This window comes from Gluconobacter sp. (assembly GCF_047722525.1).
Lineage (GTDB): Bacteria > Pseudomonadota > Alphaproteobacteria > Acetobacterales > Acetobacteraceae > Gluconobacter.
Genome location: NZ_JBDNYY010000009.1, coordinates 57672 through 114461, shown reverse-complemented (window position 1 = coordinate 114461; position 56790 = coordinate 57672). Strand labels below are relative to the sequence as shown.

The window sequence follows — 56790 nt, the reverse complement described above, 5'->3', positions numbered from 1 at the left end:
TTCTATACCAATACGCTGGACGATCAGCTTTTCGCGCTGGCGGAGCTGAACTACATCCAGGGACGACGCCATCGGGATCGTGCCGCCTTTCTGGCTGCCGCCCTTTACGCCTACGCCTATATCAATCCCACCGGCACGGCGGATGAGCGCCCCAGCCCCTATGACACCCATCTGAGACAGGCCTGCGACCTGTACATGTTCGGGCTGACGGAAGCCCTCGGAACACCCGTCAATGCCGTCTCGCAGCAGTGGCACCTCTCATCCGGCCAGGTCGCCATCTCTGTCGATCCGGCACAGCTCCACTGGCATGGACATGAGGTTACCGATATCCGCCCCGTCGCCCGCCTTGCGGTCAGGGGTTTTGAAAACATCTATCGCCAGCCCGGTCTGGGCGAACCCGTAGGCGCCCTCCCCCGACTGACGACGCAGGAAAACCAGTCCTTCCAGATCGCCAATTCCCTCCGCGTTCCCATGAACCTGATGCTGATCATGAGTTCGCCCCGCCAGCAGATCCTGTCGGATCATGTTTCCGCCCGCCTTCAGTTGACCCCCATCAACGAGAACATTGCAGGGCAGCAGGCGCCTCTGCAGTTCGATCAGACGACCACCCTCGCCGAAAGCCTGAATGATGCGATGGACTGGTCTGTCGAATATCGGGGTTTTCTCGATGGCCGACTGTTCAATCAGGGAGATCGACCGCAGCTTTTGACCATCGAGCCCCATCAGTATGGCCACCGGCCCGTCGTTCTGGTGCATGGAACCGCGTCCAGCGCAGCCCGATGGGCGAATATGGTCAATGACCTGATGGAAGACAGCGTCATCAGGAATCATTACGAATTCTGGTTTTTTTCCTACGCAACGGGCAATCCCATTCCCTATTCCGCGCTCCAGCTTCGTCAGGCCCTCGAAAAAGCCGTGGCCCAGCTTGGCGGAGCAAAGACGGACCCTGCCCTTGGAAAGATCACCCTCATCGGCCACAGTCAGGGCGGCCTGCTGGCCAAGATGCTGGTCGTCAATACGGGTGACAGGCTCTGGAACGGCATGATCTCCGTTCCCTTAAGCCGCCTGAAACTGCGTCCAGCCGACGAAACACTCTTGCGCGACGCGCTGTTCCCCACTCCTCTTCCCGAGGCCCGGAGCGTTGTTTTCATTTCCACGCCGCAACACGGAAGTTATATCGCCGGCCTGTCCGTGGCTCAGTTGGTGGGGCGGCTTGTCACCTTTCCCGTGTCGGTTCAGGAAGTCATACGCTCCGTCTTCGCAAGCTCTCCGGAAATCCGCAAACTGAACATGCGGCCATGGCGCGTCGGCAGCGTGTACGGCATGTCCCCCCACAGTTCGTTTATACGCTCTCTGGCGGCCATTCCGGTTGCACCTGGTATCGAGGGCCATTCGATCATTCCGGTTTTAGGTGACGGTCCTCTGGCAACCGCCGATGACGGGGTCGTCATGTATGAAAGCGCACATGTGCCCGACGTGCAGTCCGAACTTGTGGTGCGCCATTCGGGCCATTCGACCCAGTCCAATCCCGTTACAACGGCGGAAGTCCGTCGGATTCTGATCCGGCAGCTCGAACAGGACGGAACAGTGCCACCAGAAACGGATCAGGGAGGGCAAGGAACGGTCACGTCCCTGGGAGGCACCTATACCCTGTTACGGCAGGATCAGCACCTGTGATCGCGCCAAGATCCTCACGCTGGAAGCGCACAGCACACGCCATGGGTATCCTTGCGCTCGTCGTGTTTGTGCTCGCCGGAACAGCCGCCCTTTATTATTCCACTCTCGAACCCGAGGGCCTGCGTATCGCCCTGACACTGCTCTTTCCAGCGCTTGTTTCTGGGGCCTTCCTCCTGCCGAACAGGCTGGCGGCGCGAACAGGGGCCGGTCTGCTCTGCGGCGCCCTGAGCCTGTGGTATGTCACTGATCCACCGCGCAATGACCGGGAATGGCAGGGAGAATACGCGGTACCCGCCGACGTCACGATGGACGGAAGTCTCGCCCATATCCAGCACGTACGTAATTTCATCTATCGCACCACGCAGGATTATACGCCCCGCTATTACGATGCGACCTACAATCTGGATGACCTCTCATCGGTGGATCTCGTCACGTCCTACTGGGCGGGAAATGCCATCGCGCATGTTTTTCTGAGCTTCGGCTTCAAGGATGGGCGGCATGTGGCCCTGTCCATCGAAACGCGGCGTCAGAAGACGTTCGAGTATTCGACCATTGCCGGTTTCTTCCACCATTACGAGATGTTTTACGTGACGGCGGATGAGCGTGACCTGATCGGCGTACGGACCGATGTGCGGCATGAGCGCGTCTATCTCTACCGCCTCACTCTCTCTGCGGCAGAACGCAGAAAGCTTTTCGAGAGCTATCTGCGCGAGATCCACACGCTGGCCCGGCATCCGGCATGGTACAATACCCTGACGGACAACTGCACCACCGGCATCCTGACACGCGCGCAGGCCAGGCTGCGATACCGGCTGGACTGGCGGGTTCTGCTCAGCGGATATACCGCCTCCCTCGCCTATGATCTGGGGCTCCTTGATACACGCGTGCCCTTTCCTGAACTCAGGAGGCAAAGTCGCATCCACCGCCCGCCCAATGCCTCCCCTGATGCAGACTATTCCGAGGAAATCCGCCGTAGCCTGCCGCGGAATAAGGGTACAACGGACTGACGGTTACCGTGCTCGCAGTCGCTGATCGTGTTGAAAACGACAGCCCTCCCGGTTTTCAGAAAGCCATGTCACTGCGGGTTGGAGATAAGAGAGGTTTACCCTTCATCGAGGCGGCTATTCCTTCAAGAAGATGCTGCATGGTCTGCCGGGTCTCCTCGAAACCGCCCCCGGGCTGAAGCGTCGCCGTGTTGAGGTAAAGGGACCGGCAGATTTCAATCTGCAACGCATGCATGTTCTGATCGGGCCGTCCGTAATGCTGCGTGATGTATCCCCCTGAATAGGGAACATTGCGTCGAACGGAATATCCCCTGTTTCCAAGCAGGGTCTCAACAAGAGCTGTCATGTCCGAATGACAGCTCTTTCCATGCACATCCCCAAGAACGATATCGCACGGGCGCGCATAGGGCAGTTTCGGCATCGAATGGATTTCAAGAAGAACCGCGTAACCGAAACGGGCCCGCATCTCGGCCAGAAGTGTGGCCAACGCCTCATGATAGGGAAGCCAGGCCGTCGCAAGTCGCGCCCTGATTTCTGACGGAGGGAGGGAATGCCCATAGATCTGCCGTCCACGGGTGACGTAACGCGGAATGACTCCGAAACCGGCCTGCACCTTGGCTGTCAGGAGAACCTCGTCTTCAGGGGGTGGTGGATCGAACATGCCCGCATCCACTTCGCGCCAGTCACGATTCAGATCACACCAGACACGGGGAAATTCGGCACACAGCAGTGTCGCGCCGAAATCAGGAGCGTTTTCAAGCAACCGGTCCACAAACCGGTCTTCACTCTGCTGAAGTTCCTGAAAAGAGAGCGACGCGCTCCTGAGAAAATCTGCAGGATAATTCCGTCCGGAGTGTGGAGACGAAACAAGGAGGGGAATCGCAGTATTCCGCGGTCGGTCCACCCTGAAAGACGTCAGAGGCAAAGAAAGTCGCATAATTTTTTCATATTTAGCTCCAGAGGGGGTTGCAAGACTTTCCGGAGATAGCTAGAAACCGCCTCACCGGACCGGGGGCGCATAGCTCAGCGGTAGAGCACTACCTTGACATGGTAGGGGTCACAGGTTCAATCCCTGTTGCGCCCACCACTCGGTCCGGTAAGAAACCCCATAAAATCAATAGCTTGCCCTTAGATCTTCAGGCGATACATCCCGGCCCTTGGTTCAAGTTTGTTCATATTAATGCGCCTAGCGGCATTATGATGTGTGCAAAACTGGTGCAGGCTCCGCGGACCCAGTGATCTCGTGCGAATCGCACCCTACTTGAATCCAAGCCATTCCATGATCTCATCCCGATAAGCCTCTGGCATCACCTTGGCGTAGCGCGTGACCGTCGTGATATTCCCCCATCCGCCGTCTGCCTTGAAACGCATCAGATCCTTGTGCAGGCAGTATTGCCAGCTTGCGCATGTGTGACGGGCATCATGCGGGGTGACCTCCGGTACGAATATGCCCTTCGGTTTCTTCTGCCCCTTGGGCGTTCATACGCGCATGTGCCCCGGCAGGCCGGCTTTGCGACACGCCACCGACCACCCGGACTTGTTCTGACCGCCGCTGCTCCGCCCGTTTTCCGAATAGGCCTACCCGATTTCCCTGCCCTTCCCCTTTCTCGACTTTCAGGTACGAACAGGACGAAACACGCGGCCATCCCGGTTCGGGAGAGAAACCAGTGTTTCGCAGACGCGAGGCGGCAGATCGATATGCCGCTCGTTCCCCTGCTTCTGCCAGACGACAGCCCGTTTCCCCTTCAGGTCGATGCAAGCCCAGTCCAGCTCGAGAGCCTCTGACATGCGCGCTCCGGTTCCGAACAGGAAGACCAGCAACGGCTTCAGCCGGGTACACGAATACCCGAACGCCATAGGGCAGCCAGACGGTTCAGAATGGGACGGTGCAGGCCGCGACAACCTCCCTTCCGATCCAGGCATCATGGATGAGTGTCATGCTATGAGCTCTGTCACCGTTCCTCTGAGTGCGCCGGCAAGCCAGTCCCTGAATAGCGTGCTGAACCAGCAGCTTGTTCTGCCGGACGTATATCAGCATTCCACCGGTCTTTTCATGGAAGTCTGGCAGAATAGTACGCGCGTCGTGGCGGACGCGATCTGCCAGAACCTGAACCCAGTCATCCATGCGGATTATCTCGGCCTCGGTGGAGACTTTGTGTTTGTGGACAAGCAGGGTAGCACAGATCCGGCCTATGACGGGCTTGGAGGCCGGTATGTGCTGACTTTTGTGACGGCCATTTAGCTGCCGCCCCTATCCAGTAAGGCTACCCCAGACGAGAAGGCAGCAATTGCTCAGGCTCGGCGCAGGGCCTCATTGATCCGGGTCTGCCAGCCTGGTCCGGTGCTCCTGAACTTCTCAAGAACATCCTGATCGAGGCGAAGGGAGACTGAGCGCTTCTTGGCGGCCTTTTGCGGCCCACGAACACGCTTGGCCTTCGCCAAAGACGGGACGACCACTGCTGCCGCCTTCATGGCCTGAAAGTCAGCCTCAGTAAGTTCCGGATTATCGCTATCGAGTGCGATGCCCTGATTAATCCGGGCATCTTCCTCGTCAGTCGGCATGATGATGTTAGTCTTGCGAGACATAGAGCGATCCCTCCCGTTTATTGGCCTTCCGCAGGCTGATGATACGAACGGTCCGGGTTTCGATGCTGAACACCAGCACATGAAGACGGTCACCAATCGGTCCGAGCGCAATAAGACGCGGCTCGTTTGAAGACTGGCTTGCCTGGATGAAAGCCGCATCCCACTCGAAACCTTCAGCGCCTGAGCAACATCGAGAAGCACGATGTTGCTCAGGCGCTTGGTGTCGTCCCAATCGTATCTCACGCCTTATTGTATATACGAAAAGAGGGGGAGATTCAACCTAATTGTATCTGCGATTTAAGGGGGTACCGTTTCGTTACCCTCTGGCAAGGCAGATTCTGGGCCAATATCACGCGCTTCCATACACCACTGTCAGGCCGCCTCCCCGGGCGGTTTTTTTTGTGCTGTCAAAAAGTCGGGTTTCTCCTTGCTTTCGGAAAAGGAGGGCAGCCCCAAGCATCTCCTACCACTTCGGAAATATTCCTCAGTCTTTCATGAGTATGCCCGATCATGCCGTCACGAAACTTTAGGCCCAACCTTTTGTGCGCGTGCTTCAGTTGTCCAAGTCGAAACTCAGGGTTGTGTGATGATGATGCTCAACTGCAGGATGGCCATGTACGGTCGCAGGAGTATATCTCGACTGTCGGCAGTGATCTAATGCACTTTCATTGAACTCGGGGTTTGTGCTGGAAATCACTTGGCAGTTTACAGTATGACCGGTTTTGTCAATATCAAACATTAGGTTGACTTGACCTGTAGCATTTTTCGCAATCAATTTTTCCGGATAAACAGGACCGTTTTTCATGGCCCGCGGCGTACTGAATTTCATTTCCTGCCCACAGGCCACACTTGGTACTGCCAATACAGCCAGCAACAATAAAAAATGCTTCAAATCCGCCTCCTGTTAATTGTTCTCCTGTCAGGATGATACATTTTTACTGTTTGTCATAGCTATGGTTACAATTTTCCAGCTTTCCTGAAGCACTCCATGCTTCAGTGTCGCGTCCAGGGCGGAAGAAACCTGCCCAAGGGGCGAATGCGATATTGGTGAGGCTTCGATCGCGGATGTGAAATATCATACTGTCGATTTTCAATGCCCTCCGGAGAGTTGGTGTCATGGAGTTTGGGGGCTCGACTGTCTGAAGAGAGCGTTGGCTTCGTGGTGCGCTTGTCAACTGGAATGGACATGATTTGCCCTCCTGCAAGATGATTCAAGCGTGCTGCGATCGGGGAGTTCATCTGCGGCAAAAAGAAACCCGGCTTTCACCGGGCTCCTATCAGTTCACCAGATTGGGCGGCTCTTCCACAGGTGGAGGATCTTCCCCCGGTGGTGGGTAAGGATTGGGCTGCGGCGGTCTGGGTGGCGCCTGCGGTGGAGGATTGGGTAGTTCGCTGGCGTGGATTACAGGCATCGTCGTCTCCATTGGCGAGTGACGATTATTCAAAGCCTATCTTTCGCAGGGGTTCGATCAGGGCAAAAAGAAATCTGGTCAGAGTCAGCCGCTCATCAAGCAAGCTATGCCACGAAGCAAACGGCGGCAATCGTCCCGTTCTCGGCAAGGCCAAGCGTGGTCAATGAGAGGGAGAGTTGGTACTCCTCCCCTGGTTCCTGAACCCTTGGGAGGGGATCGGTATAACGCCTATTTTAATTGCGGGCTCAAGACTCAAAGACAAAGACTGACAATCCGACATGCGAGGACGCCATGACCGCAAGAATAATGCTCATTCTCGGAATTACTGCGCTATCTCTCGCGGCGTGTTCTGGAGCGATCCGCGATCATTCCGATGGTCCAGAAGCGATAAAGGCTAAAGATCAGGCGTTCTACGCCCGCGAAAAACAGGACTATAGTCGGGACGCTGCGAATAACCCGATCTAGGAGCTGCAACTGCGCTGATTTTCGTTGTACCAACAACTGTAGTTCGGGTATTATCGAACTATGCCAGCAGTCCTGAAATCCCGCGCGGGAATCGGCGACACGATCCGCCAGCTTTCGACGCCGAATACGGTTCGAAAAACGGCATTCATTCCAGTCCATGCGGAGGATAATTCCCCAACGCCTGAGCGGATGGCGAAGGGGGATTATGAGACGATGCAGATCAACCTGGACGCGAACCGGGCCAATCTGTCGCCGGAGTATCTGCAACAGCTTGAGGCACTACCCGAGAAGGAGCGTCAGCGCTTTCTGTTCGGCAACCAGCAGACGGGCGGCTCCCGTCCCGGAGCATGGTTCAGCACCTCGGAGCCTCACTTTCGGCACATATGGCACTGTACTCAAGAGAGTAGCAGCGCAACCTTGCCCAGCAGTCGCAAGGGAACACTCCACTGATGATTATCTCCAAAATGCTCCGGGCGCGCAGTTTGCTTCCTTCACAGAAGCATGGCGGGCATTCCAGGCTGTTACGTCTACGGCAATGATGACGCCAGTAGTCAAGGCCGTACAAATGATGACGTCAGCCCTGACGGATGTGACACATTACGTGCAGTCGCACCCGAATGACGTGCAACGGTTCGGGCAGGACGTGAACGCGCTTGTGTCCATCATGGGAACGGTCGCGAAAGGGATCGGGGCTGTTTATTCCTGGCTTCCAGCCCCCTTACGACACGCGATCGGTACAGGCGTTGAGACTTCTGCGCTCGGAGCGGGACTAGGATCGGTTGTTACAGGAGCAGCTTGAGGACAGTGAAGTTGCGTCCTCACGGCATCGGAAACGGAGGCTGGCCATTGGAAGCCGTGGCACCTCCGTCAACCGGCATGATAAGCCCTGTAATATAGGCAGCGTCATCGCTGGCCAGAAACGTAATGGCGGCGGCCATGTCTTCCGGTTCTCCCAGGCGCTGTAATGGAATCCGGGCCTCGACACTGGCAACGAAAGCCTCGTCTTTAACAGCATCGGCAGTCATGGCTGTACGTGTGACCGAGGGGCAGATCGCATTCACGCGCACACCACTTTTGCCATGATCCATGGCCATGGCACGCGTCAGATTCACGACCCCTCCCTTGGCGACGTCATAATACGCCGTGTTCCAATCGCCACGCATGCCGGAGACAGAGGCAGTGTTGACGATAGTGCCCTTCGTCTCGATTAGCAGAGGAAGAAATGTGCGGCTGACATTCAGAGTGCCGGTCAGGGTCGTGGCACAGACTGAGCCCCACGCTTCCAGGTCACAATCCAACACTGTGCCAATGGTGGTGACGCCCGCATTGTTCACGAGGACATCCAGTGTTCCAAAATGTGTTCTGACGAACGTGAAAAGCTTCTGAACCTGCTCTGGAGAGGAGATGTCCGTCAATGACGCCGCAGCGTATGGCGGTTCCAGGGCTTTCATGACGTCATCAAGTTTGGCCTTGTCCCGGTCAACCAGAATGACGTGAGCGCCCTCCGCAAGAAAACGGCGGGCGGTTGCATAGCCGATCCCGGAGGCGGCACCAGTTACCAGGACCTTTCGGCCTTTGAAACGTGATAACCCATGAATGGCCATGAAAAATGTCCCTCTGTTGCTAAAGACATAAAGTCTGGCCCGGCAGGATGGTTGCCATAATTGACAGAGCGACTGCGGATTCCGGGGTCAGATAATGACCATAAAACCCTTGTACACCGGCCACGAAGGACGATAGCAAGACTTATCGTCGCCCGTATTGTGACCGATCTCCAAAATGTCCCTGACGTCTATCGAAGCCACCAAACGGAGCCTCGACCCGGAATCCACCCATCCGAAAGCAGGCGATCCCCTCAAAGCTGCGGATTGACACATCATTCTTCTCGGTGCGCGCAACTTTACCTTCCTATGAGGAAGCTTTCCGAACCGCACTTTTGCCCTTCCTGGCCGCCCTCTGAGGCGGTTTTTTTATGTCTGGAGACATTATGCGCAATCGCTTCATCGCTCTTGGGTTCGGCGAGACCCGGGATTGGGATGCCATCAGCGACCATACTCCGGCAGGCGACCATGCCATCGCGGTCGCGGTCGGCGTGTTTTTCAACACCTGGGGCGCTCGCACTTTCATGCCCTGGGCAACCTTCATACGGATTACGGACGAGGCTTACGGCCTGCTGTCACGGCAAAACTGGCTGGGCGTGCCGGGTTTTTCCCCGAACGGGGAAGAATTCGATTTCCCGCCAGCCGAAGTGAGGGCAGCATGACGACGGTTCACAATCTGACGCCGTCCCCGCTGCGGACGATCGTTCTACAGGGAAGCACCGGGACCGTCTCTCAGGTTATCTGCGCCCCGAAGGCCTCGGCCGACTGTCTGGATTACACCTTTGATTTCTCTGCCCTGCTGGCAGGAACAGGCGACACGCTGACAGCAATCCGGTCAGCAACGGTCATCACGGCCGGGGGCGGAGACTATGCTCTTGCGATCATGTGGGGTGCCGTGGCTGGATCGCAGTTGGTGATGTTCCTCGCCAGCGGTCAGCCGAACACAACCCAGAAGATCCTGTTCGAGGTTACGACCGTACAGGCGCGCGTCTATTCGGTGATGGCGGTTCTACAGATCACAGCCCTTACGCAAGCTACGGCGCCCCCCTCAGATACATTCCCATCCAACACACTGACAAACGGCAATGTGCTGATTGCAGATACCGAGGCGCTACCGGCCGGGTACTCCTCGAATGGCCGCGTCGTGATGGCGACGGAGGAAGAAGCTCCAGTCGGCACACCTTCGTTCGCAAGCGTGGAAGCGCAATCCTATTCAGGTGATGGCTCGGGCCTCAACGTCACATCCGCTGAAAAGACGCAGACCCTTGGCGAATGGATGGCCACTGCTGGACAGCCCGGACCAACAGGCCCCCAAGGCGATGCCGGACTGCAGGGAGAAAGCGCCTACCAAGTCGCCGTTTCCTCCGGATATGTCGGGACAGAAGCGCAATGGCTGGCGTCCCTTGTCGGGCCAGCCGGTCCAAAGGGTGATACGGGCGAAACCGGCCCTGCCGGGCCAACAGGCCCGCAGGGAGTGGTCGGGGCAACGGGAGAGACTGGGCCACAAGGACCGGCTGGAGCTAAGGGGCCCGCGGGATCGGATGCGGAGGTGACGGCTTCCGCCATCGAAAGCGCCTTGGGCTATGCACCAGCGAATGGCGAGGATTACGCGCCCCTGGCAGGGGCCACCTTCACAGGCGGGATCACACTGCCCGGTTCTATCGGACTCACAATCAAGGATGGCAGCGGTGGGTACGTCTACACCCAATGGTCCTATAACAATCTCGTCTGGACCGGTGGAAACGGGCAAGGGTCATTTAGTTGGCCAGGCACTTTGCAGTCGGCAGCCTACAAGTTTGCTGACCTCCCTTCATCGCCACGAGACTGGGCTTTTGCCGTCATAACCGACAAAGCCATCAATGGCGGAACACAGGGGGTTATGGCGATGTATAATCCCAATACGAAAACATGGACCGGATTGAGCGGGGAGACACTGACATGAGGCCGCTGGCGCTCAGCGGGCTTCTGGCTCTTTCAGCCTGCTCGGCTGGAGCCTACGGGCCTGTGACGATCAGTCGGGCCATTGCAGGTGTGCAGGCCGACCTGACTAAGGCGGGTGTGGTCAGCGTGTCTGGCGTGCAGAACTGGACAGCCGATCAGGCCGCCCGGTTCAATGCCAACGTCCGAGCGCTCCAGTATACCCAGCATACTTCCGAGCCGGTCGTGGCCATGATTGCCGGGCCGGTCACGATGGATCTGTCGGGGACATTCAGCCAGTCTGGCTCATTCTCCGTCTCGGCCACGTCGGCCCTGCCGGTCTTCGGGCTACAAGCCGATGCCAGCCGGACGAAAGGCCAGACCCTGAATGTGCCAGTCCAGTTCGTGCCCCTATCCGCGCTGCCTGATGCGGAGATGGGCCGGCAGGTCGGATATGCCGGAGCGCTGCTGGGGCAGAACGATACGGTCCGGCAAGGCGCGGCCGGACGACTTGAGGTGGACCGGAGGGCACTGGCCACACATGTCAGGCTGTTGATCGCAGGGTATGGCGACCCCTGCCCTGCCAGCGGCGCATGGCCATTCGTCGGCCGCCGCCGTGCTGCATGACCTCATAGCCATCGCCATCATCCTCGTCCCCCTGCTCTCGGGCATCGCGCTCGCCATGATGGGAGTAGCGCGAGATGTAAGTGAGAAATAAAAATAGCGGAGCCGAAGCCCCGCCATCTCGCTAGTTCTGAGGACGTTTGTCCTTGAATGTTTTTCGCTTACCAGTCCGCAGCTCAGAAAGCCGACCCTGATTGGTGTGATATTCAGCCGCAATGTCATGCTGAAACTCACCGTTCTTTAGGCGCTGCAGGATAGAGGCGATTTCATGAGGTGGCACATTGCCCCCACTTTGCGTCGAAGCCATTTATGTGGCCCTTTCGGTCAATGACGCATTGACACTCGGACACTTCAAAGCAATGTTCTGTTCTGCAAGGTGTTTCCAAACGAAACGCTCCTCTGTATACCAAACTCGTTAATGCTTGCGAGTCAGTGCTAAACGGTGAGCCGGGTTGCAGCCCGGTTCACCATCCATTAACGCACTGGTGCTGAAATGTAATTCGCGTACTCAAAGTGTTGAGTCGAGTTATTTTTTTGCACAAAGCAGGAACATTTAAATATTTACAGATAAATATTCCCCGTGACTTCGGTTGCCCCTGCTTGATTGTATATCCGCAATCAGATGCCTTTTCGTGTGCTTACAAAACAGACTGCCGCATGCATTTACATCGACTCGCCGGCTCAGCGCGGTTTCTGGCGGCTGTGTACGAACTCTTGAGGATTGCTCAATGGTTTAGTCATCAAGGAATACTTGACGGTTCGGTTTGATGTTAGCGAAACGCCATTTCTTTTACACCAACGCGGTTAGTGTAAAAAACCGATCGACAAACTGGCATGATGTGCAAAATCTGTACAGCATATTGAGATGACAAGCTGAGACCCGCATTAAACTGCTATTTTTCGTGACTTCTATACTACGTTGATATCGTAGGGGTCACAGGTTCAATTCCTGTTGCGCCCACTACTCGGTCCGGTAAAAAAATCCCACTAAAAACTATTTTTAGCACGCACTTATCAGAAGCTATAGCTGAATGGTTTGTGGATCTGTGTCGTCCACACCCAATGTCCCTCACTCATTTATACAAATCTATTTCCTGCCCGGCCGGGCAATCTTAGATCCCGTAAAAAGTTTCATGTTGCGCTGGTTACCGGTTAGACAAAGCTACATGTCGAGCCGATGCTGACAATCGCCTTTGAAGCGGCCCGCTCTTACCTCCCTGCCGTTACAACTTTCAAAAAATTGCTCTCCCAAAACCGGTCGTGACTGTGCCTGCTCAGCGCGTCCCTGTGCGGACAACCACCCTCAACAGAAAAACTTCTTTCGCACTGTCTGGACACCTTTCTTGTTGTATGTAACACAAACAATGATAGTTCACGGCGTTAGAGTGTGATATTCAGTTTTAATCAAACGTCCATGAGTCTCTCTCATGCCCGACGTTCGCTTTTTATGATCTGGGTGTTATTTTATGGATCTGGTTCTGGGAATTGATGTTGGAACAGGCAGTGCCCGAGCGGGTCTCTTCACTCTCGACGGACGGAAGAAAGCGTCATGCGTCAAGAGCATCCAGACATGGACGCCACGGGCTGACTATGCCCAGCAGTCCTCAGAAAATATCTGGTCCGCTGTCTGCGAAGCGACCCGTACTGCGCTCGCAATGCTTGATGTTCCCTGTCAGGTCATCGGGATCGGTTTCGATGCAACCTGTTCCCTTGTTGTCCTTGACGGACAGGGCTGCGGACTGTCGACAGATCCGGATGGCGCGGCGGGACAGGATGTCATTCTCTGGGCGGACCACCGTGCCATCGAGGAGACCCGCGAGATCAACCATGGCGGCCATGATGTGCTGCGCTATGTGGGCGGCACGATCTCTCCGGAAATGGAAACGCCGAAGCTCCTCTGGCTGAAGCGTCACCTTCCACAGGCCTACGAACAGGCTGCCCATTTCTTCGATCTTCCTGATTTTCTCACCTGGCGGGCTACAGGCTCCCTGTCCCGCTCGGCCTGCTCGACAGCCTGCAAATGGACCTATCTTGCTCATGAAAACCGCTGGGACGAAGGATATTTCCGGTCCATCGGACTTGAAGACCTCGCACTCGACGGTTTCCGCCGTATCGGGAACGACATTCGCCCCCTCGGCAATATTGTTGATGGTGGCTTGAGCGATAAAGCATCCGAGGAAATGGGACTGCCACCCGGTATCCCCGTTGGCGTCTCCGCTATCGACGCCCATGCGGGTGGAATCGGTCTGTTCGGACTGAATACCGAAGGCTCTCTCTCGGACGATCAACTTGAGCGCTCAATATCGCTGATTTGCGGCACTTCGAGCTGTCACATGGCTGTATCAAAAGACGCGCGTTTCGTACCCGGCGTCTGGGGCCCCTACTGGAACGCCATGGTACCCGAAATGTGGCTGAACGAAGCCGGCCAGTCCGCGACAGGGGCGCTGATCGACTTCATCATTTCCAGCCATACTTTCGGCCCTGCTCTCAAGCAGGAAGCCAAAGATTCGGGAAGCAGCGTCTACGCCCTGCTGAACGCACGGATCGAGGCTCTGGAACGCGGCAAGCTGCCGGGCACGATCACTGCCAGTCTGCATGTGTTGCCGGATTTCCACGGAAACCGCTCTCCTCATGCTGATCCGGACCTTACCGGCATGATCAGTGGGTTAACCCTGTCCGACACGGTCGATGATCTCGCGCGGCTTTACCTCGCGACACTGCAGGGCCTCGCCTATGGCACGAAGGACATCATCGATGCCCTCAACGCCCGGGGCTACCGGATTGACACGATCCTGGCGACAGGCGGCAGCACCAAGAACCCCGTCTTCCTGCGCGAGCATGCCAACGCCACCGGCTGCCGCATCCTTCTGCCTGCCGAGCCGGATTCCGTTCTTCTGGGCGCTGCCATTCTCGGTGCCGTCGCAAGCGGATCCTATACCGATCTACCGCAGGCCATGGCGCGGATGAGCCATGCCGGCCACGAAATCCTCCCCGATAGGCGGGTTGCCGCTTACCACAGCGCCAAGCGTTGCATCGCGCATGACATGCATACGGCCCAGATCACCTGGCGTCAGCAGATGAGCGATGCCCTGGAAAAGGAGAGTGCTCCCTGAAGCCAAGCCTTTCCGCTCCATTTTCCCATCATGGCTGCACCATCAATGCGTCAGCAGCCCTTTTCCAGAGGTCTGATTTTCCATGTCCCGTCTGAAAAATACCCGCGCAGCCATCTGCACTCTGGCTCTCCTGTTGACCGGTTCTGCCCTGTCCACAGCGAAGGCCGCCGGCACCCTCACGATCGCCACCGTGAACAACGGCGACATGATCGTCATGCGGCAGCTTTCGCAGGAATTTGAAAAAGCCCATCCGGATATTCACCTGAACTGGGTCACACTGGAAGAAAACGTCCTGCGTCAGCGCGTGACGACCGATATCGCCATGAAAACCGGCCAGTTCGACGTCGTGACCATTGGCAACTACGAAGTGCCGATCTGGGCCAAACAGGGCTGGCTTACCGAGATCAAACCCGACGCCGCCTATGACGTGAACGACATCCTGCCCTCCGTCCGCGACAGCCTGACTGCGAATGGCAAGCTCTACGCCCTGCCGTTCTACGCCGAAAGCGTCATGACCTATTACCGCAAGGACCTGTTCCAGAAAGCCGGTCTGACGATGCCGAACGCACCCACCTACGACCAGATCCGCCAGTTCGCCGACAAGATCACGGACAAGGGCAATCAGGTCTATGGCATCTGCCTGCGTGGCAAGCCCGGCTGGGGCGAGAACATGGCGTATGTCTCCTCGCTCGCCAATACGTTCGGCGCTCAGTGGTTTGACATGTCCTGGAAGCCGACCATGACGTCTGATGCCTGGAAGGCGACCCTCAACTGGTACGTCTCGGCCCTGAAAGCTGACGGCCCTCCGGGTGCCACCTCCAACGGCTTCAACGAAAACCTGGCCCTGTTCGCCAGCGGTCACTGTGGGATCTGGATTGATTCCACCGTCGCAGGCGGCCTGCTGTTCGACCCCAAACAGTCACAGGTTGCAGACAAGGTCGGTTTCGCGCCCTCCCCCAAAGGCCCTTACGGCAAAGGCCCGACCTGGCTGTGGAGCTGGAGCCTCGCCGTTCCCGTCAGTTCCCATCAGAGCGCGGATGCCCAGACCTTCATCACATGGGCCACGTCCAGGGATTACGTGAAACTGGTCGCAGCACAGAAAGGCTGGGTCGCTGTTCCCGCCGGAACCCGCGCCTCCACCTATGCCGCGCCGGAATACGTCAAGGCAGCGCCCTTCGCTTCCTTCGTCCTGAACGCCATCAAAACGGCGGATCCAAACGGTCCGACCGCCCAGCCCCGCCCTTATACGGGCGCACAGTTCGTCGGCATTCCGGAGTTCCAGGCCATCGGCACGCAGGTCGGCCAGACCGTTGCCGCAACCCTGTCCGACCAGATGACAGTCGATCAGGCCCTGACCTCCGCACAGGCTTCGATCACCCGCGCGCTCCGCCAGTCCGGCCGCGCGCGATAACGCCGCCCGATCAAGGTTAAGATACCATGCAGGCCGTTCTCGAACACAGCCCGCCCCCAGGGGCGAGCGCCCTGAACCCGACGAAGGTAAGCGGGAAAAGGACAGGTTTCCTGCTCCTTTCCCCATCCGTCCTGATCCTTCTGGTCTGGTCGATCGTCCCACTCGTCATGACGCTGTGGTACTCGGTGCAGAACTACAACCTCGTGGACCCCACGCTTCATGGCTTCGCTGGGATCGACAATTACTGGTACCTGCTGACCGACCCCGATTTCCTGCATTCCCTGCTGAACACGCTCGTACTGGTCGCCGGTGTCCTGATCATCAGCGTGGGGGGCGGAACTCTGCTGGCTGTCCTGTACGATCAGGAATTCTTCGGCCGCGGCATCGCCCGCATCATGGTCATCTCCCCATTCTTCATCATGCCGACGGTCTCCGCACTGCTGTGGAAGAACCTGATGCTGCATCCGATCTATGGCGTCTATTCCGCCATGATGCGGGCTGTGGGGCTCACGCCAATCGACTGGCTGGCGCGCTTTCCACTCCTGACCGTGATGATGATCGTCGCCTGGGAATGGCTGCCGTTCGCAGTTCTCATCCTGTTGACGGCCGTACAGTCGCTCGACGGTGAACAGCGCGAAGCCGCCCGCATGGACGGCGCTGGCCCGATCGCACGCTTTCGTTACATCATCCTGCCGCATCTGGGGCGCGCCATCAGCGTCGTGGTCATGATCGAGACGATCTACCTGTTGACGATCTTCGCCGAAATCTCCGTCACCACCGCCGGTGGCCCCGGCGTAGCCTCCACCAACCTCGCTTACCTGATCTACTCCCGTGCCCTGCTTCAGTTCGACGTGGGGGGCGCCTCCGCTGGTGGTGTGGTGGCGATCATCATCGCCAATATCGTCGCAATCTTTCTGGTGCGCGCCGTAGCCCGCAATCTGGAGGCCTGACATGGCGCTCAAGACAAAAACCAGCACCCGGATCGGCGTTACCATCCTTGGCTGGGGGATCGCAATCTGGCTGTTCTTCCCGATCTTCTGGATGATCCTGACAAGCTTCAAAAGCGAGGTGCAGGCGATTTCCTCGCCGCCGAAGCTGTTCTTCATGCCGACACTCAGCAGCTATGCCGAGGTGTTCGAACGCGCCAGCTACTGGCATTTCGCACTGAACACCGTGATCGTCTCGGTGGGGGCGACCGCCATCGCCATCGCACTGGCCGTTCCGGCGGCCTATTCGATGGCGTTCATGCCCTCGAAGCGGACACGCAGCACCCTGTTGTGGATGCTTTCCACCCGGATGCTGCCGCCCGTTGGTGTGCTGGTCCCAATCTACCTTCTGGCCCGCAACACGCATCTGCTCGATACCTGCACCGGGCTTGCGATCGTGGACATGCTCACGAACCTGCCGATCATCGTGTGGATGCTCTACACGTTCTTCCGCGAAGTCCCGGCTCCCATTCTGGAAGCTGGCCGGATGGACGGCGCCACACGCTGGCAGGAAATGACGATGGTGCTCCTGCCGCTCGCCCTGCCCGGCATCGCATCCACGGCCCTGCTGTCGCTCATCCTGTGCTGGAACGAAGCCTTCTGGTCCTTGAACCTGACGTCCTCGCACGCCGCTCCGCTGACAGCCTTCATCGCGTCGTTCTCATCCCCGGAAGGGCTGTTCTTCGGCAAGCTTTCCGCAGCCTCCACCCTCGCCGTGGCACCGATCCTCGTTTTCGGCTGGATCAGCCAGAAACAGCTCGTCCGCGGCCTGACTTTCGGAGCCGTCAAGTGACGCGGATCCCGGCTCACTCCACTCAACATTTCTGCACGAACGGGGCCTGACCCATGGCGACTGTCGAACTCAAGAACCTCCGCAAGACCTACCTTACGGAAGAAATCATCAAGGGTATTTCCCTCTCGATCGAGGACCGCGAATTCGTGGTCTTCGTCGGGCCGTCCGGCTGCGGAAAATCCACGCTCCTGCGCATGATCGCAGGACTTGAGGACATCACTTCCGGTGACCTCCTGATCGACGGGCAGCGCATGAACGACGTCGAACCCGGCAAGCGTGGTCTGGCGATGGTCTTTCAGTCCTACGCGCTCTACCCGCATATGGACGTCTATAAAAACATGGAGTTCGGCCTCAAACTGGCCGGAATGCCGGAAGCCGAGCGGCGCGCGAAAATCGAGCATGTCGCCCGGACGCTCCAGCTCGAACCCTATCTGCATCATAAGCCGGGGCAGCTTTCCGGTGGTCAGCGGCAGCGTGTCGCCATCGGGCGCGCCATTGTGCGCAATCCGAAAGTGTTCCTGTTCGACGAGCCGCTCTCGAACCTCGATGCCGCCCTGCGTGGCCAAATGCGCGTGGAACTCTCGGCCCTGCACCGCAAACTCGGCGCCACGACGATCTACGTCACGCACGATCAGGTCGAGGCCATGACTATGGCGGACAAGATCGTCGTCCTGCAGAAAGGCGTGGTCGAACAGATCGGCTCCCCGCTCGAACTGTATCATCACCCCCGCAATCTTTTCGTGGCCCGCTTCATCGGCTCCCCGCCCATGAACTTCTTCCCGGCCATTTTCCAGGGCGGTGATTCCGCAGGCTCCAGCGTCCAGCTCCGCGACGGCTCAATCCTGTATGTTCCTGTCACCTCTCCCGGACTCCTGCCCGGAACAAAGGTTACGGTCGGCATCCGTCCCGAACACGTCGAACTCACGACGTCGGGACCCGATAGAGGCATCGTTGAAGTCATTGAACGCCTCGGCGCCATCACACTCGTTCATGTCCGTATGCCGGACGGAGAAATCATCGTCGTCCAGACAGACGGTGCGGTTCTGACGGAGGTGGAAAGCCGCGTAAGCCTCACCCTCCCCCCCCAGAACTGCCACCTCTTCGCTCCCGACGGTCTGGCCTTCGAAGCCTGTCGCCGCCATCCGCTTGCTGCCTGATTTTAGGAACCGCACATCATGTACATGGAAAAACTCCGCCTTGATAACCGTGTCGCCATCGTGACCGGGGGCGCACAGAACATTGGCCTGGCCTGCGTCACCGCCCTGGCCGAAGCCGGCGCCCGCGTCATTATCGCCGATCTCGACGAAGCCATGGCAACAAAGGCCGTGGAAGACCTCCGCACGGAAGGTCACGATGTCGGCAGCGTCGTCATGGACGTCACGAAAACGGAAAGCGTGCAGAATGCCGTCCGCAGCGTTCATGAACAGGAAGGCCGTCTGGACATTCTGGTGGCCTGCGCAGGCATCTGCATTTCCGAAGTCAAGGCCGAGGACATGACGGACGGTCAGTGGCTCAAGCAGGTCGATATCAATCTCAACGGCATGTTCCGCTCCTGTCAGGCCGCTGGGCGCATCATGCTTGAGCAGAAGAAGGGTGTCATTGTCGCTATCGGTTCCATGTCCGGACTGATCGTCAACCGTCCGCAGCAGCAGGCGGCCTATAATGCGTCAAAGGCGGGTGTTCACCAGTACATCCGTTCACTGGCTGCCGAATGGGCGCCTCATGGCATCCGTGCCAACGCCGTCGCCCCAACCTATATCGAAACCACGCTGACCCGCTTCGGCATGGAAAAACCGGAACTCTATGACGCATGGATCGCCGGAACGCCGATGGGGCGCGTTGGCCAGCCTGACGAGGTGGCCTCCGTCGTCCAGTTCCTTGCCTCCGACGCTGCCAGCCTGATGACGGGCGCCATTGTCAATGTGGATGCGGGTTTCACCGTCTGGTGAGGCAGAATGACCCGGGCGCCAGCAGTGCGCCCGGAAACTTTTCCAGCAAAAGTATGTCATAATCAGGCACTTAAGACGAAATCTTTCAAAAGTTTCATTTCTCCCAAAGTCCACTTGCAACTAACTCGCAATAGCGATACCTGCCTCTGACCACACGCCAGTACGAACAGTCATTGAGGTCGGGTATGCACCGCAGCAGAATTCTTTACGCGATACCCCTCTCCCTCGTTATGAGTGGAGAAGTCTTCGCAGCCGACCAGAACGTCACGCCGGAACAACCCCAGCGGTCAGGCACCAGAAAAACCACTACAACCGGCACACAGGCAAAAACAGTTGAGACGCTCAGGGTTCATGCACGAAGAGCCTCGACGTTAGCCTCGTCCGCAACCAAGTCGGATACGCCTCTCATCGAAACCGCCCAGTCGGTCACGGTCATCACCCGCAACGAGATGGACATCCGCAACGTCCTGAACCTCAATCAGGCCGTGCGTTATACCGCAGGCATCACACCGGATCTTCGCGGCGGCGGCGTTGGCACCCGCTACGACCAGTTTGCCCTGCGCGGTTTTTCGGCCCCGACATTCCTTGATGGCCTAAAACTTCAGGACAGCCCCACGGGCTATGCCGTCGCACAGACCGACACCTCTCGTCTGGATCGTATCGAAATCCTCAAAGGCCCCGCCTCGGCGCTGTACGGACAGTCCAGTCCCGGCGGCCTCGTGGCACTGTCCAGCAAGATTGCCACGGATCAGCGTTCCTACGGCAGCGTCAACGCGACTGGGGGCATGTTCGACCTGTACCGCGTAGATGCCGATGTCGGCGGCTATGTGACGGATAACGGCTTTGTCCGCTACCGGGTCAATGGCACGGTCAACGGCCAGCACAGCCAGCTCAGCCGGACGGGAAGTCGCCGCTTCTCCATCAGCCCGTCCTTCACCTTTGGTGGTGATGGCCCCACGACGCTGACAATTCTCGGCAACTATCAGTACGATCCTGAGAACGGCACCTATGGCGGCGTCCCGCTCGTCGGATCGCTCAAGCGGGCACCTTTCGGCTATCTGCCGCGTAATTTCTATGACGGCGACACCTCGTACGAAAAATACAACCGCCGCCACGGCGCCATCACCTACATCTTCAATCATCGCTTCAACAGCGACTGGAGCTTCAGCACACGCGGCCGCTACGACGACATCAAGACCCAGTATCGCAGCGTCTATGACAGCGGCTATTACGTTCCGGGTCAGGACGACACACTGGCCCGCTCGGCCATCGCGACGAATGAACACACGCACAACCTGACATTCGACAGCCAGTTCAAAGGCAATGTCCGGACCGGCCCGCTGCATCACACCATGATGTTCGGTTTCGACTACATGCAGCAGAGCGCCTCGGAAGTCGGCTTCTACGGCGAGGCGCCCTCCCTGAACGTCTTCCATCCGAACTACCAGATGGCCATTCCCACCCCTGCGCCGTGGGTGAATTACAATACCAACTCCCATCAGGCCGGCATCTACGGACAGGACGAGATCCACTGGCGCCGTCTGATCCTGACAGGGAGCCTGCGCAACGACTGGTACCGCTCCCACCAGACCGACAACATGTATAATACGACGACCAACCAGAGTCCGAGCCAGATCACATGGCGCGCCTCCGGCCTCTACCACTTCGATTTCGGTCTCGCGCCGTATATCAGCTATTCCACGTCCTTCCAGCCGCAGTCCGGAAGTGTCTCCACGGATGGTGGCAAGAGCGTGCGTCAGGCCCGTCCGTCTGTCGGCAAGCAGCTTGAGGGTGGTCTGAAATACCAGCTTCCCGGAACCACAGTGCTCCTGACGGCAGCGGGATTCCACATCGAACAGACCAACGTCCTCGTTGGCATTGGCAACACCGGCTACAGCGCCGAAAGCGGACTGGTCCATTCGGACGGTTTCGAGTTCGAAGCCCATGCCGAACCGTTCCACAACCTCGTGCTGACGGCGGCCGTCAGCATCCAGAAGGTGCATGACGACTCAACCGGCAAGCCGCTCATCCAGTCCGGCAAGGGCAATGCCTCGCTGTTCGCGTTCTATACGATGCCGTCCGGCCCCGCGAAGGGCCTCGGCTTCGGCGGCGGCATGCGCTATTCCAATAAATCCTATGGTGGGGAAGCATCTTACGGGAGTGTCTGGGTGCCGCAATATGCTGTCTTCGATGCCTCCGTGCGGTACGACCTCTCCAACCTGTCGCACAGTCTGCGTGGCTGGAACGTGGGCGCAAGCGTCCGCAACCTCTTTGACAAGAACTTTGTCGCCAACTGCCTGAGCTACGCCTCTTACGGTCAGGAATTCTGCTATTACGGAGAGCGCCGCAACGCGCAGGCCAATATTGGCTTCAACTGGTAAAACTGTTCCGGGGATGAACACGCGCTACGACAGGGCCCTGCGCTTTGCCGTAGCCATTCCGGTCGGTTACGTCCTGTCCGCACTGGCTGGGATCTGTCTTGCCTTCTGGCTCCCCCTTCCAAGAGCAGAAAATGCCATGGCCGGGATCCTTCTCGGCCTGATCCTCTGGCCCATCATCTTCATCGCGTCTTTCGGTTTCACTCATATCCGGCGACTGGCGGTGGGACTGATGGGCCTGGCCCTTCTCATGACGGCGCTGGCGATCGGGGGCGGCTGGCGCCCATGAAAAATACGTTCCGCGCCTCCATGGCCATGGTCCACACCACGCTGGGCCTCATTACGGGCTGGGTCCTGTTCGCCATTGCACTATCGGGAGCCCTGAGTGTCTTCCGGCCGGAAATCAGTCTCTGGGCCAGACCTGAACTTTCCGCCTCGACTGTCGATCCCCTTCTGGCGGACGCCCATGCGCTGGACTGGCTGAGCCACCATGCCCTGGCCGCCGATGCCTGGTACGTCGCAGGTGCAAGCAACCGCAGTTTCGCCGCCACCGCATTGTGGCCTGACGCGAAAGGCGACTACGTCCAGCGCGCCCTTGATCCCCTGACCGGTAGTCCGGATGGCATCCGCGACACGCTGGGCGGCGAGTTCTTCTACCGCTTTCATTTCGAGCTTCAGCTTCCCTACCCCTGGGGGCGACTGATCGCCGCGATCGCTGCTCTGGCGCTTGTCGTCGGACTGGTCACCGGGATCATCATCCATCGCCGCATTTTCGCGGATTTTTTCACGTTCCGTCCCGCACGCGGCCAGAGAAGCTGGCTGGACATGCACAATCTGCTGGGCGTCGCTGCCCTGCCCTTTCACCTGATGATTTCGCTGACTGGCGCCGTCACGCTCGGCTCCCTGCTCCTGCCCTGGAGTACACAGGCCCTCTACCCGCACGACCTGACCACATCTTACAGGGAGATGAACCCCGCCCTCTATTCACGCCCCACCACTGGACACCCTGCGCATCTCGCGCCACTTCTGCCGATGCTGCGGGAGGCCAGGAGCCGCTTCGGGGATGCGGGCGTGGAACAGATCTATGTCCTGAACCCCTCCGACCAGGCGTCCCTCGTCACGATAATCGCGGGTCATGGCGGGACCGTCAGCACATCAGCGCGGGTCCTGACCTTTGATGGACCCTCCGGTCGCATCATCAGGGACTATACCGAAAACCGCCCGGTCATCAGGACCTACACCTTCCTGTACGGCCTGCATGTCGGCCGTTTCGCGCCCGGCCTCACGCGCTGGCTCTATTTCCTGTCCGGTCTGGCGCTCGCAGCGGTGATTGGCAGCGGCATGCATCTTTGGACGCTCAAGCGCCTGCGCCGTCCCCACCATGCGGGCCATCGGATGGTCGCCCGTCTGAATGTAGGGATCCTGATGGGCACGCCGCTCGCTTTCGCATCATTCTTCATCGCGAACAGACTTCTGCCCCTGACAACCCCACAGAGATCGCGCTGTGAAGTGGTGAGCGTGTTCGTCGTCTGGGGGGTCATGCTGGTTTACACACTGCTCCGCCGCCCGGAACGCGCCTGGTCCGAACTCCTGGGCGGCAATGCCGTGGCCTGCCTGCTCGTCGCCCTACTCAGTCTGCCATGGCAAAACCCGGCAATCGCCGCTGTCAGCATGACGGCGCTTGCCCTGTCCGCGGCCTTTACCTGCGCCACAATCCGCATGACGCAGAAAGCACCTATCCTGCCATGAGCTGGATGTCGGTCCTGTGCGGACAGTGCGCAATGCTGATGCTGGTCGCGGGTTCCCTTCGCGGAAACCGCGTCTTCTGGCATGACCGGCTGACGCAAAGACAGCGACTCGTTCTGCAATCCTGCGCCGCCGCAGGTCTGCTCCTCAGCCTCGTTCTTCAACTCACATCCGACACTCCGGTTATCCTCAGCATCATCGAATGGGTCCTGCTGGCGGGACCTGAAATCATGATCGCGGCTCTTGTCTGTTCCGTCCGGGAAAGCAGATCACGATCATGACTCCATAAGACCGGGTTATCCAGCCATGGCCGGATCAGTGATCGTAGGTTGCCCCGTTTCCATCCGGCCACCCAAAACATGCCTGAAATCCGGATCTTCGGGGGAGGTCAGTGTCACGTCATACCACTGATGGGTGGCAGACAGATCCAGCCTGACGTCCTGATGGCCACCGGCTTTCACAACGACCGTTCGCAGTCGCGCACCATCCCCGACACGATACTGAACCGTCAGCGGGGCCTTTCCGGCATTGCTCAGGGAAAGAACGATCACTGGTCCCTTCCCCTTGCTGCCGACCTCGTAACGGCAGGCGGACCGAAGCGCGATCCGGTCAGCATGACCGCGATAAGCCCGGTAGAAGCCATTGGGCGCATGAACCGCGACATCATACAGTCCGCCCACGACCGGCAATGTCACATCCAGCGTATCTCCTGCGGCCACCGCATAGGTGCCCGCCTGCAGGTCACGGCCTGCATTGCGATAGTCATACACATTGAACGGCGCCCCGGCAGCCCGCTGTCCATGAATGGCCTGCCCCGCCCGAAGCGTGAGGCTCACACGTTCCTTCCCGGCTTCCACGCCCCCGTCACAGTAGAGTTCATAAGGCAGCGCACAGGCCGGGCGCGTTCCCGTTTCCTGCCGCACGGTTTTCCGCAGCAGGTCCGGCTGGCCCTTCAGCGCGGTGATCTCATCGGCGGACAGAGAGCGGAAACCGCCCGGCATGGGACGATCCCGCGCATCCTCGATCGCACGCAGATGCGTGTTCCGGTCCAGATAGTTCAGGGACGGCGCCGCTTCGTCATGGGGATGGAAACAGGACGTCAGATCGCCGCAGATGGCGCGGCGCCACGGGGAGATATTGGTCTCCCGCACGGGGGTTCCGAACTTCCTTTCAACGAAATGTTCGAGGAACTGCAACGTTGAACTATGATCGAAAAGCTGCGAATTGACCCGACCGCCCCGGCTCCACGGAGACGCCACCACCATCGGCACGCGAAACCCGAGCCCGATTGGCCCGCTGCGGGCAAGACGCCCGGGAACACCCATCCGGATTTCATCCTGAGCTGTCGTATATTCCAGACCATCCACACCAATTGCCGCAGAAGAGCAACCCGTTTCCGGTCGCTGTGGATCGGGCGCTGCGTAGGAACAGCAATGATCGAAATAGCCGTCATTCTCATCATAGGTCAGGATGAAAATTGTCTTTTTCCAGACTTCGGGATTTTCGGTCAGGATGTTCATCACTTCCGAGACATACCAGGCCCCGTACCAGGCGGACGTCGGATGATCCGAGAAATGCTCAGGGGCCGCCATCCATGAAACGGCCGGAAGCTGACCGGTCCGCACATCCTGGCGGAACTGGTACAGCACATCCCCCTTCGGCGCCTGCATGCCGCGGGCGTCCGGGTCGTCCGCAAAGGCCAGCTCTTCCAGCGAATGATAATCGGGATCGGCGCGGTTGGTCACAAAGGCCTTCGTGAAAAGCGCACGCTCCTCAGGCGTCAGCTTCTCATATCCCTTTGCGGATTTCTGGCGGCGACGAAGGACCTCCATCAGTGCCTTCGCCTCGACGAGCTGCTCGGCATGATCGCCGGAAACCAGCATCTCAAGCTTTTCAAGCCGGCTGATATGCTCGGAACATTCCCTGATCCGTTCGTGAATCCAGGCGCCGAAACCAGGATTGGAACTGACGTTGAAGCTGTCGAAACACTCCAGCACGTTACAGCCGAAATTGGACAGCCAGGAACGTTCCGCGCTGGACAGTCCACCCGTCTGACTGATCTCGTTCTGATAGAATTTCCAGGAAACGCCGATCTTTTCCAGCCGCTCCGGAAAGGTCGTCCACGTCATGCCGCCTTCCAGGATTTCCGGGTTACGGATATAGACGTTTGCATCCGTTTCCTGCCGGTTGCGGATAGTCCCGGTCCAGAAAAGAAGGCGGTTGGGGGTCGTGCTGGACATGACGCCGCAGTAATTCTGATCGCAGACCGTAAAAGCATCGGCCAGTGCATAGTAAAACGGCAGGTCCTCACGGGTATAATATCCCATGGTCAGGGGATACTGTCTGTATTCTTTTTTGTAAGGACGCTTGACGTCAATCCACCGGTCATGATGCCCCCCGTTCCAGGCATCGACCTGACTGTCCCGCGAATGGGGGATCGAACCCATCCACGTCACCTTCGTATCATGAATATTCAGGCGCCACGGTGCATAGGTTTCCCCACTCTTGCCGGACTGCACGAAGACGGAACTGCCATTTTTCTGACGTATCGCACGCCTGTCGTTAAAGCCCCGCACGCCTGCCAGCGTTCCGAACATGTGATCGAAAGACCGGTTCTCCTGCATGAGAATGACGACATGCTCGGCATTCAGATACGTCGTTCCGGGATCGGGGGCGATGGCATAGGCCCGGCGGATGGCCGCCGGAAGCCCTTCTGTTGCAGCCGCCGCCCCACCGAACAGGGCATATTTGAGAAAGGTTCTGCGAGAGGACATGTCGATCACTGCCTGAAACCAGAAGACGCAGACCGCGCCGGAAAAGGTCTATCAGGACAGTGTTAACCGTTCTCTAAAGCCGCTTCACCCCCTCAGGTTTCCCCTGATCGAAAAATCGTGCAGCAGAACCCCCTAGTTTCCAAGCGAACGATCAACGGAACGCCCGGCACGCTCGACCGGCCCCTTCGGCGGATCGACGGTATCGCGGACTTTTTCGCCGAAAGTCCGGTGATGCTCACAGGCTGTCAGCGTGACACAGGAGACCGACAGAGCCAGAAGAAGCAGGAGTGATTTTCGCACGCAGATGTTTCCTTGAAAATACGTTCGGGTACAGGGAAACGCCTGACCCTGACTCCGGTTTCTTTCGCGCAACAGATCCCCAGATGAGAATCGCGGCCTCTATTCCGCCGCTGAACGACGCTTGAACCTTTTAAGTTTTGCCAGCGTGGGACCGGAGACAAGTTCTATGATTTCGGACGTGATTTCTTCCTGACGGACCGTTCTCTGAAGCTGCTCCAGGGATTTGAGCTGGCGTGTGATTTCATGATGCGCGGCCGTCATCCGCTCGCTGCGCGCCTGATTTTCAGCCCCGAAGGAGTGCAGGGCCGCAAGACAGAGCCGGGAAAAGATATAGTCCGCCACCAGATCGGCCAGGAGCTTTTCCGGTGCGATATTGAGGATGGGAAGTGGTTCGGAGGGGCTGGTTTTTTCCAGAAGTGCTGGATCCAGCGGAAAGAGCGACTGGCGGAGTACGGTCGCCTTCTCCTGCCCTACCGCATGACAGACGATCAGATTGACACGCGCAAGATTTCCACAGATGACCTGACGTCCGATTTCCTCCGTGATGCTGTCGGCCAGGGCCGGCACCGAAGCGGGAGTCTGAACCGCAGGGGCAGTCCATTGCGGTATGAGTCCCCGGGCATGGGCAATGGCGTTGCCGCGTGTCCCGACCAGGAAGAGATGCTCTTTTTCATCATCATGGAGAGCATCAAGGACATGTTCGCTGAACAGGCCAGCAAATCCCTGTTCAGCGCAGAAAACAATGGCACCTGTTTGCCCCGCCTGTCCCGGAGGCTGCGTCTCACGATCAGCAGGCAGCATCGGAGCGATACGGACCAGAGCCTCCTGTATTATCCCGGCATAAGTCTCGACCGCGACCGCGGCTCTGCGCGCCTGCTGGACCCGAACGGCGGCGAGCCCACGCATGGAGTCTACAATTCCGCCCAGTTCCCTGACACTGCCGATCCGGGCCGTGACGTCCTGCAAGCGCGCTGTCATGAGGAAACTGAGGTCCGGTTTTCAATCCACTGGCCCAGACATGTCAGAAAACGCGCCTTCTGCTCTGCGGACAGAACCACGCCGCCTTCAATGACTGTTGCGAGATCGGCTGCATTGGCCCGCAGATAATCGCCCAGACCATTCTGGATGTTATGGATGTGCTTTTCCGGAATGGAGTCCAGAAGGCCATTCTGCGAGGCGGTTACCAGCGCCACTTCCTGCATGAGGTCCAGCGGTGCATGGGGCGGCTGGCGGAGTATGGCGCGGATACGCGCGCCCCGGACCAGTTGCTGGCGGACATGCGCATCCGGCAGCCCTCCGAAGCGCGTGAAAGCTTCGAGTTCGATGAACTGCGCATAATCCAGACGCAGGGTGCCAACGGAAGAACGCAGCACGGGCGCCTGCGCAGCACCACCCACACGACTGACGCTGACACCCACATCGACGGCTGGTTTCTGCCCCTGATCAAAGAGCGTGCGGTTCAGAACGATCTGACCATCCGTAATGGAAATAAGGTTCGTGGGAATATAGGCGCTCAGATTGCCCGCTTCCGTCTCCGCAACCGGCAGAGCCGTCAGGGAGCCGCCGCCCTTTTCCGCCGAAAGTTTTGCGGCGCGTTCAAGCAGACGGGCATGGACATAAAAAATATCCCCCGGATAGGCTTCACGGCCCGGGGGCCGCCCGGTGAGCAGGGAGACCTCCCGATGGGTTGCCGCATGCTTGGAGAGATCGTCGATGACGATGAGGGCATGCTGACCACGGTCACGGAAATATTCGGCCATGCTCATGGCAGCGAAGGGGGCAATCCAGCACAGGCCGGGCGCCTCTGCTGGGCGCGCGACCAAGATGATGCACTGATCGGGATTGCCGCGGGTGCGAATGGTCTCGATCACACGCTGAACACTGGACGTCTTCTGCCCGATGGCGACATAGACGCAGATCATCTCACTGGACTTCTGTGCCAGAATGGCATCGACCGCGATGGTGGTCTTGCCCGTCGCCCGGTCTCCGACGATGAGTTCGCGCTGTCCCCGACCAATGGGAAAAAGCGTGTCGATCGCAAGCGTCCCCGTCTGGACGGGTTCGGTCACGAGTTCGCGGTCTATGATGGCCGGCGCCGGTCGCTCGACCGGAAACCAGGCCTCTGCCTGAACGGGGCCCCTGTCATCCAGAGGGCGTCCAAGCGGATCCAGAACGCGCCCCAGAAGTCCCGGTCCAACGGGGACACTCACGACACGGGACGTTCCCTGCACGGCGTCCCCGGCCTCGATCGTGCCTTCACTGTTGAGCAGGACGCAACTGATGAGGTCTTCTTCAAGTCCGTGCACGAAACCGTAGCGGTCGTTTCCGAAGGACAGCAGTTCATCCAGTTTCGCATCGGGAAGGCCGGAAATCAGGGCGATCCCGTCCCCGATGTCTTCCACCCTTCCCGTCCGGTCCGTCTGCGGTCCGGCGTCGATCTCCGTCAGGCTGGAACGGGCCGATGCCAGCCATTTCGCGGCCTGATCAGTGTCCTGCACGAGACAGGCCCTCCCGGATGCGCGCAAGATCGGCCTGCCAGTTCGAGGCTACGGTGAGATAAGGCGTCTTTACGGCAAATCCTTCCACAAGGGCCAGATCCGTGGTCCACGTCATGGAAGGCGTACCCCCGACCGCAGTCCTGAGGGCGCTTTCATAAGCCTGATGATCCTCAGCGGTCAGTGCCCTGGCTGCGACGAAGGTAAATCCGTCACGGAGACTGAGGCGTTCACGATCAGAAAGGGCGGCAATCGCCTTCAGAAGCCTGGCGAAAAGGGTATCCCCTACCAGTCGGGAGGAGCCTGTCTCCGTCAGAAGCTGCCTTGCGATATCGCAGGCCAGCGTGACGGCGTCTCCCTGCCAGCGGGCCTGGTTTTCAGCCTCTTCCTGCGCGATGGCCTGCCTCGCTCCAGCCTGAAGCGCCGCCGCGTCCTGCTGCGCTCTGCCCAGAATGGCGGCTCTGGCGGTCTGTGCTTCCTGCTGCCCCTCCTGCACGATACGCGCTTTTTCGTCTTCAAATCCCTTGCGCGTCTCGCTGACGGCCGCGCGGTCGGCATCCAGCTGCTTCTGCCCGTCTGCGACCTGTGCAAGCTGTGTCGCGATGTCCTGCTGACGCCGGGAGATGACGGCGCTGATCGGACGCCAGAAGAATTTGGAGAGCAGCCAGATCAGAACGCTGACGTTGATGATCTGGAACCCGATTGTCCACCAGTCGACAGTCACGGGCTTACTTCAGCAACGGGTTGGCGAAGAGAAGAAGCAGAGCGATGACCAGACAGTAGATCGCCATGGTCTCAATCATGGCCAGCCCCACGAACAGGGTCCGGGAAATGGTCCCCGCGGATTCAGGCTGCCGGGCGATGGCGTCCATGGCCGCCGCAACTGCGCGTCCTTCGGCGAGAGCAGGACCGATGGACCCGAATGACACCGCCATAGCGGCTGAGACGATACTTGCCAGAGCGAGCCAGTTCATGAACGTGATCCTGTCTTTTCAATGGATTGGGACGTGGCGGATAATGCGGGCCTGGTCAGCACGCCGGAAATGAAGACCATGGCGAGAATGGCGAAAATATAGGCCTGAACCGCACCAGTCAGAAGATCGAGTGCCATGAGGGGAACCGGCACGAGCAGCCCTGCAAGCGACAGGACGATGCCGATGATGAAGACGCCTGCCATGACGTTCCCGAAAAGGCGCACCATCAGCGAGAACGTCCGCGTCACTGTCCCGATCAGGTTGAGCGGGATCATGACGACACTGGGCCAGAGGAAGCTGCGCAGATAGCCCCTCACGCCACCAGAACGGACACCGAAGATGATGATGGCCAGAAAAACGGTGATCGCCAGAGCCGCATCAGTTGCCAGAACGGCGGTAGGAGGCTGGACGCCCGGCACGAGCGAGGACCAGTTCGCGACGAGAATGAACAGGAACAGGGTGCCCACGAAAGAGCGGTACGGAGCAGGCTCCGTGCGCATGGTCTCGCGGATCTGACGGTCCAGCGCCGTGACACCCAGTTCAAGGAATGTCTGCAAACGTCCCGGCGCTTCTGGCGTCAGGGATAGGGAAATACAGGCGGCACCCACCGTCAGAACGGCCATGATTCCCCATGTCGTGACCACGGGCTGCGTAACCGGGATCGGGCCCACATGAAACAGGACGGGACTGGAGAGCGGCGACATCATGGCAGATGCCCCTCCCTGCCGGTTTCAAATCCGGGCCCGAGACGGTCTTTCATCAGCCGCAGGATGAGAGGACGCGCGACAAGTACACCGCAGGTCGCCCACAGGAAGGACGCGGTTCCGCTCCGGGCCGCGACATAGAGCAGGCCGCCGAGCAGAAGGAAGCGTCCCGTCAGCATCGCCAGGGCAACGGCGCGTTTTCCGGGACGCATCAGGAACTGCACGTTGATCCACAGCGCCGCCACATGGACGCTTCCTGCCAGAAAACCTGCCAGAAGCCAGCCGAGGGACGTGATGATCTCTCTCTCACTCATTGGGATGACCCATCCATTTCCAGGCACTCCAGCCGCCAATCGCAAATCCCGCAAGGAGCAGGACGGCCGAGAAAACGACCCCGGTTCCGACGCGATGATCCAGCCACCGCCCCAGCAGAAGACCGAAAAGCGGCGGCGTGATGATGGTCCAGCCGAGAACGCCGATCCGGGCAAGATGCTGCGAGACGTTGACGCTGCCATCCGTCTCCCCGGCTTTCTGCCGGTCCATGCGCTGGCGAATGGCAGCTTCCATCTCATCGGCCTGCGGGTTTTCGTCTTTCACCGGAAAAGACCTTCTGCTCCGGACCACAGGCCCTCTCCAATCCGCTGCACCGCTTCAAGCTGAAGGCGGACAGCTTCGACATTCGCATTCCTGCGTGCGTCATCGAGGGCATCGTAATGCTGACGCACGAGTGTCCTGAGGACTTCCAGATCGTCACCAGGCACGGCCTCACGTGTTGCGATCTCCACCATGCCGCCCTTGTCCCTCACGGTCAGGACACCCTGCCGCACGGCACAGTAATGCGGCGTATCATCCCTGCATTTCCAGACCACAACGGATGGCAGAACGCTGGACACCAGATCCGCATGCCCCTGCAGGATGCCAAAACTGCCGCTGTCATCTTCCGCCCGCACCGACACAACGTCCGTTTCGTCCACGACAACGCTCAGCGGCGTGATGATCCGCAGTTTCATGTGCCTGTCTTTCCAGCCGGAGCCGTTTTACGGGCATCCTGTTCCTTCTGGCGCGCTTCATCCAGCGTCCCGACCATATAGAGCGAACTCTCGGCCCAGTCGTCCGTCTCTCCCGCGAGGATGGCCCGGCAACCGGCCAGAGTGTCGGCCCGGCTGACGCTCCGGCCCGGCTGCCCCGTGAACTTCTCCGTCACGGTGAAAGGCTGGCTGAGAAAACGCTGGAGCCGTCGTGCGCGCGTGACGGTTCTGCGGTCTTCGGAGCCCAGTTCCTCGACACCCAGCAGCGCGAGGACATCCTGAAGGGATTTCAGCCTCGCCAGAGCTTCGCGGACCTGCTCGGCGATCTCGCAATGCTCCTCCCCCACGACCAGCGGATCGAGCAGCACCGAGGACGATGCCAGAGGATCGACGGCCGGATAAAAACCCTGCGCGGCCAGATCCCGCGACAGGACGATCTGGCTGTCCATATGCGTCGCGATGGCCGTCACCGCCGGGTCCGTAAAATCGTCCGCAGGGACATACACGGTCTGGATCGCCGTGACCGCGGCCCCTGCAACGGAGGTGATGCGTTCCTCGACCGCGCCGACTTCCGTCGCCAGCGTCGACTGATACCCGACCCGGGACGGCAGACGCCCGAGCAGACTGGACAGTTCACTTCCCGCCTGTACGAAGCGATAGATATTGTCCATGAGCAGAAGGACATTCCGGTGCTGCTCGTCCCGGAAATATTCAGCGATCGCAAGGGCCGTCAGCGGCACCCGCCACCGCGCGCCAGGAGGCTCGTTCATCTGTCCATAGACCAGTACGGCGTGTTTAATCACACCCGACCCGTTCATGTCCGAGAGCATTTCATGCCCTTCGCGACTGCGTTCCCCGACGCCGGTAAAGATCGACAGACCCTGATATTTCGCAGCCATGGCGTGGATCAGTTCCATGGTCAGAACCGTCTTGCCGACCCCGGCTCCGCCAAACATGGCCGCCTTGCCGCCATGCGCAAGCGGGGTCAGGAGATCCAGGACCTTGACTCCTGTTTCGAAGATGTCCGTCGTCCCGCCTTCGACCTGCATGGCGGGAGGGACGCTGTGGATAGCGCGTCGTGGAGTGTCCTTCGGCAAGGCAGGGCCATTGTCGCGAGGATTTCCGGTGACATCCAGCATCCGCCCGACAACAGCATTTCCCACCGGAACCCGAAGCGACGCACCCGTTGGGCGCACCATCACATGGCGTGCCAGACCGGACGTGGACATCAGGGCAACGGCCCTGACCGTACGGGGATCGAGATGGCTGTGAACCTCAAGGATCAGCGGAGCCCCACCGTCCCATGCGACTTCAAGCGCCGAATTGATTTCAGGGAGATGACCTGCCGGGAAGCGCACATCCACAACAGCCTCGCGCACCGCAATGATTTCCCCCAGGGGAGAAACGGTGTCCGGTCCGGATGGAACGACCGCTTGCAGGCTCATGTGCTCTCCTTCGGAGTGCTCCGTTCACGGAACCGGGAACGGTCCCTCACCTGCCTTCAATAAACCCGCGTCTCCGATCCGTCGATATTTGCGCGGCAAAAGTGATCCGGGCCCTGAACAATATGACAGGGACTATATCGAAGCGGACAACAGACTCCTTCTTACTGGTCGCCCTGATGCCAATGCTGCTGGTAAAGATGCCAGCTCAGCAGACAATGGGCATTGGGCGTGTGGCGGGGCATGTCCTTCAGCGGAACAATACAGACGGTCGTATGCTCATGCTCGTCTGCCAGCCCCGCTTTTCGATGAAGCAGTTTCTTCATCTCAGCCTGCGTCAGAACGATATCGACGGCGTAGAGCATCATCTCCTCGCTGCTTCCACCGGGTGACAGAAGCACTGGCGTGTCATGCAGCCTGTATGGCTGACCGCCCTGCAGGCTCAGACCCGTTTCTTCCCGCAATTCGCGTATGGCGGCAATATCCGCACCCTCATCGTCAATCACGCCAGCCGGGAGCGCCGTCACCATGCGGCCTGCTGGAAGCCGCGCTTCCCGCACCAGAACAACATGTTTCCCGTCCGGAGCATCCTTTACGGTCACAACCGGCATGATCGAGACAGTGGGATCCCGCAGAACGGCAAAGCAGGGCATCCTTGCCCCGTCGTTCCACGCCTCCGCTTCAACAACGACGAAGCCGACCCGCGGGCCGAACATCAGAGCATCGCGGACAAGGACGGAACGGAGGTCGAAATGCGACCGTGTCCTGCTGACCCATCCTGTAAACTGGGGGGCTTTCAGGATTTTTTCCTGAAGGTCCGGCGTGACTGTATCCGCAAAACGGACTGGAACATTCTGCATCGTCATGACCTGGCTCCTCCCTGCTGTCCAACGGACCACAGGGAGGAGCGTCTTTCATATTGCCCGACAGGGCAACTCCGGCAAAACGGACTTATCCCTACAGGGAGCCCATCAGGACTGCCGTATCGATCATCCTGTTCGAGAAACCCCATTCATTGTCATACCAGCTACAGATATGGATCATCTCTCCATTGCGGATCAGAGCGGTCTGCGTCGCATCGAAACTGGAGGATGCGGCGCTGTGATTGAAGTCGCTGCTGACCAGAAGGCCATCACAGTAATCCAGTATGCCCCCAAGTGCTCCCACGGAAGCTTCCCGAAAAACCGCATTGACCTCATCGACAGAGGATGGCGCGCGGAAGGGGGTGAAGTCCAGCGCCACCATCGAGACATTAGGGGTGGGAACACGCAGCGACGATCCGGCCAGCCGTCCCGCAAGATGCGGCAGAACGAGATCGATGGCTTTGGCCGCACCCGTGGATGTCGGCACCATGTTCAGCCCGGCTGCCCGCGCACGTCGCAGATCGCGATGTCTGCGATCCACGATCTGCTGGTCCCCCGTATAGGAATGAACCGTCAGCATGTAACCGCACTGGAGTCCGAACGCCTCATCCGCGACCTTGACCAGCGGGGCCAGACAGTTGGTCGTGCACGAGCCATTGGAAATGACGGTCATGTCCGGTTTGAGAGCGTCGTTATTGACACCGTACACGATCGTCGCATCCGCATCACTTGCCGGAGCGGAGACAAGAACCTTTCGCGCGCCGGCCTGAAGAAGGGGCTGGACGGCCTGCTTTGATGTGAAGAGGCCAGAGCACTCCATCACCACATCCACCCCCTCGAGACGAACCGCCGAGGGGTCGCGTTCCGAAGAGATGCGGACTGGCCCATAGGTCCGACCATGCGCCTGAATTGTCAGTTGATCTCCCTCAAGATGGATTTTCCCTGAAAATTTCCCGTGGATACTGTCGTAGATAAACATGTGGACCTTGTCTTCGATGCTCCCCGGACCATTGATGACAACGGGAACAATGTCATTCCGTCCGCTCTCGATAATACTTCTCAAGGTCAGACGGCCTATCCGTCCAAATCCATTGATCCCGATCTTGACTGACACAATCCTGTCTCCGTCTGGGGCCCTGGGACCAGGGCCCGTCCTTTGTGGGTGAAGGCCGGCCTGCGCTTACAGGCCGATGCGATTGAGGGGTTTTCCTGACATGAGGTTCCGCTCGATCTGTTCGAGGGAAACGCCGCGGGTTTCCGGCACGAATTTCATTGTCACGAAAATGAATGCGAGATTCAGGAGGGCGTAGAGCCAGAAGGTCTGGGCACTTCCCAGCGTCGTCAGAAGCGTGAGGAAGGTCAGACCAACAATCATGTTGGTGCCCCAGTTGGTGAAGGTCGAGCACCCGATACCGAAATCACGTCCCTTCATGGGCTGCACTTCGGAGCACAGGATCCACACCAGAGGCCCGGCGGAAAACGCAAACCCGACGATGAAGCACAACAGCATCGCAACAGCCGCATAACGCGCCAGATCGCTGTTCCCCGTCCCGAAATACAGCAGCATTCCGACCGTAAACATGCCAAGCGCCATCATGATGAAGCCTGCGATCAGCATGGGGCGCCTGCCCCAACGATCGACATATCCGATGGCGATGAACGTGGAGAGCACATTGACCAGCCCCACGATCACCGTGCCCCACAGGGCCGCACTGGTGCCGAAGCCCGCCATCTCGAAAATATGCGGCGCGTAGTACATGACCACGTTGATGCCGGTGAACTGCTGGATCGCCTGAAGGGCGACACCCAGATAGACGGCACGGCGAAAATTCGGGTTTTTCCTGAAAAGCGTATAGCCGCCATCCGACTGGGCAAGCTGGTCGCGGATTTCGCCAATCTCGTTTCTGGCATGCACATCATTGCCGCGCAGACCGTGCAGAACGTCAAAGGCTTCCTCATGACGGCCCCGCAGAACCAGCCATCGCGGGCTGTCCGGCAGGAACAGGACACCGATCAGAAAGAACACGCCCGGAATCCCGACAATACCCAGCATCCACCGCCATGATCCCGAATAAGCCAGCAGGGCATCGGAGATGAAGGCCACCAGAATGCCCACCGTAATCATGAGCTGGTAGACGGAAATCAGGGCCCCGCGATGCTGCTGATGGGCGATTTCCGAAATATAGAGTGGAGCGGTAAAACTCGCGACGCCGATCGCCAGTCCGAGAACCACGCGCCCTCCGATCAGGACGGGAACGGATGGCGCCAGAGCGCAGAGTGCGGATCCGGAAATGAAGAGCAGTGCCGAGATGATCAGCAGCTTTTTGCGGCCCAGAATATAGGACAGCCGTCCACCAAACAGGGCTCCGAGCGCGGCGCCCACCATCATGCCGGAGACAATGCATTCCTTGCCGAAATCATTGACCTGAAACTCGATACCGATGAATTTCAGCGCTCCGGATATGACACCCAGATCCAGCCCGAACATCAGACCTGCCACCGCAGCCAGTGTGGCTACCAGGGCACTTCTGCCGTTGAGTGAAACGCGCGGAACGCCTTCTATAACGCCAACGTCACTCATAACCGTGTTCCTTTTCTTGGTCTTCTTCTGTGATCGGAAGAAACACTTCGGCAGCCATGGATTCCGAGTTCTGCATGGATGCCGTTACTTTGATCTGATCTGTAAAACTCACATATTCGGGTAATTCGGTCCGTCCCCGCCCTGCGGCGGCGTCCAGAGGATGTTCTGGGACGGATCCTTGATGTCGCAGGTCTTGCAGTGCACGCAGTTCTGGAAATTGATGTGAAAGCGTGGCTTCCCCGCATCCTCGACAATCTCGTAAACCCCGGCCGGGCAGTAACGCTGCGCAGGCTCGGCATAGACCGGCAAATTTACCGTGATCGGAACATCAGCGTTCCTGAGATTCAGATGGCAGGGCTGGCTCTCGTGATGATTGGTGAACGAAAACGCCACGTTGGTTGTCCGGTCGAAACTCAGCTTTCCATCCGGCTTGGGATAGGCAATCGGGGAGAAATCCGCAGCCTTCCCCGTCGCCGCTGCATCCGTTTTGTGATGATGCATTGTCCCGAACAGCGGTGCCCCGGTCAGAGACGCCGTCCACATATCCAGACCACCCAGCACGATCCCGCCTGCAAGCCCGAATTTTTCCCAGAGCGGTTTTACGTTCCGGACGGTCTTGAGATCGCAGGCGACCGGCCCTTCTCTCAGGGCAGCTTCATACGCCGTGAGTTCATCACCACTCCGGCCGTCCCGGATCGCCGCATGAGCGGCTTCGGCAGCTTCCATTCCCGAATAGATGGCGTTGTGACTGCCCTTGATGCGCGGGACATTCACAAGACCGGCTGAACATCCCAGCAGCGCGCCACCGGGGAAAACGACCTTTGGAATGGACTGCCATCCCCCTTCGGAAATGGCACGGGCGCCGTAAGCGATCCGCTTCCCGCCTTCCAGCAGTCCCGCCATCAGCGGATGATGCTTGAAACGCTGGAACTCGCGATACGGGTCGAGATAGGGATTTTCGTAGCTCAGATGCACGACGAACCCGACGCAGACCTGATTGTTATCCAGATGATAGATAAACGCGCCACCACCCGCATTGCGACCCAGAGGCCAGCCCATCGTATGAACGACCGTGCCGGGTTTGTGCTGTGCCGGGTCCACCTCCCAGATTTCCTTGAGACCAATCCCGAATTTCTGCGGGTCTTTGCCGTCCGAAAGACCATAACCCTTCATGACCTGAAGCGCTAAAGATCCCCGTGCACCTTCGGCAATCAGCACATATTTTCCTGCCAGGATCATGCCGGGTTCGTAATTCTCGCCCGGCGTACCATCGGCATTCCGCCCGAATTCGCCAGCGACCACGCCCCGGACTTCGCCTTTCCCGCCATAGACAAGCTCACTGGCCGCCATTCCGGGAAAGATCTCGACGCCAAGCCCTTCGGCCGTTTCGGCAAGCCAGCGACAGACATTTCCCAGCGAGACGATGTAATTTCCATGATTGTTCATGAAAGGCGGCATGAGCCAGTTGGGAAGACGTGTCTGTCCCTTCTCGCCCAAGATATAGAAGCTATCCGTCTTCACCGGCACGGTGATCGGCGCGTTCATCTCCCGCCATTTTGGCAGCAGGATGTTGAGCGCGCACGGATCAATGATCGCGCCGGAGAGAATATGGGCACCAACCTCGGATCCCTTGTCCAACACGACGACGGACAGGTCGGGGTCAAGCTGTTTGAGACGGATGGCAGCGGACAAGCCTGCTGGCCCGCCCCCGACGATGACGACATCATAGTCCATGCTTTCGCGCTCAATGGCCGTCATGACTTTTCTCCCTGTCCGAAGGTGATCCCGAGGCTGCGCATGGTCAGATCTTTGCTGTCAGCTCAGGCAGGATGGTGAACAGATCCCCGACCAGTCCGTAATCGGCGACCTGGAAGATCGGCGCGTCTTCGTCCTTATTGATCGCCACGATGATGCGGGAGTCCTTCATGCCCGCGAGGTGCTGGATGGCGCCCGAGATGCCAACCGCGAGATAAAGATCCGGCGCCACGACCTTGCCGGTCTGCCCGACTTGCCAGTCATTGGGTGCGTACCCGGCATCAACGGCCGCGCGGCTTGCACCGACCGCCCCACCGAGCTTGTCTGCAAGGGTCGTGATGGTGTCGAAGTTTTCCTTCGAGCCGATACCGCGGCCTCCGGAGACGATGATTTTCGCTGAGGTCAGGTCCGGGCGTTCGGTAGCGACTGTCTTGTCCTCGATCCACTGCGACAGGCCGGGATCAGCCGGGACACTGACGGCTTCGACAGAGCTACTTCCACCACCCTGCGCCGCCGCGAAGGCTGCCGTGCGGACCGTGAAGACCTTGATGGGATCGGAAGAACGGATCGTCTGGATCGCATTGCCAGCATAGATCAGCCGCTCGAACGTCTCCGCGTCCTGCACAGCCGTGACCTCGGATAGCACCATGACGTCCAGAAGTGCTGCTACACGCGGCAGGACGTTCTTGGAAAACGCCGTCGCTCCAGCGGCGATGTGACTATAGTCCCTGGCCAGCGAGACGATCAGCGCGCTGACAGGCTCGGCAAGGCCGTGCGCCAGAGACGCATCGTTCGCAAGAAGAACCTTCGACACGCCCGCCAGTTTTGCCGCCTCGTCGGCCGCAGCCGCGCAGTTCTCACCCGTGACGAGAACATGCACATCGGCCAGCGTGGCAACCGCCGTCAGGGCCTTGGCGACCGTATCCGTTCCCAGACGCCCTTCATTGACTTCGGCAAGTAGCAGAACAGACATCAGAGGACTCCTGCTTCATTCTTCAGTTTGGACACCAGCTCATCGACGGACCCGACTTTCACGCCAGCCTGACGCTGCGGCGGCTCGACCGTCTTCAGAACTGTCAGACGAGGGCGAACCGCGACGCCGAACGTGTCGAGCGACACTTCTTCGAGCGGCTTCTTCTTGGCCTTCATGATGTTGGGCAGCGCCACATAGCGGGGTTCGTTCAGACGCAGATCCGTCGTCACCACTGCCGGAAGCTTCAGCCTGATGGTCTGAAGGCCGCCATCGACCTCACGGGTCACGAGTGCAGACCCGTCCTCGACCGTCAGGGCCGAAGCAAATGTGCCCTGCCCCCAGCCCAGCAGGGCGGCGAGCATCTGGCCGGTCGCGTTCATGTCGTTGTCGATCGCCTGCTTGCCCGCGATCACAAGGCCTGGCTGTTCGTTCGCGACGACCTTGCTCAGGATCTGCGCCACCGAGAGCGGCTCCAGATCCACGTTCACGTCATCGGTTGCCGTCACGAGAATGGCGCGGTCCGCTCCCATGGCGAGGGCAGTCCGCAGCGTATCCTTTGCCTGCGCAACCCCGATGGAGACGACCACCACTTCGGTCGCAACCCCTTTTTCCTTGAGACGAATGGCCTCTTCGACCGCGATTTCGTCAAAGGGATTCATGGACATCTTGACGTTCGCCAGATCAACGCCAGACCCATCCGGCCGGACCCGGATGCGGACGTTGTAGTCGACGACCCGTTTCACAGGGACGAGGATCTTCATGATACTCTCCGTTCTCAGCAGATATCGCGGAAGCGCTGTATCATCACATCCAGCACTTCGGCCGGATCGCGCTTCCACCAGTTGTTTGCAGAAAAAATCTCGACTTCGCAGAACCCGGCATATCCCGCGCGTTCCACACCCGCGCGCAGGCCTCTCAAGTCTGCCACGCCGTCCCCCATCATCCCGCGATCCAGAAGAAAATCCGTCGTGGGAACCAGCCAGTCACACAGATGGAACCCCATGATGCGCGTCCCTGCCCGTTCAAGCTGGCGGGGCAGATCGGTGTCCCACCACACGTGATAAACATCGACCGCCACACCCAGCATGTTGGAATTGAGGACGTCGCAGATATCCAGGGCGTCACGCAGCGTCGGCAGGCAGGAGCGATCCCCGCCATACATCGGGTGCAGCGGCTCCAGCGCCAGCTTGACGTCCCGTTCGGCGGCGTAATCCAGCACCGCAGACAGACGATCCGTGACAATATCGAGGCTCTCCCTGACCCCCTTGGTGCCGGGCTCGACGCCGCCCACCACGATGGTCAGGATTCCCCCCCCCAGATCGGCGGTTTCGTCGATGGAACGACGGAAATCATCCATGACCGCCTGCCGCCCGTGTGGCGCCAGAGGCCCCACAAGAAACGGCGAGCGGCACAGCCCCACGACTTCCACTCCGGCCTGCCGGGCGTGCTGCCCGATGGCCGAAGCCCGGCCCTGAAGTTCCGGACGCCAGAACACGATACCACCGATACCGCGCTCGGCGCAGGCGTCGATCGTCCGTTCAGCGGACCATCCGGCCCCTGCCCCCGGCATGTTATGGCCGAGGGTCGCAGTATTCAGGGCCAGCGCGGAATGATCGTGGGTGAAGTCGCGCATCAGTCGGCCCCGTAGAGCGACAGAAGCGACTTCATGCGGCGGACGGCCAGTTCCGGATTACGGAGCAGACCGCAGCCATCCGCCAGCCGGAAAATGTCCGTGAAATACGGCAGAGGGCGCATGGACTGCGCACCGCCCAGCATGATGAAGTGATCCTGAAAGCCGTTCAGCCAGGCCAGAAACACGACGCCCGTTTTGTAATACTGGGTCGGAGCCTTGAAGATCACCCGGGCCAGCGGAACCGTGGGGTCCAGCGCCGCACGGAAAGCGGCCTTGTCGCCTTCGCCGAGTTTGCTCACCGCATAGGCGGCCAGCGGCGCCAGCGGATCGAACACACCCAGAAGCGCATGGCTGAAGCCCTGCTCGTCGCCTTCGATCAGTTCCGGGTAATTGAAGTCGTCCCCGGTGTACATTTTCACGCCTGCGGGAAGCAGACGGCGCATCCGGATTTCCTTGTCCTTGTCGAGAAGGGAAATCTTGATGCCGTCCACCTTGGAAACGTTCTGCCCGATCATTTCCAGCACGGTTTGCAGCGCCTCATCGAAGCTGTCCGTGCCCCAGTATCCGGCGAGGGCGGGATCGAACGCTTCGCCCAGCCAGTGCAGGACGACCGGTTCGTCACAGGCGGAGAGCACTTCGCGATACACGCGCAGATAATCCGCCGGGCCTTTCGCAACCCGGACCAGAGCCCGGCTTGCCATCAGGATGATCCGGCCACCGACGGCCTGGATGGCTTCGACCTGTTCCAGATAGGCGCGGATAACTGCGTCCACGTCCCGCACGGCTGCCGGGTCCAGATGGTCGGTGCCGCAGCCATTGACGACATCGGCGTCGGCCAGTTCCGCCTTCGTCCGGCGGATCAGTTCCAGCGCCATCGGCCAGTCCAGCCCCATGCCGCGCTGTGCCGTATCCATGGCTTCGGCGATACCCAGTCCCAGACCCGCAAGATAGCGGCGGAACGCCATCGTCTTGTCCCAGTCGATGGCCCCGGGGCCGGATGGCGCGCTGCCCGTATAGGGGTTGGCGACGACATGCGCTGCGGAATAAACGATGCGCGCCGGATTGCGGCCCAGTGTTCCTGTCGGTGCGGGTGTTCCGATCAGGTGATAGTCCGTCTTCCGGCCGGTTTCATCGGGAAGAATGATTTTCATGACCGTTCTCAGAAACGCGGCACAAGCATTCCGGCATCCGCCGAAATCACCTGGCCTGTGGTGTAGGGAAGTCCGCCCGAAGCAAGGGTGGCGATAATGCCGCCCATGTCTTCGGGGTCGCCAACGCGCGGCAGCAGGGTCAGTCCGTCTACGGCACGCTGGCGGTACTGCTCGATCACGGCAGCCGTCATGTCGGTGGCGATCAGACCGGGCTGGACGTCATAGACCGCGATGTTTTCCGGGCCGAGCCGCACAGCCAGAGCCTTGGACACCATCGCCGCGGCCGCCTTGGACGCACAATATTCGGACCGCTGGACCGCCACGGCCGTGGCGTTGGACGACGTCACATTCACGATGGAATGAAACACGCCCTCGGGTCGCGGACGGGACAGAAGCAACTTTGCAAAAGCCTGCGAGAGGAAAAACAGTGCCTTGGTGTTCACCGTCAGGCACCGGTCCCAGCTCGCTTCGCTCACATCCAGCAGGTCACCGCGCCGAAGGACGCCGACGCCCGCGTTGTTCACGAGCGTCGTCAGCGGCCCGAGCTCCGCCTCGACCTGCGCCAGCCGCTCCGCATGAACAGACAGATCCGTGATGTCGAACGGGAGCGCCATGACGGACGCTCCAGTTTCGGACAGACGACTGACGGCCGAACGCAGTTCCTCATCATCGAACGGCCCGTTGACCGCTAAAGCGAAGCCCCGTTTCGCCAGAGCCTGCGCCGTGGCGAAACCGATGCCCCGTGAGGAACCGGTAACGAGGGCGACCTGTCTCATGCCCGTGCGCCTTTACGCAGGAGTTCGCGGGCGATGATCATGCGCTGGATCTGGTTGGTGCCTTCGTAGATCTGGGTGATCTTGGCGTCGCGGTACAGACGTTCGACCTCGAAGCCACGGATATAGCCCGAACCGCCAAAAACCTGCACGGCATCGGCCGTCCGGGCCACGGCCATGTCACCGGCAAAGCACTTGGCCATGGAGCACGAGCGCGTGGCGTCCTGCCCACGATCGATCTTCGTAGCCGCTGAATGGACCAGAAGTCGTGCGGCCTCGATGTCCTTGGCCATATCGGCCAGCAGCCACTGCACGCCCTGGAATTCGGAGATGTGCTTGCCGAACTGCTTGCGCGTTCCGGCGTAGTCCACAGCCGCTTCAAGACCGGCCTGCGCGATCCCGACGGCCAGAGCCGCGATCCCGACGCGGCCCTTGTCGAGCACGCTCATCATCATATGGAAACCACGGTTCATCTCGCCCAGCAGCGCCTCGCTGCCCAGACGGACGTCCGAGAAATCGAGCGCGCCGACCTGGCTCGCCCGCTGGCCCATCTTGTGTTCTTTGGGGCCGCGTTCGACGCCCTTGGCATGCAGATCCACGATGAAAATGGACATGCCCCGGTTGCCCGCTTCTTTGTCGGTACGAGCGAGGACGAAGCCGGTATCGGCGACCGGTGCGTTATGGATCCAGATCTTGCCGCCGTTGAGAACCCACCCGTCACCGTCCCGGACAGCCGTCGTGCGGATACCGGAGACATCGGTGCCAGCCTCAGGCTCCGTGATACAGTAGGCGACCTTGCGCTTCATGGAGAGGATGTCGGGCAGCATTTTCTGCTGTTCCGGCGTTCCGTGACGCACCAGAAGCGTGGAGATCAGCTCCACCAGACCGCACTGGTCGGCCACGCTGGCATAGCCGCGGGACAGCTCTTCCATCACGACCGCATAGGTCAGAGTATCGAAGCCTGGTCCGCCCAGTTCCTCGGGTACAGCAATGCCGAACAGGCCCAGCTTGCCCATTTCTTCATAAATTTCTGCGGGGAAGCGTTCTTCGCGGTCCAGCGCCTCTGCGGCGGGACGGATGACATTATCCACGAAAGAGCGTGTCGTTTCGCGGACTTCTTCCTGCATTTCGTTCAGAAACATAGCCGACTCCACATAAGTAACTAACTGGATAGTTACCGATAAAACTGTTAAAAACTACGGCTTTCGCCACGCTTGCCGATCAATCATTATTGAAGCTTTCCGAGCCGGTCCTAGCGAACCAGTACGGCTCTGAAATCATTAACATTTGTCCCGGTTGGCCCTGGAACAAACAGATCTCCCAATGCCTCGAACGCGGTGTAGGCATCGTTTTCCATCAGAAGATCCGCAGGGTTGAACCCTTTGTCTCTCAGACGTTCCATGCTGGCACCATCCGCGAACGCACCGGCATTGTCTTCGGAGCCATCAATGCCATCCGTATCGGCAGCCAGAGCCGAAAACGGCAGACCTTCCGCCGCCAGGGCAAAGGCCAGCAGGAACTCGGTATTGCGACCGCCCCGGCCACCCTCTCCGCGTATGGTTACGGTGGTCTCGCCGCCAGACAGAATGACGACCGGTCGCCGGAAAGGCCGTCCGCGCAGAATGATTTCCCTCACCAGAGCTGCATGAACCTTGGCGACGTCCCGGGACTCGCCTTCGATCGCATCCGACAGGATCACGGGATAGATCCCCGCCTGCCGCACCTTTTCTGCCGCTGCTTCCAGCGACAGATGCGCCGAGGCGATCACGCGCACCTCGTTCCTGCTGAACACCGGATCAGTCGCCAGTGGTGCGCGGCCTTCTTCTCCGTCCAGCCAGGACTGGATTTTTGCTGGCAGGCGCAGTTTCCACGTCTTCGCCAGACGACGTGCGTCTTCCCGCGTTCCCAGATCCGGCACTGTAGGCCCGGAGGCTACCTGCGCGGGATCGTCAAAAGGAACATCTGAGACGACCAGGGACACGACCTTTGCAGGGGCCGCAGCAGCCGCGAGGCGGCCCCCTTTGATACCCGAGACCTGCTTGCGGATGCTGTTCATGACGGAAATCGGCGCACCGGACGCGAGCAGAACACGGTTCAGTTCAGCCTCGTCCTCAAGCGTCATTCCGGGTGGCGGCGATGGCAGCAGAGCCGAGCCACCCCCGCAGACAAGCGCCACGACGAGATCGTCCGGCTCCAGCCCTTTCACCGCCTCGAAAAGCGCCTCCGTAGCTTTCAGGCCAGCCTCGTCCGGCACCGGATGAGAGGCTTCCAGCACACGGATGGACTGCGTCGGGCAGACATTCCCGTAACGCGTGACCACCACGCCGCTGAGCGGGCCTTTCCAAACGCGCTCGAACGCCGCCGCCAGTTGCGCCGCGCCTTTTCCCGCGCCAACCACAACCGTCCGTCCCTTCGGGGGCTCGGGCAGATGTGCTGCCAGGATCTGCTCCGGCTCGGCCGCGCCAACCGCGGCGTCGAAGAGTCCTGTCAGAAACATGCGGTCCTGAAGCATCATGGTCAGTTCCTGTCTGTCCGTCTGGCGCGAGGGGTGAAGGTCACAGCGGCAGTCCCATGGGTTCATCACGGAACAGGGCCGCATCCATCTCTCTCAGATCGGGCGACACCTCGAGGTGAGCCGTCGCCTGATCCAGAATGTCCCGCTGCAAGTCGATCCCCGGCGCGATTTCAGTGACCGTCAGCTTGCCATCCAGCAGCCTCAGAACGCAACGCTCCGTCACATAAGTGATCTCCTGCCCTGTCTCGGTCGCACGCGCTCCCGAAAAGCTGACCTGCGACACTTCGGGCACGATCTTTGCGATCCTGCCTTCCTTGTCGATCACAAGACGACCGTCCTCGATATGCATTTTCGCCCCGGCATTGAAATTGCCCGAGAAGATAATGCGCTTTGCCCGCGCCGTGATGTCAACGAACCCCCCGGCCCCCGCCGTACGATGCGGGGTTGCGGCGAGACGGCTGACATTCACCGATCCGTTCTGTCCAATCTCAAGGAAAGACAGCAGGGAGCAGTCGAAACCGCCTGCCTGAAAATAGGAAAACTGGTGCGGCGACGCGACGAAGGCCTCGGCGTTACTCGCGCAACCGAACTTGAAGTCCAAAAGCGGGATACCGCCCACGGCACCCTGCTCGATGACCCAGGTGACCGCGCCATGTCGTCCTTCTTCCAGCAGAATACGCGGAACATTGGCGGAAATGCCGAAACCGATATTCACGGCCCAGCCCTGTTTCAGTTCCTGCGCAACGCGGCGCGCCATGACTTTGGAAGGTCCGAAATCCGGGATATCGAACGTCGAGAGCGGGCGGAAAATCTCGCCCGAAATGGCGGGATCGTAAGCCGTAGCGGTTGTCTGGAGCTGCTCCGGTGCCTCAACGATCACGTCCACCAGAATACCCGGCACCTTGACGTCATGCGGCTTCAGAGTGCCCTGCGCTGCCACACGGCGAACCTGCGCAATTACCAGACCGCCATTGTTATGGGCCGCCAGCGCCATTTCCATGGCACCAAGCGTGGCGCCTTCCTGCTCAAATGTCAGGTTGCCGTTTTCGTCTGCGGTCGAACCGCGAATGATCGCCACATCCGGACGCAACGCCGGAAAATACAGCCAGTCCTCGCCCTCAAAATCCATGTGACGGACGAGCGGATTCTGACGCGCCGTTTCATTCATCGCGCAGCCGTCACGCTTGGGGTCCGCGAAGGTATCGAGCCCCACCTTGGTCAGCACGCCGGGATGCTTTGCAGCCCCTTCCCGCAGCATGTCAAAAATGACGCCGGACGGGACATTATAGGCGGCCAGATCCTCCGCCTGAATGCGCTGCCAGATCAGCGGCGGCTCGGCATTGCTCGGCCCCGAAGGATAGGAACCGCCAATGATTTTCGTGATCATGCCGGGACGAGCGAGATGATCCACGCCCTTGGTGCCGAACATGTCGCCCGCAGCAATCGGATGAACGGTTGTCAGCTTCGCCGGCGATTTCGTGGCCTCGAAACGCTGTCCCAGTGCCTCGAGTACCGCGTCAGGACACAGAAGCCCCGATGACGAATTGACGGCAACCATGGCTCCGTCTCTGATGAGGCTCACAGCCTCGGCCGCTGTCCTGACTTTCGTCATGTTCCAATGCTTTCGTATCTAACTGGTTAGTTACTATAATTTCGAATGAAAAAGCCCGGCATGGCACCACGGCTTTTCCGCTATCCTGTGTTTTCAGAGACTGCGGGCAGGTCCCGGTTCAGGCATTCCCCTGAATAAAATCCGCAGCCCGCTCGCCAATCATGATCGTCGCTGCATTCGTGTTCGACCCCAAAAGGGAGGGCATAACCGAACTGTCACAGATCCTGATGCCTTCGAGACCATGTACCTTCAGGCGAGGATCAACGACGGACATGTCATCCCGGCCCATCTTGCAGGTGCAGGTCGGGTGATAGGACGTCCGGCCATGCTCCCGCGCATAGTCGCGATACATCTGCATCGTCGGCTGTTTACCGCTAAAGAAACAGGTTTTCCGGATATGCTTCTGCAGGGATGGCTGGGAAAACATCTCATAGCTCAGTCGCACACCTTCCGCAGACGTCTCAAGATCCGCCGGATCTCCGAGGAAATTGGGATCAACCATCGGATTGAGCCTCGGATCTGCCGAGCGCAGCCGAACGGTTCCGCGTGACTTCGGACGCAGCACATAGCTGTTCAGCGTGATCCCCGAAGCGCCTTTCGGGACAGACGTCACACCCGCTTCCGCACCAGCTCCTGCAAGGAAATGAAACTGAAGGTCCGGAACGCCCGACGATGGGTTCGAGTACCAGAATGCACCGCCCTCAACGACATTCGACGCAACAGGACCAGAGTTGAACATCGTGTATTCGAGCCCGGCCCACAGCATCCAGTGCAGCTTCCTGTATTTGTCGAAGCTTTCGTCAGTCTTGAGTTCCGCCACGATATCCACGCCGAAATGGTCCTGAAGGTTCTCGCCCACACCCGGCAGATCCTGAACGACGGAAATACCATTTTCACGCAGATGCGCAGCAGGCCCAACGCCAGACAGCATCATCAGCTTGGGCGTTCCGATCGCACCGGCCGTCACCAGGATTTCCTGTGTCGCCTCAGCCGTCTCAAGAGTGCCGTTCGCAATGTACTGCACACCCGTGGCCCGCGTTCCATCGAAGACGATCTTCAGGACCAGCGCCCGCGTCACGACCGTCAGGTTTTTCCGTCCCAGAGCTGGCCGCAGATACCCCACAGCCGTCGAGCAGCGCCGGTTGTTCCGGATCGTCATCTGATAGATGCCCGCCCCTTCCTGCGATGCACCATTGAAATCCGGATTATAGGGCAGCCCCAGTTCCTGACAGCTCTGCACGAACGCCCGGCTCGTCGGGTTCGGCTCTGCAAGATTGGAAACCCCGAGCGGCCCATTCGTCCCGTGCCAGCCCCCCGAAAACACGGCGTTGCCTTCCGAGCGGATGAAATACTTCTGGATATCCCGAAAGCTCCAGCCATCCGCCCCTTCTGCCGCCCACCGGTCGAAATCGGAAGGGTGTCCCCGGGTGAAGACCTCCGCATTGATGGACGATCCACCCCCCAGGACACGGCCCTGAACATAGGGAATCTGCCTGTTGTTCGCGTGCTTCTGGGGCTCCGTCAGGAGATCCCAGGTGTGTGGGCCAGTGGTCATCTTGGCGAAGCCGACCGGCATATGAATCAGAGGATGCGTGTCCCGCCGGCCGGCCTCGATGAGGCAGACACGGACGGACGGATTTTCGGAAAGACGGGCTGCGAGAACACAACCAGCCGAACCACCACCGACAACGATGTAATCAAAACCGCTCGTCATTACGAAATCCAGTGCGAACGTTTGCCAGTCTCGATATGGACAGATTTGATCTGCGTATATTCCTCGACGCCGTACAGACCGGCCTCACGGCCCCAGCCCGACTGTTTAAAACCACCCAGCGGCATCTCGGGACCACCGCTCATGATGGTGTTAACCCAGAAACGACCGGCCCGAACGCGGCGGGTTACCGCGAGCGCCTTGTTGATATCCTTGCTCCAGACCGATGCGGCGAGGCCGTAAACCGTGTCATTGGCAATCGCGATCGCTTCATCGACGGTATCGAAGTGGAAGCACGCCAGAACCGGGCCGAAGATCTCGTCACGTGCGATACCCATGGAGGGCTTCACATCTGTGAAAAGCGTGGGCTGGATATACTGCCCCCTTCCAAAATCGACGGCCCCGCCACCGCAAAGCAGCTTCGCGCCTTCCGCCTTGCCCTTTGCGATATAGTCCAGGATCGTCCTGTTCTGCGCTTCCGTCGTAATGGCACCGATCTGCGTCTCGGGATCGAACGGATCACCAACGCGGATCTTTTCCATCTTCGCGACGACCAGGCGCTCAAACTTCTCGGCAACGGACCGCTCAACGATCAGGCGGCTTGAAGACACGCAGCACTGCCCCGTATTAAAGCTGATCCCGAACGCCACGGCATCGGCAGCGTCTTCGAGGTCGCTGTCAGCAAACACGACGATCGGGTTCTTGCCGCCCAGTTCAAGCCCAAGCTTCTTCAGGTTGCTGTCAGCCGCTGCGTGAATGCAGGACTTGCCAACCCCTGTGGAGCCCGTGAACGAGAGCATGTCGATGTCCTGATGCTCGGTCATGGCCTGTCCAACCGTACGGCCCGTACCGGTCACAACGTTGAAGACACCTTTCGGCAGCCCGGCATCCGCAAGGATTTCCGCGAGAAGAAGCGTCGTGGCACTTGTGACTTCGGCCGGCTTGACGACCAGCGTACAGCCGGATGCGAGAATGAACGGCGCCCGTTCGCACAGGATCATGAACGGGAAGTTCCACGGCGTGATCAGACCAACCACCCCGATGGGCTCCCGCAGGACCATGCCGAACAGTCCCTGGCCCAGATTGTTGAACGTGTCACCATGTAGCAGCCGGGCAGCACCGGCAGCCATTTCGAAGCAGGCGATACAATGGTCAATCTCGCCTTTCGCCTGGGTAATGGGCTTGCCGTTTTCAAGGACTTCCCAGTAGGCGATATCGTCTCGGCGCTCGCGAAGAAGTCCCGCAGCCTTGAGAAGAACCGCCGCCCTGTCTGATGAAGGCAGCCCGGCCCAGCTCCCGTTCTCGAAAGCGCGCCGCGCAGCAGCCACTGCCTCATCCAGATCCTCACGGGTGCAGCGCGGAATACGGGTCACGGGAGCATCGTGAGCTGGCGAGGAACGATCGAAAAAATCCCGACCGGACCGCCATTCTCCATCAATAAAAAAACCAAACTCACGTGGCTTTACCGGTAAAGATCCATTTTTTGACATAACATTCATGAAACCTGTTCCTGCTGACTATGGACCTGTCATCTTTTCTACGATGCATGAGCCCGATTTGTACTTTTTCGAACTGAATATCCAACAAATATCACAACACACAGTTCTTATTTACAGACAACCCTCACCTGTATTTGACCGGAGGCAATCGGGTTCCAGCTTCCTAACGCGTAACGCACCATGTAGTTACTTACACATATCGCAGGGGACGACCAGCATGAAATCACGTTGCGTTGATATTTTTTTGCGTTTTGTGTGTGATTTTCTGGAATGCTTTTCTTTTGAGGCGCTTTCCCTCAAAAGAAGCCTCCATGATGCGTGCGGAACAGGCCCCTGATGCCCCCTGAGAAAAACAGAATGCCTTCCTCCACGAAAATACGTGTCAGGGACGCGGAGGCCACGAAATTACGCATTCTCGAAGCTGCCAAAAAGGAGTTTTCGAGAAATGGGCTTGAAGGCGCGCGGGTTGATGCAATCGCTCTGGATGCAAAAGCCAACAAGAGGATGCTATATCATTACTTTAAAAGTAAGGATGGTCTCTTCAGGACTGTTCTGGAAAGAGAATATCTCAACATCCGGACAGAAGAGACAAAGCTTGATCTGGAAAATCTTCCCCCGAGGACCGCGCTTGAAACGCTCGTTCGTTTCACCTGGGAATACTATATCAGAAATCCGGAATTCATTATTCTGGTCAACAGCGAAAACCTGTGCCAGGCCGCCCATATCAGGCACTCCCCTACCCTGAAGACGATCAGCCAGAAATTCGTCCGTCGCATTCAGTTGCTTCTGGATCGGGGTGTGAGGGAAAGTGTCTTCCGGGAAGGCATCGACGCAGCACAGCTGAACATCACCATTGCCTCGATAAACTACTATTATTTTACCAACCGCTTTACGGGTTCGGTAATCTTCGAAAGGGATTTCATGTCTCCGGAGGCGCTGAAAGAAAGAATTGCCTTCAATATCGAAACAGTCTGTCGCCTGGTCTGCAAGAACTGAGTTGGGGCATATATTCCGGATCAATCTCCCCGGAACCTCCAGTTCAGCCCATATTTCAGAAACAGGCCCGCTCACTATTAGGGCGGGTTACAATTCATAATGTGTTGCCCGACATTTTTTCCTTGCATCTGTGAGGAACATAATGTCTATCTGGCTGTGGCAGGTGCTCTTAAGCGAGTTTTCGACGCGTGTTGCGTCATTCGTTCTCCTTAAGCGTTATGATTTCGTGTGTATTTTGTACACGACTGCTATTGTTAAAAAGGAGCCTCGTTATGGCAACAGGCACCGTAAAATGGTTTAATTCCACCAAGGGCTTTGGTTTCATCCAGCCTGACAACGGTGGCCAGGATGCGTTCGTTCACATCTCTGAACTCGAGCGCGCTGGAATGCACACCCTCAACGAAGGTCAGCATGTCTCTTACGAGCTCGAGTCTGGCCGCAATGGCAAAACATCGGCAGTGAGCATCAAGGCAATCTGATTGCTTTAATGCACATTTCGATGTGTAAGAAGCCGCCCGTCAGGGCGGCTTTTTTTATGCTTCAAGACCTGACAAAGCGGCTCCCCGAAACTGAGATGCCCCTCGCAGCGTCTCTGCCAACGGCGTCGGAACTACGCTGGAGCAATCTTCAGGGACAGCAGTGCTGCCCAATGACGGCAGGGTGCTCAATGTTGCTGCTGATAGACCTGCCCGTACCGGTTGGCCAGATAGTCACCCAAAGGGATGTCTTCCTGACGGACGAAACCACTGGAAGGGATTTTTCCTTCAGAGAGCAGATCCAGAACCGCGCAGATGGATCCCGCCGTCGTCAACTGGATGGCGGTGCGGTATCCTCCCATGAAGTCCCGGGCCTGAATGGTGCGGGCCAGGGTTTCCTGCTGCTGCTTTCCATCCCGCGTCCCCGTCACGATAACTGAAAGCACCACCAGATCCTGCGATGTGCCCGGAATGGCATGGGTGAAAATATCCTGAAGAATATGCCGCCGTTCTGACAGGCGCAGATCCGACAGCAGAACCTTCATGATGTCGCGATGTCCCGGGTATCGCATGGTCCGGTAATTGAGTTCCCGAACGCGCCCCTCATAAGTCTCGCAGAGTGACCCAAGACCGCCTGAGGTGTTGAATGCCTCGTAGGTAATGCCATCGACGCCCAGGGTTTCCAGGCCCTCAAGCGCGGGAACAAGGGCACGCCGTCCATTCACGATGGCCTCGCAGGGTTCGATGTATTCGTTGATGAGACCTTCCGTGCTCCAGGTCAGGTTATACCCCAGCGCATTGGCCGGAAACCGCGGCAGTGCCCCCACGCGCAGCCGGATGGTATCGACCTCGTCGAAATGACCTGCCAGATCATGTGCTGCAATGGAGACGAAGCCCGGCGCCAGACCGCACTGGGGAATAAACGCATGCGATGCACCCTTGGCCAGCGCTCTCACATCCTTCGTGGAGGCTACGTCCTCGGTCAGGTCCAGATAATGAACGCCTGCTGTGGCGGCAGCTCTGGCAACAGTCCGCGTCAGATGAAAGGGAAGCGCGGACAGGACCGCGAACTGCCCCTTCAGCACTTCCGGATCAAACCCCTGCGCAATATCGGCCGTCCTGCGGGCAATCCCTTCAGGCAGTCTGAGGCTGTTGAGGTAGTCCGCCTGACAATCGAGCAGCGTCACCCGGTAGCCACCGTGATGAAGAAGCTCCGCAATGGCTGAACCGATCTTGCCCGCACCTGCAACTGTCACCTGCTTCATGGTCATGTCCTGTTCCGGGAGTGTTACGGACAGGATCATGATCGAAGCCGCCGGATCTCAAGGGACAGACTGACACCAAAAAGCCGTTTCCAACGGCAGATTGCCGTCTATAACAGGCAGAATGACGGACCGGATCGACCAAGCCATTCTTGATATCCTGCGTCGCAATGCCCGCACGCCCACAGCCGCGCTGGCCCGCAGACTGGGAATCTCCCGCACCACGCTTCAGGGGCGCATGGAACGTCTGGAGCGACAGGGCGATATCCGGGGCTATACGCTTCTTGAAAGTCCGGATGAGGATCTGGTACGCGCCCATGTCTCGATCGTCATCACGCCCCGCCACAGCCAGAAAGTGGAGCGGGATCTGAAAACACTTCCGGAGTTGCGGGAACTGCACGCTGTCAGCGGAGCTTCGGACCTGATCGCCCTGCTGGGCGCTTCCACAACCGAGAGCATCAACCGAGCCATTGACGATATTGGTCAACTGGAAGGTGTGGAGCGCACTGTCTCCGCCATCATCCTGTCAACACGCTTTCGAAAAGGACGGTGAGTCCGCAGACAGGGAGATCGCGGAGTTTCTCTTTAGAAACGGCTTGATTTCATGAATGTCCGCTGTCCACTCTTCCAGAAAATCCCGCCCCCATCGTTACGGAGCCCTGATGCCGACACCTCTTTCCACTTCTGACGCCATCACGGTCAGGAATCTGCGGAAAACCTACCGGATCCGCGAAGGTGGAAGCTGGCGGGGAAAGACGCGCGATATTGTTGCTCTGGACGGGATTTCCTTTTCCGTCCCGAAAGGCCAGATCGCGGGGTTCATCGGTCCGAACGGCGCTGGAAAATCGACAGCGATCAAAATTCTGTCCGGCATCCTGCGCCCCACGTCCGGAGAGGTGCAGGTCAACGGTCTGGTCCCCTGGACGAACCGCGTCGCGCATGTCGCGCGGATCGGCGTCGTATTCGGCCAGCGCACCCAGCTCTGGTGGGATCTGTCCGTCGGCGAGGGCCTCGCCCTTCTGCGTGACATCTATGGCGTGGAACCAGAGCGCTTCGCCCGCAACCGTGCGCGTCTGGCCGAGGCGCTCGATCTGGGCGGGATCATGGACCAGTCCGTGCGACAGCTCTCCCTTGGCCAGAGAATGCGCGCGGAAATCGCGGCATCCCTCATCCACGACCCGGAGATCCTCATCCTCGACGAACCCACGATCGGGCTGGATGCCCCCTCCAAACTCGCTGTCCGGGCCTTCGTGCATGAACTCTGTCAGGACCGCGGGACCACCGTCCTGCTCACCACCCACGACATGCATGACATCGAGGCCCTCGCGGAGCGCGTGATCGTCATTGGCCACGGCCGTATTCTGGCGGACAGCCCCTTCGAGGATCTGAGGACGACAACCCTGTCCGAACGCATCCTTGAACTCGATTTCCATGGTGCGCCGCCCGATCTGTCGCTTCCCGCCGGTGCCACCGAAACGGACCGTGCGCCACACAGCCTTACGATCACCTTCGATCCGCGCCAGATCCCGGCTCCCGCCCTTGTCGCGCATGTGGGCCATCTGCAGGGTCTGGATGACCTGCGGATCAGCCGCCCCTCGATCGACGAGATCATTACCCGCTTCTATGCGGATCACGCCGCATGAGCCTGCGTCCCTATCTCACGGCCTTTGGTCTGCAATGGAAGATCGGCCTGCGATACCGCATCGCCGTCGTTGCAGGACTGGTGGCACAGATGTGGTTCGGCGCGGTCACGCTGATGGCCTATGCCTCCGTCTATCATGCGGCACCGGACGTGCAGGCCCCGCTCTCGCTGCGACAGGCCATGACCTATACCTGGATCCAGCAGTCGCTCTTCACGCTTCTGCCGCTGGGGTGCCTTCCCGCCATCGGAGATGCCGCCCGGACGGGGGCCATCGTCTATGATCTCCTGCGTCCGGTCGATATGTGGAACTGGTGGCTCTCTGCCAGTCTGGCGCGCCTGCTGGGCAATGCCATCCCCCGCGCGGTTCTGCTGTCCTGCGTTGCCGGACCTCTTGCCATACTTGCCGGGCTCGGGGCCTGGAGCCTTGCGCCACCCGCCGGTCTTCTTTCGGCCGCACTGGCTCTCATTTCCATCACGCTCGGCGCCCTGCTCTCCGCTACCATCGTCATGTGGTGGAACATCCTCACAGCCCGCACCCTGTCCCCGCTGGGCAGCTATGCGGTCGGCACCCCGCTGGCCGTCCTTCTGTCGGGAATGCTGCTTCCCCTGCCCCTCTATCCCGACTGGATCCGTCCTTTTCTCCTCGCACAGCCTTTCGCCGGCATCACCGACATTCCCATCCGCATCTATCTCGGGACGCCCATTCCGGGTGGTACGGCAACCGGTCTGGGCCTCCAGATTTTCTGGCTGACGGCCCTGACGCTTCTCGGACGTCTGTGGATGCGCCAGACCGTGAACCGCCTGGAGGTGCAGGGTGCCTGAAATGCCACAACCTCCCTCCCGCACTCTTGGCCCGATCGGACTGTACCGGCGGATGGCCGGAGCTTCGATCATCGCGCAACTGCGCTATCCCGGCACGTTCGTCATTCAGGCGACGGGCAATTTCGTCACGACCCTGCTCGGCTTCTTCGGCATCTGGAGCCTGTTTCACCGCTTTGGCAGCATTGCCGGATGGGATATCGGCACGGTTGCCGTCCTGTATGGGCTTGTAAACGTGGCTTTTGCCGTTGCGGAAACGCTGGGACGCGGCTTTGAAGTCTTCGGCGGCGAATATGTCCGGACCGGCAGTTTCGACCGCCTGCTCCTGCGCCCACGCTCAACCCTGCTTCTGCTTCTGGGGCACGAACTGCGCCTTCGTCCCATCGGGCGGTTTCTTCAGGGGATGTTCGTCCTCCTCGCCGGACTGTGGCTCGCCCCCCACGTCCAGTGGAGCGCCCTGCTGGTCCTGCCCTGGGCCATCGCGGGAGGTGCGGCCATGTTCCTCGGTGTCCTGATCGGGCAGGCCGCGCTGTGCTTCATCACGGTCGAGGGGCTGGAAGTCGTCAACGTCCTGACCTATGGCGGTGTCGAGGCCGGACAGTACCCGCTGACCATGTTCGGCCGCTGGCTCCGGCGCTTCATCACCTTTGTCCTGCCACTTGCGGCTGTCTGTTACTATCCAGCCCTGTTCAGCCTCAGCCACCCTGACCCGCTGGGTGTGCCGATATGGATCGGAAGCCTCTCCCCCCTCGCCGGTTTTGCCTTTCTGGGGATCATGGTGTTGGTCTGGCACAGGGCGGTGGCGGGCTATGTCTCCAGTGGAAGCTGAGGCCCGTAATTGCCCGGGCCGCGCGCAGGCCCCTGCTTTGAATGTCCCGTCAGTGATGTCGCCTGAAAACAGGCCGATCCACTTGCGAGGATCATAAGCCATTGACCTTTCCGGAAGTCACGATCCAATAGACTGTCAGGTTCTGCCAGGCCCTGCGCTTTACTCCATTCTCCGTCACGAGTAGGTTTCTTGCATGCGTTACCTCATTCTTCCCAGCCTGCTTCTGCTTGCCTCCTGTTCTGCGGCCCCGTGGGTTACGGGACATACGGACAGCAAATGTATTCGCGAGCAGATGCTGAGCGGCGCTGGTGGCAATGACCA

Annotated in this window: 57 protein-coding genes and 1 tRNA gene (2 of these 58 running past the window's edge); 26 read left to right on the top strand and 32 right to left on the bottom strand. The window is 59.2% G+C overall.

The window, feature by feature from the left end; all coding sequences use genetic code 11:
- Together ABF859_RS10410 and ABF859_RS10405 are read left to right on the top strand one after the other, a co-directional pair.
- A protein-coding gene (locus ABF859_RS10410) for a lipase family alpha/beta hydrolase (RefSeq protein WP_415527709.1) crosses the window boundary here: on the top strand, positions 1–1677 show its 3' portion. The gene continues 240 nt to the left of window position 1, outside the view; the window shows 1677 of its 1917 coding nt (coding positions 241–1917); its start codon lies off the left edge, out of view; the stop codon is at positions 1675–1677.
- Between the two features lie 41 nt (positions 1678–1718).
- Positions 1719–2684, top strand: a complete 966-nt coding sequence (locus ABF859_RS10405) for a DUF4105 domain-containing protein (RefSeq protein WP_415527732.1) — start codon at positions 1719–1721, stop codon at positions 2682–2684.
- A 55-nt stretch (positions 2685–2739) separates the two neighbouring features.
- Here ABF859_RS10405 and ABF859_RS10400 read toward each other — a convergent pair whose 3' ends face one another.
- On the bottom strand, positions 2740–3618 hold the full coding sequence (locus tag ABF859_RS10400) for an N-formylglutamate amidohydrolase (protein ID WP_415527708.1): 879 nt from the start codon (positions 3616–3618) through the stop codon (positions 2740–2742).
- A 75-nt stretch (positions 3619–3693) separates the two neighbouring features.
- Between ABF859_RS10400 and ABF859_RS10395 the strand changes: the two genes are divergently transcribed.
- Positions 3694–3768: transfer RNA gene (locus ABF859_RS10395), tRNA-Val, on the top strand.
- A gap of 527 nt (positions 3769–4295) precedes the next feature.
- Here ABF859_RS10395 and ABF859_RS10390 read toward each other — a convergent pair.
- The gene (locus ABF859_RS10390) at positions 4296–4538 is read right to left on the bottom strand and encodes a tyrosine-type recombinase/integrase (RefSeq protein WP_415527731.1); all 243 of its coding nucleotides are present in this window, start codon (positions 4536–4538) and stop codon (positions 4296–4298) included.
- An 85-nt stretch (positions 4539–4623) separates the two neighbouring features.
- Here ABF859_RS10390 and ABF859_RS10385 point away from each other — a divergent pair, with 85 nt between their 5' ends.
- A complete protein-coding gene (locus tag ABF859_RS10385; protein ID WP_415527707.1) occupies positions 4624–4923 on the top strand; it encodes a hypothetical protein in 300 nt (99 codons plus the stop codon).
- A 50-nt stretch (positions 4924–4973) separates the two neighbouring features.
- Here ABF859_RS10385 and ABF859_RS10380 read toward each other — a convergent pair whose 3' ends face one another.
- The 3 genes from ABF859_RS10380 to ABF859_RS10370 form a co-directional block, all read right to left on the bottom strand.
- The gene (locus ABF859_RS10380) at positions 4974–5267 is read right to left on the bottom strand and encodes a BrnA antitoxin family protein (RefSeq protein WP_415527706.1); all 294 of its coding nucleotides are present in this window, start codon (positions 5265–5267) and stop codon (positions 4974–4976) included.
- Complete coding sequence (locus tag ABF859_RS10375) at positions 5251–5499, bottom strand: BrnT family toxin (protein ID WP_415527705.1); 249 nt, start codon at positions 5497–5499, stop codon at positions 5251–5253. The genes ABF859_RS10380 and ABF859_RS10375 overlap by 17 nt, the downstream gene beginning before the upstream one ends.
- Before the next feature lie 321 nt (positions 5500–5820).
- Positions 5821–6159 (bottom strand): energy transducer TonB, encoded by a 339-nt coding sequence (locus ABF859_RS10370; RefSeq protein ID WP_415527704.1) that lies wholly within the window; start codon positions 6157–6159, stop codon positions 5821–5823.
- Between the two features lie 1045 nt (positions 6160–7204).
- Here ABF859_RS10370 and ABF859_RS10365 point away from each other — a divergent pair.
- On the top strand, positions 7205–7594 hold the full coding sequence (locus ABF859_RS10365; RefSeq protein ID WP_415527703.1) for a hypothetical protein: 390 nt from the start codon (positions 7205–7207) through the stop codon (positions 7592–7594).
- A 115-nt stretch (positions 7595–7709) separates the two neighbouring features.
- Complete coding sequence (locus tag ABF859_RS10360; protein ID WP_415527702.1) at positions 7710–7943, top strand: hypothetical protein; 234 nt, start codon at positions 7710–7712, stop codon at positions 7941–7943.
- A 19-nt stretch (positions 7944–7962) separates the two neighbouring features.
- Here ABF859_RS10360 and ABF859_RS10355 read toward each other — a convergent pair whose 3' ends face one another.
- Positions 7963–8748, bottom strand: a complete 786-nt coding sequence (locus tag ABF859_RS10355) for an SDR family NAD(P)-dependent oxidoreductase (protein WP_415527701.1) — start codon at positions 8746–8748, stop codon at positions 7963–7965.
- Between the two features lie 383 nt (positions 8749–9131).
- Here ABF859_RS10355 and ABF859_RS10350 point away from each other — a divergent pair, with 383 nt between their 5' ends.
- The 13 genes from ABF859_RS10350 to ABF859_RS10290 all read left to right on the top strand — a co-directional run bounded on the left by ABF859_RS10350 (position 9132) and on the right by ABF859_RS10290 (position 23943).
- Complete coding sequence (locus ABF859_RS10350) at positions 9132–9407, top strand: hypothetical protein (RefSeq protein ID WP_415527699.1); 276 nt, start codon at positions 9132–9134, stop codon at positions 9405–9407.
- Positions 9404–10687 (top strand): hypothetical protein, encoded by a 1284-nt coding sequence (locus tag ABF859_RS10345; protein WP_415527698.1) that lies wholly within the window; start codon positions 9404–9406, stop codon positions 10685–10687. The genes ABF859_RS10350 and ABF859_RS10345 overlap by 4 nt, the downstream gene beginning before the upstream one ends.
- On the top strand, positions 10684–11289 hold the full coding sequence (locus ABF859_RS10340) for a hypothetical protein (RefSeq protein ID WP_415527697.1): 606 nt from the start codon (positions 10684–10686) through the stop codon (positions 11287–11289). The genes ABF859_RS10345 and ABF859_RS10340 overlap by 4 nt, the downstream gene beginning before the upstream one ends.
- A 1463-nt stretch (positions 11290–12752) precedes the next feature.
- On the top strand, positions 12753–14399 hold the full coding sequence (locus ABF859_RS10335) for an FGGY-family carbohydrate kinase (protein WP_415527696.1): 1647 nt from the start codon (positions 12753–12755) through the stop codon (positions 14397–14399).
- 82 nt (positions 14400–14481) lie between these two features.
- Positions 14482–15810: an ABC transporter substrate-binding protein gene (locus ABF859_RS10330; RefSeq protein WP_415527695.1), complete on the top strand. Its 1329-nt coding sequence runs from the start codon at positions 14482–14484 to the stop codon at positions 15808–15810.
- 26 nt (positions 15811–15836) lie between these two features.
- Positions 15837–16760, top strand: coding sequence for a carbohydrate ABC transporter permease (locus ABF859_RS10325; protein WP_415527694.1), 924 nt, complete (start codon positions 15837–15839; stop codon positions 16758–16760).
- Position 16761: 1 nt separating this feature from the next.
- A complete protein-coding gene (locus ABF859_RS10320) occupies positions 16762–17589 on the top strand; it encodes a carbohydrate ABC transporter permease (RefSeq protein WP_415527693.1) in 828 nt (275 codons plus the stop codon).
- A gap of 53 nt (positions 17590–17642) precedes the next feature.
- Entirely contained in the window at positions 17643–18746 is a 1104-nt protein-coding gene (locus ABF859_RS10315; RefSeq protein WP_415527692.1) for an ABC transporter ATP-binding protein, read from the top strand.
- 18 nt (positions 18747–18764) lie between these two features.
- The gene (locus ABF859_RS10310; RefSeq protein ID WP_415527691.1) at positions 18765–19538 is read left to right on the top strand and encodes an SDR family NAD(P)-dependent oxidoreductase; all 774 of its coding nucleotides are present in this window, start codon (positions 18765–18767) and stop codon (positions 19536–19538) included.
- A 185-nt stretch (positions 19539–19723) separates the two neighbouring features.
- Positions 19724–21919, top strand: a complete 2196-nt coding sequence (locus ABF859_RS10305) for a TonB-dependent siderophore receptor (protein ID WP_415527690.1) — start codon at positions 19724–19726, stop codon at positions 21917–21919.
- A 13-nt stretch (positions 21920–21932) separates the two neighbouring features.
- Complete coding sequence (locus ABF859_RS10300; protein WP_415527689.1) at positions 21933–22205, top strand: hypothetical protein; 273 nt, start codon at positions 21933–21935, stop codon at positions 22203–22205.
- Positions 22202–23665 (top strand): PepSY-associated TM helix domain-containing protein, encoded by a 1464-nt coding sequence (locus ABF859_RS10295; RefSeq protein ID WP_415527688.1) that lies wholly within the window; start codon positions 22202–22204, stop codon positions 23663–23665. The genes ABF859_RS10300 and ABF859_RS10295 overlap by 4 nt, the downstream gene beginning before the upstream one ends.
- On the top strand, positions 23662–23943 hold the full coding sequence (locus tag ABF859_RS10290; protein WP_415527687.1) for a hypothetical protein: 282 nt from the start codon (positions 23662–23664) through the stop codon (positions 23941–23943). Before ABF859_RS10295 ends, ABF859_RS10290 begins: the two co-directional genes overlap by 4 nt.
- Positions 23944–23958: 15 nt before the next feature.
- Here ABF859_RS10290 and ABF859_RS10285 read toward each other — a convergent pair whose 3' ends face one another.
- The 25 genes from ABF859_RS10285 to ABF859_RS10165 all read right to left on the bottom strand — a co-directional run bounded on the left by ABF859_RS10285 (position 23959) and on the right by ABF859_RS10165 (position 50436).
- On the bottom strand, positions 23959–26436 hold the full coding sequence (locus ABF859_RS10285) for a phosphocholine-specific phospholipase C (protein ID WP_415527686.1): 2478 nt from the start codon (positions 26434–26436) through the stop codon (positions 23959–23961).
- Between the two features lie 132 nt (positions 26437–26568).
- Positions 26569–26736, bottom strand: a complete 168-nt coding sequence (locus ABF859_RS10280; protein ID WP_415527685.1) for a hypothetical protein — start codon at positions 26734–26736, stop codon at positions 26569–26571.
- Positions 26737–26835: 99 nt separating this feature from the next.
- The gene (locus ABF859_RS10275; RefSeq protein WP_415527684.1) at positions 26836–27714 is read right to left on the bottom strand and encodes a FoF1 ATP synthase subunit gamma; all 879 of its coding nucleotides are present in this window, start codon (positions 27712–27714) and stop codon (positions 26836–26838) included.
- Positions 27711–29234, bottom strand: a complete 1524-nt coding sequence (locus ABF859_RS10270; RefSeq protein WP_415527683.1) for a F0F1 ATP synthase subunit alpha — start codon at positions 29232–29234, stop codon at positions 27711–27713. The genes ABF859_RS10275 and ABF859_RS10270 overlap by 4 nt, the downstream gene beginning before the upstream one ends.
- Positions 29221–29955: a hypothetical protein gene (locus tag ABF859_RS10265; protein ID WP_415527682.1), complete on the bottom strand. Its 735-nt coding sequence runs from the start codon at positions 29953–29955 to the stop codon at positions 29221–29223. Before ABF859_RS10265 ends, ABF859_RS10270 begins: the two co-directional genes overlap by 14 nt.
- A 4-nt stretch (positions 29956–29959) precedes the next feature.
- A complete protein-coding gene (locus ABF859_RS10260) occupies positions 29960–30205 on the bottom strand; it encodes a F0F1 ATP synthase subunit C (RefSeq protein ID WP_011253684.1) in 246 nt (81 codons plus the stop codon).
- Positions 30202–30912 (bottom strand): F0F1 ATP synthase subunit A, encoded by a 711-nt coding sequence (locus ABF859_RS10255; protein ID WP_415527681.1) that lies wholly within the window; start codon positions 30910–30912, stop codon positions 30202–30204. Before ABF859_RS10255 ends, ABF859_RS10260 begins: the two co-directional genes overlap by 4 nt.
- Complete coding sequence (locus tag ABF859_RS10250) at positions 30909–31223, bottom strand: ATP synthase subunit I (RefSeq protein ID WP_415527680.1); 315 nt, start codon at positions 31221–31223, stop codon at positions 30909–30911. The genes ABF859_RS10255 and ABF859_RS10250 overlap by 4 nt, the downstream gene beginning before the upstream one ends.
- The gene (locus ABF859_RS10245) at positions 31216–31506 is read right to left on the bottom strand and encodes an AtpZ/AtpI family protein (protein WP_415527679.1); all 291 of its coding nucleotides are present in this window, start codon (positions 31504–31506) and stop codon (positions 31216–31218) included. Before ABF859_RS10245 ends, ABF859_RS10250 begins: the two co-directional genes overlap by 8 nt.
- Positions 31503–31919: a F0F1 ATP synthase subunit epsilon gene (locus ABF859_RS10240; protein ID WP_415527678.1), complete on the bottom strand. Its 417-nt coding sequence runs from the start codon at positions 31917–31919 to the stop codon at positions 31503–31505. The genes ABF859_RS10245 and ABF859_RS10240 overlap by 4 nt, the downstream gene beginning before the upstream one ends.
- The gene (atpD, locus tag ABF859_RS10235; RefSeq protein WP_415527677.1) at positions 31916–33382 is read right to left on the bottom strand and encodes a F0F1 ATP synthase subunit beta; all 1467 of its coding nucleotides are present in this window, start codon (positions 33380–33382) and stop codon (positions 31916–31918) included. The genes ABF859_RS10240 and atpD overlap by 4 nt, the downstream gene beginning before the upstream one ends.
- Before the next feature lie 161 nt (positions 33383–33543).
- Positions 33544–34245 carry an NUDIX domain-containing protein gene (locus ABF859_RS10230; RefSeq protein ID WP_415527676.1) on the bottom strand — a complete coding sequence of 234 codons (702 nt, stop codon included), beginning with the start codon at positions 34243–34245 and terminating at the stop codon, positions 33544–33546.
- Between the two features lie 91 nt (positions 34246–34336).
- On the bottom strand, positions 34337–35356 hold the full coding sequence (gene gap / locus ABF859_RS10225; RefSeq protein ID WP_415527675.1) for a type I glyceraldehyde-3-phosphate dehydrogenase: 1020 nt from the start codon (positions 35354–35356) through the stop codon (positions 34337–34339).
- A 66-nt stretch (positions 35357–35422) separates the two neighbouring features.
- Complete coding sequence (locus ABF859_RS10220; protein WP_415527673.1) at positions 35423–36823, bottom strand: sugar porter family MFS transporter; 1401 nt, start codon at positions 36821–36823, stop codon at positions 35423–35425.
- A 108-nt stretch (positions 36824–36931) separates the two neighbouring features.
- Complete coding sequence (locus ABF859_RS10215) at positions 36932–38581, bottom strand: 4Fe-4S dicluster domain-containing protein (protein WP_415527672.1); 1650 nt, start codon at positions 38579–38581, stop codon at positions 36932–36934.
- 43 nt (positions 38582–38624) lie between these two features.
- A complete protein-coding gene (locus tag ABF859_RS10210) occupies positions 38625–39551 on the bottom strand; it encodes an electron transfer flavoprotein subunit alpha/FixB family protein (protein WP_415527671.1) in 927 nt (308 codons plus the stop codon).
- The gene (locus tag ABF859_RS10205) at positions 39551–40312 is read right to left on the bottom strand and encodes an electron transfer flavoprotein subunit beta/FixA family protein (RefSeq protein ID WP_415527670.1); all 762 of its coding nucleotides are present in this window, start codon (positions 40310–40312) and stop codon (positions 39551–39553) included. The genes ABF859_RS10210 and ABF859_RS10205 overlap by 1 nt, the downstream gene beginning before the upstream one ends.
- Before the next feature lie 14 nt (positions 40313–40326).
- Complete coding sequence (locus ABF859_RS10200; protein ID WP_415527669.1) at positions 40327–41184, bottom strand: sugar phosphate isomerase/epimerase family protein; 858 nt, start codon at positions 41182–41184, stop codon at positions 40327–40329.
- Positions 41184–42335 (bottom strand): dihydrodipicolinate synthase family protein, encoded by a 1152-nt coding sequence (locus tag ABF859_RS10195; RefSeq protein WP_415527668.1) that lies wholly within the window; start codon positions 42333–42335, stop codon positions 41184–41186. The genes ABF859_RS10200 and ABF859_RS10195 overlap by 1 nt, the downstream gene beginning before the upstream one ends.
- An 8-nt stretch (positions 42336–42343) precedes the next feature.
- A complete protein-coding gene (locus ABF859_RS10190) occupies positions 42344–43111 on the bottom strand; it encodes a 3-ketoacyl-ACP reductase (RefSeq protein ID WP_415527667.1) in 768 nt (255 codons plus the stop codon).
- Positions 43108–44250, bottom strand: coding sequence for an acyl-CoA dehydrogenase family protein (locus tag ABF859_RS10185; protein WP_415527666.1), 1143 nt, complete (start codon positions 44248–44250; stop codon positions 43108–43110). Before ABF859_RS10185 ends, ABF859_RS10190 begins: the two co-directional genes overlap by 4 nt.
- A gap of 110 nt (positions 44251–44360) precedes the next feature.
- Positions 44361–45623 carry a glycerate kinase type-2 family protein gene (locus ABF859_RS10180; RefSeq protein WP_415527665.1) on the bottom strand — a complete coding sequence of 421 codons (1263 nt, stop codon included), beginning with the start codon at positions 45621–45623 and terminating at the stop codon, positions 44361–44363.
- A gap of 40 nt (positions 45624–45663) precedes the next feature.
- A complete protein-coding gene (locus ABF859_RS10175) occupies positions 45664–47235 on the bottom strand; it encodes an acyl CoA:acetate/3-ketoacid CoA transferase (protein ID WP_415527664.1) in 1572 nt (523 codons plus the stop codon).
- A 118-nt stretch (positions 47236–47353) separates the two neighbouring features.
- Positions 47354–48949 (bottom strand): GMC family oxidoreductase, encoded by a 1596-nt coding sequence (locus ABF859_RS10170; protein WP_415527663.1) that lies wholly within the window; start codon positions 48947–48949, stop codon positions 47354–47356.
- Positions 48949–50436, bottom strand: coding sequence for an aldehyde dehydrogenase family protein (locus ABF859_RS10165; protein ID WP_415527730.1), 1488 nt, complete (start codon positions 50434–50436; stop codon positions 48949–48951). Before ABF859_RS10165 ends, ABF859_RS10170 begins: the two co-directional genes overlap by 1 nt.
- 366 nt (positions 50437–50802) lie before the next feature.
- Here ABF859_RS10165 and ABF859_RS10160 point away from each other — a divergent pair, with 366 nt between their 5' ends.
- Positions 50803–51441 carry a TetR/AcrR family transcriptional regulator gene (locus ABF859_RS10160; protein WP_415527662.1) on the top strand — a complete coding sequence of 213 codons (639 nt, stop codon included), beginning with the start codon at positions 50803–50805 and terminating at the stop codon, positions 51439–51441.
- A 272-nt stretch (positions 51442–51713) separates the two neighbouring features.
- Positions 51714–51920 carry a cold-shock protein gene (locus ABF859_RS10155; RefSeq protein WP_024717199.1) on the top strand — a complete coding sequence of 69 codons (207 nt, stop codon included), beginning with the start codon at positions 51714–51716 and terminating at the stop codon, positions 51918–51920.
- A gap of 185 nt (positions 51921–52105) precedes the next feature.
- Here the strand turns inward: ABF859_RS10155 and ABF859_RS10150 are convergent, their stop codons facing one another.
- Positions 52106–53182 carry a saccharopine dehydrogenase C-terminal domain-containing protein gene (locus tag ABF859_RS10150; protein ID WP_415527661.1) on the bottom strand — a complete coding sequence of 359 codons (1077 nt, stop codon included), beginning with the start codon at positions 53180–53182 and terminating at the stop codon, positions 52106–52108.
- A gap of 121 nt (positions 53183–53303) precedes the next feature.
- Between ABF859_RS10150 and ABF859_RS10145 the strand changes: the two genes are divergently transcribed.
- From ABF859_RS10145 to ABF859_RS10125, 5 genes are all read left to right on the top strand, one after another.
- Positions 53304–53732 (top strand): Lrp/AsnC family transcriptional regulator, encoded by a 429-nt coding sequence (locus tag ABF859_RS10145; RefSeq protein ID WP_415527660.1) that lies wholly within the window; start codon positions 53304–53306, stop codon positions 53730–53732.
- A 109-nt stretch (positions 53733–53841) separates the two neighbouring features.
- Positions 53842–54822: an ABC transporter ATP-binding protein gene (locus ABF859_RS10140; protein ID WP_415527659.1), complete on the top strand. Its 981-nt coding sequence runs from the start codon at positions 53842–53844 to the stop codon at positions 54820–54822.
- Positions 54819–55643, top strand: a complete 825-nt coding sequence (locus ABF859_RS10135) for an ABC transporter permease (RefSeq protein WP_415527658.1) — start codon at positions 54819–54821, stop codon at positions 55641–55643. Before ABF859_RS10140 ends, ABF859_RS10135 begins: the two co-directional genes overlap by 4 nt.
- A 1-nt stretch (position 55644) precedes the next feature.
- Positions 55645–56469: an ABC transporter permease gene (locus ABF859_RS10130; protein WP_415527656.1), complete on the top strand. Its 825-nt coding sequence runs from the start codon at positions 55645–55647 to the stop codon at positions 56467–56469.
- Between the two features lie 193 nt (positions 56470–56662).
- Positions 56663–56790, top strand: the start of a protein-coding gene (locus ABF859_RS10125) for a hypothetical protein (RefSeq protein ID WP_415527655.1). Its footprint extends 205 nt past the window's final position; the window shows 128 of its 333 coding nt (coding positions 1–128); its start codon is at positions 56663–56665; the stop codon falls past the right edge of the window.

Bases quoted from the DNA above. Each gene is read 5' to 3' on its own strand.
- ABF859_RS10405 (WP_415527732.1), top strand. From the start codon at position 1,719: ATGGGTATCCTTGCGCTCGTCGTGTTTGTGCTCGCCGGAACAGCCGCC.
- ABF859_RS10400 (WP_415527708.1), bottom strand. From the start codon at position 3,618: ATGCGACTTTCTTTGCCTCTGACGTCTTTCAGGGTGGACCGACCGCGG.
- ABF859_RS10390 (WP_415527731.1), bottom strand. From the start codon at position 4,538: ATGGCGTTCGGGTATTCGTGTACCCGGCTGAAGCCGTTGCTGGTCTTC.
- ABF859_RS10385 (WP_415527707.1), top strand. From the start codon at position 4,624: ATGAGCTCTGTCACCGTTCCTCTGAGTGCGCCGGCAAGCCAGTCCCTG.
- ABF859_RS10380 (WP_415527706.1), bottom strand. From the start codon at position 5,267: ATGTCTCGCAAGACTAACATCATCATGCCGACTGACGAGGAAGATGCC.
- ABF859_RS10365 (WP_415527703.1), top strand. From the start codon at position 7,205: ATGCCAGCAGTCCTGAAATCCCGCGCGGGAATCGGCGACACGATCCGC.
- ABF859_RS10360 (WP_415527702.1), top strand. From the start codon at position 7,710: ATGATGACGTCAGCCCTGACGGATGTGACACATTACGTGCAGTCGCAC.
- ABF859_RS10355 (WP_415527701.1), bottom strand. From the start codon at position 8,748: ATGGCCATTCATGGGTTATCACGTTTCAAAGGCCGAAAGGTCCTGGTA.
- ABF859_RS10350 (WP_415527699.1), top strand. From the start codon at position 9,132: ATGCGCAATCGCTTCATCGCTCTTGGGTTCGGCGAGACCCGGGATTGG.
- ABF859_RS10345 (WP_415527698.1), top strand. From the start codon at position 9,404: ATGACGACGGTTCACAATCTGACGCCGTCCCCGCTGCGGACGATCGTT.
- ABF859_RS10340 (WP_415527697.1), top strand. From the start codon at position 10,684: ATGAGGCCGCTGGCGCTCAGCGGGCTTCTGGCTCTTTCAGCCTGCTCG.
- ABF859_RS10335 (WP_415527696.1), top strand. From the start codon at position 12,753: ATGGATCTGGTTCTGGGAATTGATGTTGGAACAGGCAGTGCCCGAGCG.
- ABF859_RS10330 (WP_415527695.1), top strand. From the start codon at position 14,482: ATGTCCCGTCTGAAAAATACCCGCGCAGCCATCTGCACTCTGGCTCTC.
- ABF859_RS10325 (WP_415527694.1), top strand. From the start codon at position 15,837: ATGCAGGCCGTTCTCGAACACAGCCCGCCCCCAGGGGCGAGCGCCCTG.
- ABF859_RS10320 (WP_415527693.1), top strand. From the start codon at position 16,762: ATGGCGCTCAAGACAAAAACCAGCACCCGGATCGGCGTTACCATCCTT.
- ABF859_RS10315 (WP_415527692.1), top strand. From the start codon at position 17,643: ATGGCGACTGTCGAACTCAAGAACCTCCGCAAGACCTACCTTACGGAA.
- ABF859_RS10310 (WP_415527691.1), top strand. From the start codon at position 18,765: ATGTACATGGAAAAACTCCGCCTTGATAACCGTGTCGCCATCGTGACC.
- ABF859_RS10305 (WP_415527690.1), top strand. From the start codon at position 19,724: ATGCACCGCAGCAGAATTCTTTACGCGATACCCCTCTCCCTCGTTATG.
- ABF859_RS10300 (WP_415527689.1), top strand. From the start codon at position 21,933: ATGAACACGCGCTACGACAGGGCCCTGCGCTTTGCCGTAGCCATTCCG.
- ABF859_RS10295 (WP_415527688.1), top strand. From the start codon at position 22,202: ATGAAAAATACGTTCCGCGCCTCCATGGCCATGGTCCACACCACGCTG.
- ABF859_RS10290 (WP_415527687.1), top strand. From the start codon at position 23,662: ATGAGCTGGATGTCGGTCCTGTGCGGACAGTGCGCAATGCTGATGCTG.
- ABF859_RS10285 (WP_415527686.1), bottom strand. From the start codon at position 26,436: ATGTCCTCTCGCAGAACCTTTCTCAAATATGCCCTGTTCGGTGGGGCG.
- ABF859_RS10275 (WP_415527684.1), bottom strand. From the start codon at position 27,714: ATGACAGCGCGCTTGCAGGACGTCACGGCCCGGATCGGCAGTGTCAGG.
- ABF859_RS10260 (WP_011253684.1), bottom strand. From the start codon at position 30,205: ATGAACTGGCTCGCTCTGGCAAGTATCGTCTCAGCCGCTATGGCGGTG.
- ABF859_RS10255 (WP_415527681.1), bottom strand. From the start codon at position 30,912: ATGATGTCGCCGCTCTCCAGTCCCGTCCTGTTTCATGTGGGCCCGATC.
- ABF859_RS10250 (WP_415527680.1), bottom strand. From the start codon at position 31,223: ATGAGTGAGAGAGAGATCATCACGTCCCTCGGCTGGCTTCTGGCAGGT.
- ABF859_RS10240 (WP_415527678.1), bottom strand. From the start codon at position 31,919: ATGAAACTGCGGATCATCACGCCGCTGAGCGTTGTCGTGGACGAAACG.
- atpD (WP_415527677.1), bottom strand. From the start codon at position 33,382: ATGAGCCTGCAAGCGGTCGTTCCATCCGGACCGGACACCGTTTCTCCC.
- ABF859_RS10230 (WP_415527676.1), bottom strand. From the start codon at position 34,245: ATGACGATGCAGAATGTTCCAGTCCGTTTTGCGGATACAGTCACGCCG.
- ABF859_RS10220 (WP_415527673.1), bottom strand. From the start codon at position 36,823: ATGAGTGACGTTGGCGTTATAGAAGGCGTTCCGCGCGTTTCACTCAAC.
- ABF859_RS10215 (WP_415527672.1), bottom strand. From the start codon at position 38,581: ATGACGGCCATTGAGCGCGAAAGCATGGACTATGATGTCGTCATCGTC.
- ABF859_RS10210 (WP_415527671.1), bottom strand. From the start codon at position 39,551: ATGTCTGTTCTGCTACTTGCCGAAGTCAATGAAGGGCGTCTGGGAACG.
- ABF859_RS10205 (WP_415527670.1), bottom strand. From the start codon at position 40,312: ATGAAGATCCTCGTCCCTGTGAAACGGGTCGTCGACTACAACGTCCGC.
- ABF859_RS10200 (WP_415527669.1), bottom strand. From the start codon at position 41,184: ATGCGCGACTTCACCCACGATCATTCCGCGCTGGCCCTGAATACTGCG.
- ABF859_RS10195 (WP_415527668.1), bottom strand. From the start codon at position 42,335: ATGAAAATCATTCTTCCCGATGAAACCGGCCGGAAGACGGACTATCAC.
- ABF859_RS10190 (WP_415527667.1), bottom strand. From the start codon at position 43,111: ATGAGACAGGTCGCCCTCGTTACCGGTTCCTCACGGGGCATCGGTTTC.
- ABF859_RS10185 (WP_415527666.1), bottom strand. From the start codon at position 44,250: ATGTTTCTGAACGAAATGCAGGAAGAAGTCCGCGAAACGACACGCTCT.
- ABF859_RS10180 (WP_415527665.1), bottom strand. From the start codon at position 45,623: ATGATGCTTCAGGACCGCATGTTTCTGACAGGACTCTTCGACGCCGCG.
- ABF859_RS10175 (WP_415527664.1), bottom strand. From the start codon at position 47,235: ATGACGAAAGTCAGGACAGCGGCCGAGGCTGTGAGCCTCATCAGAGAC.
- ABF859_RS10170 (WP_415527663.1), bottom strand. From the start codon at position 48,949: ATGACGAGCGGTTTTGATTACATCGTTGTCGGTGGTGGTTCGGCTGGT.
- ABF859_RS10165 (WP_415527730.1), bottom strand. From the start codon at position 50,436: ATGTCAAAAAATGGATCTTTACCGGTAAAGCCACGTGAGTTTGGTTTT.
- ABF859_RS10160 (WP_415527662.1), top strand. From the start codon at position 50,803: ATGCCTTCCTCCACGAAAATACGTGTCAGGGACGCGGAGGCCACGAAA.
- ABF859_RS10155 (WP_024717199.1), top strand. From the start codon at position 51,714: ATGGCAACAGGCACCGTAAAATGGTTTAATTCCACCAAGGGCTTTGGT.
- ABF859_RS10150 (WP_415527661.1), bottom strand. From the start codon at position 53,182: ATGAAGCAGGTGACAGTTGCAGGTGCGGGCAAGATCGGTTCAGCCATT.
- ABF859_RS10145 (WP_415527660.1), top strand. From the start codon at position 53,304: ATGACGGACCGGATCGACCAAGCCATTCTTGATATCCTGCGTCGCAAT.
- ABF859_RS10140 (WP_415527659.1), top strand. From the start codon at position 53,842: ATGCCGACACCTCTTTCCACTTCTGACGCCATCACGGTCAGGAATCTG.
- ABF859_RS10135 (WP_415527658.1), top strand. From the start codon at position 54,819: ATGAGCCTGCGTCCCTATCTCACGGCCTTTGGTCTGCAATGGAAGATC.
- ABF859_RS10130 (WP_415527656.1), top strand. From the start codon at position 55,645: ATGCCACAACCTCCCTCCCGCACTCTTGGCCCGATCGGACTGTACCGG.